We start from the raw sequence: 57671 nt of genomic DNA, 5'->3' as shown, positions 1-57671 counted from the left end.
TTCGCCAGAATCCGCGCCACGGTCTCGCGAATGGCATTGCTGCGATCCGCCGGATTCGGGCGGCTGCTGAGCATTTGTTCATCGCTGCCGCGCCAGACCAGTTTGCCGTCCTTGCCGTCGAGCAGGTCGATCTGAATGGTCGCGACCTTGTAGGTGATGTTGCGCGTTTCGTTGTACATCGGCGCGCCCCAGTAGCCGTTCCACGGACCACCCCAACCGCCGCCGTAATTGGTCGTCACCTGCTGCTGACGATCTTCGACGATCAGGTAGGTCTGTACGCTCAGATCACCTTTGCCGCCGCCAGCGGCCGGGCGCAAACCGCGCTGATCGAGTTGATCGGACACCGCCTGGCGGATGCGCTGTTCGGTCAGGTCACTCTTGATGCGCGGATCATCGGGGCGGTATTGCAGGGCCGGGTCTTTCCAGCTCCAGCTGCGATAAGCGGCAAAGTCGCGGCTGGCGTCGAAGTCGTGATTGACCTGGTTGGCAGCGCAGGCGCTGAGCAGCGCGGCAACAGCGAGTAGAGCGAGACGGCGGAACATGATGTTTCTCCGGGTGAAGACATGAACCTGCTGACACGACGTCAGCTGGGAGGATACGCCGCCATGGCTTTTTCCACAGCCTCGCGAATCGCATCGGCGCGTTCGATCTGATTGCCCTGGGTGCCGGTTTCGGCGCTGGCGCTCCACACCGGCTGACCGTTGCCGGCATCGAACAGATCGACCCGCACCACCACGACCTGCTCCTGATAAGTGCGCATGATCGGCACGGTGTTGTACATGCCGTAACCGCGACCATACCGATCATAGCCGCCGTATCCGCCGTAGTAGCCGTAATCGTCGCGGACCTGGCGCAAGCGGGTTTCCAGACGCAGATCGGCGCTGACCAGCAGGTCGGCCGGGCGGTTGTCGCGCATCGGGCGCAAGCCGCGCTGGTCGAGGGCGTTGCTGACTGCCTCGGCCACTTGCGCCGAATCGGCCCACGCCGTGCCCGGCGGCAACTGCCCGTTGCGCCAGGCCCAGTTGCGGTAGCGCCCGTAATCACGCGCCGGCGCCGGGTAGGCGCTGCGGTCGAAGGTGGTGGCAGCTTGCGGCGGTGCCGGCGGCAAGGGCCGCGACTGCGCCACGTAGGGGTTGCTGCCCTGACAGGCGGCCAACCCCAGACACATCAGCAATAACCCGCATTGAGCTTTCATGTCGCGCTCCGCTCAGATCGGCCGGCAGATCCAGTGCAAGTAACGCCCAAGCCCGGCGAAGCCTGGGTGACGACGGTGCGCGAGTTCCATTTCCAGCAAATCCGCCAGTTCGGCGCGGGCCTGGAATTCCACCGGCATGTAATCGTGAAATACCCGTACGCCGCTCTGACTTTCGACCTGCCACATACCCGCGAGTTGCGTTGCCAATTCCCGAGGGTCGAGAGGCTGCTGCGGGGTCAGGCTCTGCTTCTCGCCGGCCATGACGTTCTTGCGCATCTTCTTGAAATGACCCTTGAGCAGATTGCGGTAGATCAGCGCATCGCGGTTGTAGAACGCCAGCGACAACCAGCCGCCGGGTTTGGTCAATTGGTGCAGCACCGGCAAAATCGCGTGGGGTTCGGCCAGCCATTCCAGCACGGCGTGGCAGATCACCAGGTCGTAGGGTTCAGTGAGCTGGCCGGGCAGTTCCTGCCACGGCGCCTGAATGAATGTCGCCGTCTGCCCTGCATCGGCAAAGCGCTGTCGAGCGCCTTCGAGCATCGGCTCGGCCGGCTCGGTAAAGGTCACATCGTGCCCACGCTCTGCCAGCCACAGCGACATATGGCCCAGACCGCCACCGATGTCGAGCACCCGCAACGGGCGATCCGGCAGTGCTTCGGCAAGGTCAGCCTGCAACACCGCGAGACGAATGGCACCTTTGGCGCCGCCATAGATTTTTTCGGCGAAACGCGTCGCCAACTGATCGAAATGCCGGTCGCTCATCAGCTGAACCGCCGTTCACTGTCAGCAAGTTTGCTGCGCACCACTTCATTCATGTCCAACCCCAACTCGCTGCACAGCAGCAACAGATACAACACGATGTCACCCACTTCCTGCCCGGCGTGGGCGAGTTTGTCCGCCGGCAACTGGCGCGACTGGTCTTCCGTCAGCCACTGGAAGATCTCCACCAGTTCGGACATCTCGACGCTGGCGGCCATGGCAAGGTTTTTCGGGCTGTGAAATTGCCGCCAGTCATTGCGATCGCGAATGGCGTGCAGGCGTTCGGTCAGTTCAACAAGGTTCATCGGGCTCTCCTGAAGACGCATAGCTTCGGGGGGATGGGGGCTGAAGGCAAGCAGCGCAGATGATCTATTGTGGGAGCGAGCCTGCTCGCGAAGGCGTCGGGTCAGGTAACGGATGGAGTGAATGACACACCGCATTCGCGAGCAAGCTCGCTCCCACAGGGATTGAGTAAACCTTCTATCATGCAGGGAACTCGGCCGCCCTCGGCGTGGCCCAACGCTCAGCTCTTTCATCAGGGATGCACACATGCGTGTAGAAAGCTTTTTCGAATGGCTCGGCCAGGCACTCGGTTCGGTCATCCGCTTTATCGTCGATGGCCTCAGCGGCCTGTTCAACATGCTCAGCAACGCTGGCGGCAACTTTGTCGACGGCCTGGCGCAGACGCTGGGGATGGACACTTCGATCATCAGCATCATCGCGCTGATCGTTGGCCTGATGCTGTTGTGGTCGGCGATCCGGGCGTTCATGAATGCGTCGATCATTGCCGGGATCATCTGGTTGCTGCTGGGGTTGTGGTTGTTGAGCTGGATCATCCATTAACCCACCGCCCCCTGTAGGAGTGAGCCTGCTCGCGATCGCGGTATGTCATTCGAAGCTTGTGTGACTGAACGGGCGCTATCGCGAGCAGGCTCACTCCTACAGTAAATTGCGTTAATCGCTACAATCCCCGCTCCCCCAAGGAGCCTGCATGTCCTCTCTGCTTACCGACTGGCGCGACCGCCCGACTCACCGCAAGGTCTGGGCGCTTGCCGCGCCGATGATCCTGTCCAATATTTCCGTGCCGCTGGTGGCGCTGGTCGACAGCACTGTCATTGGCCACCTGCCGCATGCCCATCAGTTGGGCGCGGTGGCGGTCGGGGCGAGTCTGTACACGTTTCTGGCCTGGGCGATGGGTTTTCTGCGCATGGGCACCACCGGTTTTGCCGCGCAAGCTGCCGGGCGCAGCGATGGCGCGGCGTTGCGGCAGATTCTGTTGCAGGGCCTGTTGCTGGCGATAGGGCTGGCGGTCGTGCTCGGCTGTCTCGGTGTGCCGCTCAGCGGTGTGGCGCTGCACTTCATGCAGCCGTCGGCGGAACTGGAGCAACTGACCCGGGAGTTTTTCCACACGCGCCTGTTCGGCCTGCCCGCAGCGCTGGCGACGTACGCGCTGGTCGGCTGGTTCCTCGGCACGCAGAACGCGCGGGCGCCGTTGGCGATTCTGCTTAGCACCAACCTGATCAACATCGTTCTCAATCTGTGGTTTGTCATCGGCCTGGACTGGGGCGTGGTCGGCTCCGCTCGCGCTTCGGTGATCGCCGAATGGAGCGGCGCCCTGCTCGGCCTGTGGCTGACGCGCACGGCGTTGCGCGCCTATCCGGGGCAGATCATCTGGTCGACGCTGAAAGTCTGGCAGAGCTGGCGCCCGCTGCTGGCGGTCAACCGTGACATCTTCATCCGCAGCCTCGCCCTGCAATCGGTATTTTTCCTGATCACCGTGCAAGGTGCGCGGCTGGGCGATGCGACCGTGGCGGCCAACGCGCTGCTGCTCAACGGCCTGCTGCTGACGGCCCACGCACTCGATGGACTGGCCCACGCTGTTGAAGCCTTGTGCGGGCATGCCATCGGCGCGCGGGATCGCCTGGCACTGCGTCGGTCACTGGTGGTCGCCGGCGGCTGGTCGCTGATTGCCAGCCTCGGCTTCGCCGTGCTGTTTCTGCTCGCCGGACACTTGTTCATCGAGATGCAGACCGACATCCAGAGTGTGCGCGACACGGCGTTCGTCTACCTGCCTTATCTCGCCGTGCTGCCGCTGATTGCGGTGTGGAGTTACCTGCTCGACGGGCTGTTCATCGGCGCCACCCGCGCACGGGAGATGCGCAACGGCATGCTGCTGACGGTGTTGTTGCTCCTGCCGTTCGCCTGGTTCTTGCAAGCGCTGGGCAATCACGGCCTGTGGATATCTTTTCTGCTGTTCATGGTCTTGCGCAGCGTGACTCTCGGCGCGCAAGCCCTGTGGCTGAAACGCAGCGATGGCTGGTTCAGCGGCAAGGCTCACTGACGGAAACGTTCAGTCCGCCGCGCCCCACTGCCGACGTAAATGGTCGAGCCGTTCCTGCTGGGTCAGACCGGCCGGCGGCGCAACCAGCACGGCGCGCGGGTGCAGCAGGCGTAGCCACAGCCAGCCATCGAGCACAACGCGATCGCTGAAACCCAGCGCCAGACCTTGTTGCACATGCACAGAGATCGTCTGGTAATCGGTGCTCAGAGACTGGCACCAGCGCCAGATGTGTTGCTCCAGCAGGCAGCTTTGCAGGCGTTCGCGCTGGCGCCGGGTCAGGCTTTCTTCAACGCCCAGCGGCTCGACGAGCAAGCCGGGATTACGCAGTTGTTGCCAGCCCTGACTGCCAATGGCGCGGTCGGCCCAGGTGCCGCCAAACCAGCGCAACTGGCGAATCGGCCCGAGCCAGCGACTCAGTTGCTCGGCGTCGCAAGCGTCGAAGAAGTAGCTGGCGGTCTGGCGGTTGTAATAGCTGAGCAAGGCTCGATGATTCAAACCGAAGGAGACGGTGAGCATGCGCTGCAAATGGCTGATCAACTGCTGCGCCGGTATCTCGCAGCTCAGCAATAGGCCGCGCCAGGTGTCCGGGTCGCGCAGGCACAAGGCGGTCAATGCCGGACTTTCGCGCAAGTCAACGAGGACCGGGCCGTGCTCGCTGACCGGTTGAAATTCGGTGCCGTCGAACAACCGGTGACGCTGCACATCGGCAAAGCCCTGGCGCAAGGTCTGCAGGGCGCGTGCCGCGTCCGGGGTATCGAGCAACAGCCATTGCGCCATGGGTTCAAGCGCCGCGCCGCTCATCGTGCGCTGCTCTGATCGAGCGCGGTGAGCAGCCGGCAACTGCACACGGACTCGGCGCAATGATTGAAGCTGCCTCCGCCCGGCATCAGGCACAGCAACAGCAGCGGCTCACCCGACTGCAACAGTTGCTGCAACCCGTCACTGACCAGCAGCTCCGGCAGCGCTGACGGCGCATCGTCCCCGACCGCATCCTCTGGCAACACCGAGGGCTGGAGAACGCCACTGACCACCGGCCGATCAGGATCGCCTTCAAGAAAACTCACCACGACCTCCACGCCTTCGGCCAGCGCCGCCGAAGGCAAATCGCTCAGGGTTGGCGCGAGCGGCAGCCAGCAATGGCTCGGCGCTGCGCCCTCGCCCTGATAGAGCCAGTCGAATTGCACCGCGACCGGCCGCGAGCAATCAGGTTGCGCTTCATCGACAGAGACCACCCAGGCACGCTGCGGGCTGTGCATGCGTTGCTTGGGTTGCGTAGCGGCGGGTGCACAGACTGGCACCCGCGCGGCCGCGAACAACCGATTGCCATAGGGCGGTTCGAGAGACTGATCGGCACGGTGTTCGATGCGGGTCAGCAACCATGGGCGGTTGCACTCGATGAAAGGATGGCCCTCCAGCGGCAACCACTGACCGCTGCGCAGCGCTGGCAAATCGCTGTGCCCTTCGGCATTCGGTCCGCGCTGGCTGGCCTGTGAGTCTTCGTGCAGCTGCCATTGGCGCACGGCTGGAGCGACGCAATGGTGCTCATGCTCGCCCTGATAGTGCGCGACGTCTGCCTGGGGCATCCGCGTCGGATCGTCGCCGAACACCAGGCAGTGCCTGTCGCGGTGATGCTCGAAGTAATAATGAATGCGCGCCTCTGCGCACAGGCGCTGGAGCAATTGCAGATCGGATTCGTGATACTGCGTGCAGAACGTACGGGCCGGGTAGTCGCGGTGCAGGTCGAAGCGTCGTTGCAGGCCGACGACACCGTGCTCGCGCAGGACCTGTTCAATCATCTGCGGAACAGAGCGGCCGCTGAAAATGCGCTGACTGACGCGCAATTCGAGGCAGCCAAGCTTCGGCCCGAGCCGCACTCGGCTCAAGCGCAGACCATGGCCGTGTTCATGCTGGACAAGGCTGTGCAATTGCCCGTGCACACCCTGCCCGGGCGGGCCGAAGCACAGGAACGCGGAACGATGCAGCAGGCCGGCGAGATCCAGGTGCGGATCGTCGATCACCACATCGATCTCGAAGACAAAGGGTTCGCTGAGCGCTTCCCTTCCGGTAAAGGCCAGAACTTCGAAGGGGTCGGACAGGCCCGCTACATCGAGACGAAACGACGGCTCGTTGACTGGATCGAACATGGGCGGATCTCTACAGGAGGGGCGGCCGGGGATTCTCGCCGAGAGGCATGGCCGAGTAGAGAGGCGAAGTACAACTTAGGAAATGACCTACGCGAAAAGCAGACCAGATGAGTTTGCTGACCTTGATAGCAAAGGTTTTCGTGAAAAAATCAGGAGATGTCCCACCGGGTCGTCCGAATTTTCCACAGCTTGCGGAAAAAAATCGGACAACCCGGGCGGAACGCTATCGGGTCTCAGGAAGACAGATAGGAAGAGCGGGTCAGGCCCAGACGCAAGGCATCGAGGAACTGCGTGCGCTCGCTGGCACTGATGCGAGCACTGGCGCACTTGTCGCGGTAGTGGGTCATCAGTTCTTCCGGCGACAAGTGCACGTAACGCAGCATGTCTTCGATGGTGTCATGGGTTTCGATACCGGCGTGGTACACGCTGCCGTCGGCGTTCTGGTAGATGTTCACCGAGTCGGTGTCACCGAACAGGTTGTGCATGTCGCCGAGAATTTCCTGATAGGCGCCGACCAGGAACACGCCCAGCAGGTAGTCCTCGCCTTCGTTCAACGCGTGCACTGGCAGGCTGGTTTCGATGCTTTGCTCGTCGACGTACTGGTTGATCTTGCCGTCGGAGTCGCAGGTCAGATCCTGCAGCACCGCGCGGCGCAGCGGCTCTTCGTCGAGGCGGTGCAGCGGGATGATCGGCAACACCTGATCGATCGCCCAGGTGTCCGGCAGGCTCTGGAATACCGAGAAGTTGCAGATGTACTTGTCGGCCAGCTTGTCGTTGAGTTCGTCGAGCACCTGGCGGTGCGAACGCTGGCGGGCTTTCAGCGAGTTGTGCAGGCGCCGGCATACGGCGAAATAGCATTGCTCGGCCAGAGCTTTTTCCGCCAGGGTCAGCTTGCCATCGGCATATTGCGCCGCGACATCACTCATGTAGTGAGTGGCACGCCAGTAGGTTTCGGTGACCATTTCAATGTCGGTCGGGCCGAGCAGGTCCACCAGCCATTGCACGGTTTCCGGCAGGCTCTCTTTGTTTTCGATCAGCGGGATTTCGTCGTTGTGCTTCTCGACGTCGGTGACCTGCACCACCAGCATCGCGTGATGCGCGGTCAGCGAGCGGCCGCTTTCGGAGAAGATGTGCGGATGCGGCAAGCTCTGCGCATCGCAGAATTCCTTGAGCATGCCGACCACGACACCGGCGTAATCGTCCATGTCGTAGTTGATCGAACTGGCGTTGCGCGAGTGGGTGCCGTCGTAGTCGACACCGAGGCCACCGCCGACGTCGATGTGATCGACCGGCAGACCCAGATTGCGCAGTTCGCCGTAGTAACGGATCGCTTCCTTGAAGCCGTGCTGGTAGTCAGCGAGGTTGGCGATCTGCGAACCCATGTGGAAGTGCAGCAGACGAATGCCCTGATCCAGACCGGCGCCACGGAAGCGCTCGACCACTGACAGCAACTGCGCCGCCGACAGGCCGAATTTGGATTTCTCGCCACCGGTGTCCGCCCATTTCGAGGAGGCCAGCGACGACAGGCGCACGCGCAGACCCACCTGTGGCTTGACCTTCAGCGAGGCGGCTTCTTCGATCACCAGACCGACTTCGGATTCTTTCTCGATAACGATGAACACGTTGTGGCCGAGCTTCTGGCCCATCAGCGCCAGACGGATGAACTCGCGGTCCTTGTACCCGTTGCAGACGATGGTGCCGCCCTTCGGCGCCAGCGCCAGCACCGCCAGCAGCTCGGGCTTGGAGCCGGCTTCCAGACCGATGGAGACGTTCTGGGTAGCGATGATGTTCTCGATCACCGCTTCCTGCTGGTTGACCTTGATCGGGTACAGCGCGGTGTACTTGCTCTGGTATTCCAGGCGCTCGATGTTCGAATCGAAGGCACCGGTCAGTTGACGGACACGGTCTTGCAAGATGTCGGGGAAACGCACCAGCAGCGGCAAGGACAAACCGCTCTTGCGCAGCTGGTCGACTTGCTCGAACAGGTCGATGGGCGAGCTGCTCGGGCCGTTCGGACGTACTTCGACGCGACCGGCTTCATTGATCGCGAAATACCCGGCCCCCCAATGGCGAATCCCGTAAACGCTGCGGCTGTCCGCAACTGTCCATTGGCTGCCATCGTCTTTACGTGTGCGTCGTACGGACATCGAAGTCCCCTATAAAGAAGTCAGAGTGCGTCGCCTGACGTTCAGGCCGGCGCAGTCTAAAGAATGAAAATGACGGTTCGTCAGTGCGGCGGTAGACCGCACTGACTGCGTGGAGTTTAGAAACCGGTCATGAACAGGCTCTGTGAAAACCATGGCGACGACGCCGGATCCGAGAACACTCGAAGCCGGATCAAGCCGCCGGAGGGTTTCACAGAGGCTGCTAGCCGCCGGATTTCTTCGCTTTGAAACCGTGCTTGACCAGTTCTGCCAAGAGTAGCTCGACGTGATCGCCCTGGATTTCGATGATGCCGTCCTTCAACGCCCCGCCGGTGCCACAACGTTTCTTCAACGTCGTCGCCAGCTCCTTGAGCGCGTCTTCGGCCAGGGGCACGCCGGTGATGGTGGTCACCGTTTTGCCGCCACGTCCTTTGCTTTCGCGACGCACGCGGGCAATGCCGTCACCGGCCGGGATCACGGTTTGTTTGCAGATACAGGCGTCCACCGGTTTGCTGCATTCCGGGCAATGACGACCTGCGTCGGTGGAAAATACCAGGCCGCCCAGGGCGGCGAAGGATGCGGCTTTCTTGGCCACCGGCAATCCTCTCGGGAGGACAAAGACTGATCGCAACCTTGGGCAAGGTCAGCGACCGCGAAGCCCCACTCAGGCAGGGGCAGCGCTACTGCATCGGAAAGCTTCGAACGCCGGGCTGAATATCTGTAGGAGCTGACGAGTGCAACGAGGCTGCGATCTTTTGATCCTGATCTTTAAAAGCAAGATCAAAAGATCGCAGCCTTCGGCAGCTCCTACAATAAATCTGCAGGCCAACCTCAAACTATCCGGTGCAGCTTGAAAAGGTCGCGCAGTGTAACGGCAAAAATCGCGATTGCTAAGTGCCAATCGGCGCCAATTCATGTGTTCTTTGCGACGTCGCTTTGCTGCGCCTTGAGATAGCGCTTTAACGCGGCCAGAGAGTCCGGGCAATAAGGCTTTTCGCTGATTTCCCGCATGACCTGTTCGACGGGGATGAATCGCGCTTCGAGGACTTCTTCCGGCTGCAGTTTCAGCGGACCGTCCCATACAGCGGAAAACGCCGAACACCACAGACGGTTACCGGTGTCTTCGAAGTAGAAGTGATCGTGCGCGGTGAGTTCGACGCCGCTGACGCCCAGCTCTTCCTCCAGCTCACGGGCCGCCGACTCGGCGTAGCTTTCGTCAGCCTGAACCATGCCACCCGCAGCAACATCCCAGTAACCGGGATAAATCGCCTTGCTCAACGTGCGCCGGTGCACGCACAGCTCACCGGCAGAATTGAACAGCATGATGTAGGTGCCACGGCCGATCAGCCCGCGTTCGCGCAAATCGGAACGCACCAGGGCGCCGAGCAGGTTGTCCTGTTCGTCGACCCAGGCGATCTGTTCGGCGTCCGAGGCGGCGCGATGGGCCGCCTCTCTGGTTGATTGACTCACGTATCAGCCCTGATTGAGCAGTTGACGCAAATCGATCACTGCGGCGTTGGCCCGGGAAATATAGTTGGCCATGACCAGCGAGTGGTTGGCCAACACACCGAAACCGCTGCCATTGAGAATCATCGGGCTCCACACCGGCTCCTGCGAAGCCTCCAGTTCGCGGATGATCTGACGCACGCTGACGGTGGCATTCTTCTTCGCCAGCACATCGGCGAAATCGACTTCGATGGCGCGCAGCAGATGCGACAGTGCCCAGGCCTGGCCCCGTGCTTCGTAGAACACGTTGTCGATCTGCATCCATGGGGTTTCAACGACTTCTTCGTCAACCTGCGGCACTTCGCCGACCGCCGGGACTTCGGTCTTCAGCGCAGTGTTGAGCTTGACCCGACCAACACTGGCCGACAGGCGTTGCGACAGCGAACCGAGACGGGTGCCGACGTCGCCCAGCCAGTTGTTGAGGTTGTCGGCGCGGGCATAGAACAGCGCGTTTTTCTGATTCGGATCGGACAGGCGCGCCTGATAACGGCTCAGGGAGTTGATGCCTTCCTGGTATTCCGACTCGCTGGACGGCAGCACCCAGCTCTTGTTGTCGAAGTTGAAACGCGGTTCGGCCTTGGCCAGATCGGCGTCTTCGGCCGACTGCGATTGCGAACGGGCGAAGTCTTTGCGCAGGGCACGGGTCAGGTCACGCACCTGCACCAGCACGCCGTATTCCCAGCTCGGCGTATTATCCATCCACAGACCCGGCGGGAAACGATCGTTGGAAATGTAGCCGCCCGGCTTGTTGAGCAAGGTGCCGGCGACGGTTTTCAGGGTTTCGACCGTGGTGTAGCCGACCACCATTTGCTTGCCTTCTTTCTCGGCAGCGACCTGGGCATTTTGCGCCACTGGAAACAGTTCTGGCTCCTGGCTCCAGTACCAGCCCAGCGCAATGGTCACCAGCAAGTACAGACCGATCACCGTGGCCAGCGCCCGGCTGAAAAATAGCCCGCCGACATAACTGCGGGTGGCCGACTTGGGCTCGGCGGCACGTTCAGGCGCGCTGCCCGCGCGGTTTTTCCAGTCCAGCATGGCGATATCCTTTCAATCACTTGGGTTCAACGGTTCGACCACAACCATACAACAACGTGCCAAGGCCGGGCACCCGCTATCGCGGTACTGGCGCAAAACAAGCGAAGGGGGTCGCGAACGAAAGGATAGACGCAGGTTTCAGACGTTGAAAATGCGCAGCGAAAGCTGCCGCACTTGATCACCGGTAAATAGATGTGCAATGCCTAGGGCGTCGGTTCGGCGCTGACTGGGTATTCCATCGATCGTGGCGATGTAGGCCTGCGCGGGCAACGGCTCGCCGGTCACGCTGTCCACCAGACGAAAGATCCGCGCCGTTCGGGTGGGCTGTTCGGGAGGGTTGCTCATCAGATCGAGCACGGCCTGTTCAAACACCGCTTCGGCGCCCTGCCAGTAGCCATAGTCGGCTTCGGCTTTGATCAGGCACCATTCACCCTGTTTGATCTGCGCCAGGACTTCGCTGTCCAGATTGATCATCAAGCCTGCGCGTAGCTGGTCCAGCCCATCGAGCGACTGCCGCATACTCAACAGACTTGCCACCTGCTCCAGCGCCTCGTCCACGGGACAGACATGCTTGCGCTCGTTATCCGTCAGGCTCAATTCACGGACCAGCCTCACCTGTGTCCCTCGCTTTGCCACTCGTCCGAACCCATCGTCCGGCTGATTTCGTGGCGCCAGTAGATGCGCCGGTAGCTGAAGTGGACTTTCTCCAGCTGCGTAAGGTGCGACGTGGCCGTGTCGAGACAGTTCGGCATCAATAGTTCGCTGCCGACGACCAACGCATCCTCCAGTTCCACCGTGTAGAAGTGCTCCTGCACGCCGCTGGCCGAAGTGCGATAGAACTCCACGCGGCACTCGCTCAGCAACTCGCCGCTGGACAGCGCCATATTCAGCAAGGGTGAAGCCTTGTCGAGGGTTTTGGTGATGATCAAGGGCCTGTGCATCCGCCGCCCGGCGCCCTGGTCCTTGGGGATGTACATGCCATGGCTGAGGGCCTGCACCATGATCTTGTCTTCGCGCCCGCTCTGGTAGGTATTGCCCACCGAGGCTTCAGTGAAAGCGCCGGCGGTGATCAGTCCCTGGCGGCTGCCGTGGATAGTCATGAAGGCTGGGATGGGCATGGGATGGCTCCTTTTTCGGGTAGGGGTGGGAGGAAGTGATGGGATTCGAGGCGGCGATCTTCGATTTCGTCGAAAGGAATCCACGGTTTCGCCACGGCGAGAGTGATGAGGTAGCGCTCCTGATCGAGATGTCTGGAATCTCTGAAGCGTCCTAGAATCAGCATTGCCTGGTATTTGTCGCCGGCCTGCCAAAATGACCGCCCAGAAAGCACTCCTTGTCTGACGTATGCGCGCCATTCGGGGGTGTCCGTAATTGTCGGGTCGCCCTGCGTACCCATAGGTTTCCAGCCTTTTGCGCACCATTGGCTCTGCAGATCGGTAACAACCTTCATGGCGTCGTCGATCAGCAGAGGTTCGATTTGCGGAGACATGCGGATGCTCACGGTCAGATTATTGACGAACGTCACGGTGAAAAACCGAGCCAGCGGCGTCTCGAACCCGTATTGCGGATCAACGAAGCGCAAACGCGCATCCGTCTTCGGAATGCCACCGGAAACAGTCTTGCTACCGCGACCCCACACACTGAACGGAGCGGTCGAATGCGCCTCCATGTACTCGTAGGTTTCGCCGATCCTCAAAGTAATGACCGAATCGCTCCATAGCGGCTGCATCAGTTGCCGTAAAGCGGCCAGTGCAACAGCCACACAAACAATCATCCACACCCAGCGACGTCGACTGATTTGCCGAAGGCGCAAGCTCATCAGCCCTCCTCCCTGAGCGCAATCTCGCGGATTGACTGCGCCAACAACGCCTTGTTGCTGTCGTTGAGCAACAGATCAAAACGACTCGCCGCCCGCAGCACAAACTTCATTCGCTGGTCGATATCGGACAAATCCGCCAGCGGGCTGCTATCAAAATCAATGGTGCGGCCATCATCGACACGCTGGCATTGGCTGGTCAGCGTCAGCTCGATGGCCTGAGCGACGCCGGAAGGGAAGCTGGTGACATAAGAAAAATGATTGCCGCGCAAAAGCGCAACCAGGTGGCTGTTTTCGTAAATGGTCGGCTGGAGAATATTTTGCTGCTCGTGCCACGCCAAATGCTTCACGCTTTCGGCGATTTTCCCGGCCTCTATTGCTTCAAAGGCCACCTCTATCTCGGGATATACATCCCCGAACCTGAGGGTGTCTTGCCCGACCGGCCAAAGCACCGGCCACTTCGCATGCCCTTGAATCTTCTCCCGGTCGCGAAGACATTTCTTAAGCTCCGCCAATCCCCGCACCGCATAAAACTGATGCAACGGATAAACATCCAGAAACAGCGTGGTATTGCCCATCGCCATCATCTCGTAGACATGCCGGAACTGTTGCTCGGCCACCGACAGCTCTTCGCCCGGCACCCGGGCATCCACGACAGACAGCGGATTACGCGCTTGAGCCTGTTGATACTCACGCAGGTCTTCGGCCTGCCCCGGGATCTTTTCCGGCGTGAGCAATCCGGATTCGCGTCGGCTGTCTCGCAGCCGCTGCCGCGCTTCGTATTCCTCGCGGATGCGTTCGATACTCTGTGCCGCATGCAGCAAGCCACAGCCGACCTGCTTGGAGGCAAACGCCGCCAGGCCCGCCCATTGAAAACGTGAGTCGTGCAACCACAACCGGGCATAAGCCGCGTTGATCGCTCGGTTGCGCGCGACCGGATCGGCAATCAGCACGCCGTTCGGGGCAACGATTGCTTCGGCGGCGCGCTGATAGCGCCGCCAGAGGCATTGGCAGGTCAGCACCGGCACCTCTGTCACTTGCACCCGCTCGCCATACAACAACTCTTCGCCGCAGGCGCAGTCGTCGATGGGCGTGATGTTGTGATTGAGGCGCTGGGCATCACTGGCGAGTTCGGTGAAACATGGGCTCATGGCGGATGGACGGCAGCTAGGGGAATCCCTGAACCGTAACAGCCAACCGGGCCGGTGAAAGCACGTAGAAGAAAAATCAGAAAGTGCTGTCAGACGCCGCCTATCAAGGCCGGTGAAATGTCGACAGCGCTGGCAGGATTGTTCGCAAAACCCCAGCATGCGGGCACTTGATCAAAATCAGAGGTAAAAACAAAACCACCCGGTCAGAAACTGAATCGTGTCGTCCAGCAGATTATTGACGTACGACACTCGTCTAAGGGAAAAGAGGTGCTAGCATAGAGCCACCAGTCGATCTCAGCATGCACCCTAACTAGTAGTCAGGATATGACCGAGCCAGAAGACCCCAGCCGTGAGCGTCTCAAGCACCACTTTGCCCAGCGGGTAATTCATCAGGCACGTCAGATTCTTGAGATATGGCAGCGCCTGCAACGCAGTGAGTGGTCCACTGTCGACCTCGCCGAACTGAGCGAGGCGAATCTGCGCCTGCTGCGTTTTGCCGAGCGCTTTGAACAGCCGGAACACACTCAGTTGGCCCATCACATCAGCCAGTCGCTGCAAGCGGTGGATGCCAACCGTGGCCGTCTCAGCAGCGGCCTGATCACCGATCTCAATCGCTTGATGCAGCGTCTGTCGCGCACCGGCCTGCGCCATGGCGACCAGCTCGACCAGACCTTCCTGCCGCCGCTGCGCAAGCCGATCTATGTGATGTTGCAGGACCACGACCGCGCCGAGCGGCTGGCCAAGCAGCTGGAGTTTTTCGGTTTGAGCGCGCAGGCACTGGACAGCGTGGCGGCGTTTCGTTCGTCGATGGTCGAGCGCTTGCCCGCAGCGATTGTCATGGACGTGGATTTCAGTGGCCCCGGCATCGGCCTGAAACTCGCCGCCGAAGCTCAGGTCGGCCTCGAAGAACCGCTGCCGTTGCTGTTTTTCAGCCTGCACGAAACCGACACCCCGACCCGCCTCGCCGCCGTGCGCGCCGGTGGCCAGGAATTCCTCACCGGCACCCTCGAAGCCTCGAGCCTGCTGGAAAAAATCGAAGTGCTGACCTGCACCGCCCAGTACGAGCCTTATAAAGTGCTGATCATCGACGATTCGCGCGCCCAGGCCCTGCACACCGAGCGCCTGCTCAACAGCGCGGGGATTGTCACCCGCACCTTGATCGAGCCGATTCAGGCAATGGCCGAACTGGCGGATTTCCAGCCGGATCTGATCATCCTCGACATGTACATGCCAGCCTGCACCGGCACCGAACTGGCCAAAGTGATCCGCCACAACGACCGCTACGTCAGCGTGCCGATCATTTACCTGTCGGCCGAGGACGATCTGGACAAGCAGCTCGACGCCATGAGCGAGGGCGGCGATGACTTTCTGACCAAGCCGATCAAGCCGCGGCACCTGATCACCACGGTGCGCAACCGCGCCGCGCGGGCGCGCAATCTGAAAGCGCGGATGGTCCGCGACAGCCTCACCGGGCTATACAACCACACGCACATTTTGCAATTGCTCGAAGACTGCTCGTTCCGCGCCCGTCGCGAGAACAAGCCGCTGAGCTTTGCCATGCTCGACATCGATCACTTCAAACGGGTCAACGACAGCCACGGCCACCCGATGGGCGACCGTGTGATCAAGAGCCTGGCGCTGTTTCTCAAGCAGCGCTTGCGCAAGACGGATTTCATCGGCCGTTACGGCGGTGAAGAGTTCGCCATCGTCATGCCTGACACCGATATCGACGCGGCGCATAAAGTCCTCGACGAGATTCGTCAGCGTTTCGCCGAGATCCATTATCCGGCGCAGCCGCAGGACTTGTGGTGCACCTTCAGCGCCGGCGTGGTGGAAATGTGCGATGACTCCGACAGCCTGATGATGGCCAGCCAGGCCGACGAGGCGCTGTACCGCGCCAAAGGCGCCGGGCGCAATCGAGTGCAAACCGCAAGGCAGTCAAAGCAAAGTGCCACTTTTTCATCGGAATCCACTGATTCGGTCATAACCCTGTAATGGAATCGCAATAAATTCAGGCGCTTACCATTTCTGCCGTTGGTAGCCGTCATGCGCCTGAAGTTGCTCACCAATCTCAACACTCTGCTGTTGGTCGCCGTCTGCGTGGCCCTTGGCGCCACGCTGTGGTGGTCGCAAAAAGCCCTTGAACGCCCCTATTTGTTGATGGAGCGCTACCTGGGGCTGTCGCAACAATTTCAGAATGAAGTGGCGCGCAACGTTGAAGACTATCTCGCCAGCGGTGACGCGCTGCGCTTGAGCGCTGCTGCTCAGGCCATCGACAGCGTACAGAAGCAACTGAGCGAACTGCCCCCGGCGCTGGCCGACACCGTGCGGCCAAGTCTGTCGGGCCTTGATGAGTTCAGCAAAACCGACCTGCTCGCCGCCGGCAAACTGGCCGGCGATCCGCAAGCCTTGCTGTTGCAGGCCGAACGCGAACTCAGCGCCAGCCTCGACCAGCTCAACAGCTACGCCAATGGCAATGCCGCCTACTTCGCACCACTGCTCGCCGCGTCGCAGCATCTGGGCAAGTTGTCGCTGGCGCGAGACAAACTGGTCAGCAGCGGGCGCAGTGAACTGGCCGCCGATGTCGAGCGTGAAGTGAGCAACATGCGCGCTCAGGCTCAGGCAATCGATGCCCTGCCCTTGCTCGGTGTGGTCGCCAGCAATCAATCGAGCAGCGACGATTTCGCCGCGCTGATGGGCATCGAGAATACTGATAAAGCCGCTGCCGAGGATGCCGGGGTCGGCCTCAAACGCGAACTGAACAGTTTGCTCGGCCGCTATCCCGCAGAACTGACGCGCACCCGCGAGCAGATTCAGAAACGCGCAGCCCTCAGCGCTGCCACCCACGAAAAAATTGCCAGCGTGCAAAACGCCATCGCCGGCCTCGAACCGGTGGTGCGCGCGCAACACGGGCAGATCCAGGGCGAAGTGCGGCTGATGCAAGGCGTGATGATCGGCCTGATTCTGCTGATCGCCCTGCTGATCGATACGTTGCAACGGCGCCTCGCCCGAACGCTGACTAACCTTGCCCCAGCGCTATCGACCTGGGCCGAAGGCGATTTCAGTCGCGACATTCAACTGGGCAAGACCAACCGCGAACTGCATGACATCGAAGCCTCGCTCAACCGCTTGCGCGCCTATCTGGTGGATCTGGTCGGCACGATTCGCGGCAACGCCGAGCAAGTCGCGGGCAGCAGCCGTACCCTCGCCGAACTGAGCAATGACCTGCACAGCGGCGCCGAACATCAGGCCGGCGATACTGCGCTGATCCGCGATTCGCTCGGCGAACTCGAGGCGACCATTCAGCAAGTGGCCGGCGACGCACGCCAGGCGGCCGATGCCAGCCGTCATGCCGGTCTGGCCGTCGAGCATGGCCAGACTGTGATCGGCCAGAGCCTGACCGGACTGCATGCGCTGGTCGGTGAAGTTCAGAGCAACGCACAGATGATCGAACACCTGGCGGAGGAGTCGGCAACCATCGGCGGCGTGCTGACGGTGATTCGTTCGATTGCGGATCAGACCAACCTGCTCGCGCTGAACGCCGCGATCGAAGCGGCCCGCGCCGGGGAAATGGGCCGTGGTTTTGCCGTGGTCGCCGAAGAAGTGCGCTCGCTGGCACAACGCACCGCCGGAGCGACGGCGGAAATCCAGACACTGATCGCCGGCCTGCAGACCGCCGCCCGGCAATCGGTTGAAGGCATGCGTGCGCAGGTCGAACACGCCGAAGCCACGGCCAGTCAGGCGCAAGCCGCCGACGGTGCGCTGGATAAGATCATCGGCGCGATTCAGACCATCGCCGACACGGCTGTGCGCATCGCCGATGTCACCGCACAGCAGAGTGGCGCGGTCAGCGAGATCCGTGATCACAGCGAGCGCATTCATCAATTGGGTGGGGATAATCTGCTGCGCATTGGCCAGGGTCGTGAACAGGGCGAGAATCTGCTGGTGCTGGGTGGGCGATTGCATACGGCCGTTCAAGCCTTCCGCGTCTGACCGCAACCCCCTGTAGGAGCTGCCGAAGGCTGCGATCTTTTGATTTTGCCTCTCAAGATCAAAAGATCGCAGCCTTCGGCAGCTCCTACAAGGACAGTGACTGAATCCGGTGACTCGGTCACAAATTTCGCGCAAACATCGCCCATCGTGCCGCCTATTGCATGGAACTGGACAGTCACAAAGGCTTTGCGGCATAGTCGCCGGGTTCTGACGACTGCTCATTGATAACAAGGACAACGCAGATGGCGACGCTACTGGTGCTGCACGGCCCCAACCTGAACCTGCTCGGCACCCGGGAACCGGGGACCTATGGGTCGACGACCCTGGCGCAGATCAATCAGGATCTGGAGCGGCGCGCCCGTGAAGCCGGCCATCATCTGCTGCACCTGCAAAGCAACGCCGAGTACGAATTGATCGATCGCATCCACGCTGCGCGCGATGAAGGCGTGGATTTCATTCTGATCAATCCGGCGGCTTTTACGCACACAAGTGTCGCATTACGTGACGCGCTGCTGGGAGTGAGCATCCCATTCATCGAAGTGCATTTGTCCAACGTGCACAAGCGCGAACCTTTCCGCCATCACTCCTACTTCTCCGATGTAGCGGTAGGAGTGATCTGCGGCCTTGGCGCCAGCGGTTACCGACTGGCCCTGGAGGCCGCACTAGAGCAGCTTGAACACCAAGCTATACGCCCCTGACCGACCCTTGGGAGTTGATGATTCATGGATATCCGTAAAGTTAAGAAACTGATCGAATTGCTGGAAGAGTCCGGCATCGACGAGCTCGAGATCAAGGAAGGCGAAGAGTCCGTACGCATCAGCCGCCACAGCAAGACCCCGGCGCAGCAGTACTACGCGCCAGCCCCGATGCAGGCTCCGGCCGCGGCCCCTGCTGCCGCGCCAGTCGCCGCCGCTGCTCCGGCTGCCGCTGCTGCACCTGCGCTGAACGGCACCGTTGCCCGTTCGCCGATGGTCGGCACCTTCTATCGTAAGTCTTCGCCAACCTCGCCAGCCTTCGTTGAAGTCGGCCAGACCGTGAAGAAAGGCGACACCCTGTGCATCGTCGAAGCCATGAAGATGATGAACCACATCGAAGCTGAAACCAGCGGTGTGATCGAATCCATCCTCGTCGAAGACGGCCAGCCGGTTGAGTACGACCAACCGCTGTTCACCATCGTTTGAACCGCGGAGAGCCTTTGATGACTGCGAAGTTGGAAAAAGTTCTGATCGCTAACCGCGGTGAGATCGCCCTGCGGATTCTGCGTGCCTGCAAAGAAATGGGCATCAAGACCGTCGCCGTTTACTCCAAGGCCGACAAAGAGCTGATGCACCTGGGTCTGGCAGACGAATCCGTCTGCATCGGCCCAGCGTCCGCCGCTCAGTCTTACCTGCACATCCCGGCCATCATCGCTGCCGCTGAAGTGACCGGCGCTACCGCCATTCACCCAGGCTACGGTTTCCTCGCGGAAAACGCCGATTTTGCCGAGCAGGTCGAGAACTCCGGCTTCGCCTTCATCGGCCCTAAAGCCGACACCATCCGCCTGATGGGCGACAAGGTATCGGCCAAGCACGCGATGATTGAAGCAGGCGTACCCACTGTTCCAGGTTCCGACGGCCCGCTGCCGGAAGACGAAGAAACGGCGCTGCGCATCGGTCGTGAAGTCGGCTACCCGGTGATCATCAAGGCCGCCGGTGGCGGTGGTGGTCGCGGCATGCGCGTGGTGCACAAGGAAGAAGACCTGATCGCCTCGGCGAAACTGACCCGCTCCGAAGCAGGCGCGGCGTTCGGCAACCCGATGGTCTATCTGGAAAAATTCCTTACCAACCCGCGCCACGTCGAAGTGCAGGTCCTGTCCGACGGCCAGGGCCACGCCATCCACCTGGGCGACCGCGACTGCTCGCTGCAGCGTCGTCACCAGAAGGTTCTCGAAGAAGCACCGGCACCGGGCATCGACGAGAAAGCGCGCCAGGAAGTATTGGCCCGCTGCGTCAAGGCGTGCATCGACATCGGCTACCGTGGCGCCGGCACCTTCGAGTTCCTCTACGAGAACGGTCGTTTCTACTTCATCGAAATGAACACCCGTGTTCAGGTGGAGCACCCGGTTTCGGAGATGGTCACCGGTATCGACATCGTCAAGGAGATGCTCAGCATCGCCGCTGGCAACAAGCTGTCGTTCACTCAGGATGACGTTGTCATCCGCGGTCACTCGCTGGAGTGCCGGATCAACGCTGAAGATCCGAAGACCTTCATGCCGAGCCCGGGCACCGTCAAGCATTTCCATGCTCCAGGTGGTAACGGCGTTCGCGTCGACTCGCACCTGTACAGCGGTTATGCCGTGCCACCGAACTACGACTCGCTGATCGGCAAGCTGATCACCTACGGCGCAACCCGCGACGAAGCCATGGCACGCATGCGCAATGCCCTGGACGAAATCGTGGTCGACGGGATCAAGACCAACATCCCGCTGCACCGTGATCTGGTTCGTGACGAAGGCTTCTGCAAAGGCGGTGTGAACATTCACTACCTCGAGCACAAGCTGGCCAAACAGTCGTAAGGCTGAAGCGCTGTGAACAAGAAACCCGATCCCTGCGGATCGGGTTTTTTTATGCGTGCAACAAACGTATCAGTTCAGCAACACCATCGAAAAGGCCTGCTCTTGAATCATTTCGGTGGTGGCCCGACGGCCAGCCTGATCAACCACAATGCCTGCTGAATTTTCATACAACGGTTTGCTGCGCACACGCTGCATGAAGCTTGAAGCGCGCTTCGATACCGCGTCGGTGGCATGACTCGCTCGCTGCAATATCGGTGTGTAAAAGCGTTCGACCTGACTGGAAGAGGTCTTGAACACCGTCGAAACACCATTCTTGAGATTCAACGTCACGGCGTAGTTATTTCCCAGACAGGAAGAATACGACCAGTAATCCCATGTCGGCCGCAGGCCCTGCTGGCGCAACACACTCCTGACCGGCCCGCCGATATCGGCCCCCGTCAGCCAGTCACCACCCACCAAAGTGGCACGAATTTCCTTGGCAGAGCCGCCCAGGCGCGCGATCACATCCTTGACTGTGCGCTCGACCAACGAACGGATGTTGTGATCGAAATGGATGATTGCGCCGACCTTCGTCAGCGGGTTGTACATCGACGCAATCACGCAGGTCTGCGCGTTCAGCGAAAAAAGATAATTGTCCCTCGACCCGGCAACAAACTTTGCTACCACCGCCTCGCCCTGCATCGCGCCACGGTTGAGCACCGGCTCGACACGACCGGGAAACGCGCTGCGCAGATTGCTCACTTGACCAAGATTGCGCACCTGGTCACTGCCACCTCGCAATCCAACGCGGTCATGCGTCCACTTGCCGCTCGCGGTCAACCGTATGGGCCGCTGATAAATGGCCGCCGGGCGCCGAGCGTCAATCAGACAAAGCCCACCGAAATGTGGACTTTCCCTGACCTGGTAATACCTGCCCTTGCTGCGGATGAAATAGGCCGGTTGAGGCTGCACAGCACTGGCCGGACTGCGCCAGGTGCCAAAAAAGACGCCCTCTTCGGTTACTTTCTGCAAATTCTCCGGCGTCTTGCCAACTGCCTGCCTGGCGTGAAAACGCACTTCGCGAATCGCCGGCAGCGTTTCCTTGCGCATCGGCGCCACGGTTTTGAGGGGTTCAGCCAACAATGAAACCGGCCTGGTCGTGTGCTTCAGACTTCTGATCGTGCTCCCGAGCAATTTGAGCGTACTTCGAGCGCCGACCACGGCAAACAGCGCGCCCCATGCGGCCTCCAGCCAGTGGCCGAGCGCGCCATCGACATCGCCTTCCAGATGCGCCTCGATAGCCTGGCCGGCGCTGACGGCGATGAACACGACATCCAGCAGTAAGGCAAAGGGCGGAAACACCATACAAAACGGCGCAGCCCCGAACGTCAGCCCCTTGACCACCTGGCGCTCGATCATCTCCGCGCGGCTGGTGGTGATGTCCTCCACATCCGTGACAGTGCGTTCGATGCAGGCGTTGAACTCGCTGCGCGCGTCGCTCACTCGCTGCGCTTCGTACAGCGTATCGACGCGTTGATTCCTTGCCGCTATCGCATGCAAGGAGCGCGAAACGGTTTTGCGCGCAGCAACCCCGGTCCGTGCCATCAGGTAGTCATGCAGCGTGCCGGCGATGTCGCCGAACAGTGTCTGATACGAGCGCAATGTCAGGTTGTCGGGAGCATCCGGCGTGTACAGCCACCAAGAGAGCTCGGGGTCAGAACAAACAAATACGTACACCCCGAGCACGACATGACCACGCACGGTAAACCTGAACACGCCATCGCTGGCAACCACACTGGCCCCCGGCAAACGCGCGCCCGGCATTGGCAATTGGCTCAACAGCGAAACCTGCCGGACCAGGGAAAAATACACCGGGTCACTTAACCGCGCCTGACTTCTGGCAACGCGCAAATCACGATCCATTTTCGATAACAGTACGTTTCGATAGGCGAATCGACGCGGCTCGTAGGCAGGGTCGCGGGAATCGAGATACCTGCCGCGGATCTCGCTGGCATACTTTTCCCCCAGCCAGGCCCGGCGCAGATACAAGGCCAGATCGGCACTGCGCACCTGGCTCAAATCCTGGCCAACTGACGAGCGCACGCCTTTTTCCGGATGGTCGATTCCGGCGTTGTCGTCGTAGCCGTAGATCGCCAGGTCAAGCAGGCTGGCTACCGACTGTCGCTTGCGATCAACAATGCCTGGGTTGTAGTCGATCAGCACGGTGGCTGGATCGACCGCCTCCTGGACATTCTTGCTGCGCATATAGGGTGCGATCGCTGCGGCAACCGTGCGTCTGGCGAAGTCGACGAACACTTCGAAACCGCCCAACAGCTCATTGAAGACCTGCTGATGCACCACCAGCTCCTGATTCAGACTGCTGACGCGCCGGCGTTCATCCGGGGCCAGCGTTGAGTACCAGCGCAGCGAGTGGTCCTCCTCCAACTGCTGCAGATTTTTCGCCAGGCCCATTTTTACAGCCGCGGCGACGCATTCATCGAATGCCATGGCAGCACGCCGAAGGTCACTGCTCATACCCCAGAGGGCGGGGCTTGCGGCCACGGCGAAAAGATATTCCCGCGCCGTGCGATGGGCGGTCGGCGCCAGTTGCTGCAAAAGATATTCGCGACCGGATTCACTCTGCGTCCAGCCCCACAGCTCCCCGGTCAACGCGGCCAGTGAAGGCAAACGCACCCACTCCTGGCCGTCTGGCTTATTGGGCGCGTACAGCACGAGGTCATCCACCGCTTGCGCAGTGCTCTCACGGTAAAACACCATGAGATCTGCGCACTGCATGCCATTGGGCAGCGCTAGCGCAGCGACCCGCAACGGTTTGTCGAGAAGATCTCCCGCCCAGGTCTGTTCGAGACGGTCATGGTCATCCACCGCCAAATGTCCCGCGCAACGCGCAATAAATGCACTTTGCTTCAGCTGCACGGTGAACCAGTCGATCAACGCCTTCTGCAGCTCCTCGCGCTCATACAGCCCGACCAGGACTTGCAGGTAGTCAGCCGGATAGTCCTGCTGCGCCAGCATGTCGGCAACGAATGCCGGCTCCACAAGCTGGTTACGCCGCGCAGGACCACTGGTGACTTCCAGCACGGCAGCGAAATCCTGACCGATCGGCCCCGCCGCCAGCAATTCGCTCAGACTGCGGTTCTGCGTCGGCTCGCCGACCGCCGAATGCCATCTCAAGCGTACGTCGATCCGGTCCGGCTCCACCTCCATGTCGAGCTTGAGCTGGATGTATTCGATGGCTTGTTGACGGGCATAGGCACGCAACGAACCATACCCTTGCAGCAGATCATCGAGCGCTGCCCGGGCCAGTGCGGTCTGTTGCTGATACTCGCGCAACATGGCGCGATCCCTTTGGTTCAGGACCCGCAGCCAATGCGGCAATTGTGCGAATGACTGCGCCTGGAGAATTTTCTTTTCCGGATCGGTTGCCAGCGCGGTCAACCGATAACGGCGAGCGCCTCGGTCCTGGATCTTTTCGATTTGCCCGCGCAGTCGATCCAGCGTCAGCCCCGCGAGCCGGTCCGCCTGGAACAACGCGTCGATGTCGTCGATGTAGCGCTGCAGCTTGCGCACGACCAGGCGATCGAACGCAGCCTCCTCGCCCTTTGTGGCCCAATGCTCGCGCAGATACTTCTGGTACTGGTCAAGGAAGTGCGCTGAAACGGTATCCACCGTCTGGATCACCGCTTTACGGCGGCTGACCGGCAACCCCGGATCGGCACCCCCCGGAAAACGGTAGGGCGCGTCCTGAATGGCCAGATACATCAGCGTCTTGCCGTCGATGAGTTTCTGCAGAATGGCATTGAGCAAGGCCAGCACAAACCCAGGATCGATATTGCCGACAGGGTAGTGACTGCGCAGTTCAGTCAACGCGAAGTCTTCCATGGCCTCCAGCAAAGACATCTGGCTGCTCAGGCGTTTTTCGATCAACGCCTGCCAACGCGTGATCCGCAGCAGAATGGCCTGCGTCGTGCCTGTGGAGTCAGCGGCTGCCGGTGGTATCTCTTCTACAATCCCTTGTTGATCCGCCATATCGTCCAGCCCGTTGTCGCATAGAAATGAGCTTTCACTCTATTTGTCGTCAAACGCACTCTGGCCATACATATATATCTCGCAGGTGCGAATGTGTAACAGCAAACCGGCGTGTCCACTTTGTCGGCGACCTGGCGTAAACTGCGCGCTTTTGCAGCTTCGGGCTGCTCCACAGATTTTCAAAGGTGCCCGCCATGCCCTGGCTGCAAGTCCGTCTCGCCATCACCCCGGAACAAGCCGAAACCTACGAGGATGCATTTCTCGAAGTCGGCGCCGTGTCGGTGACTTTCATGGACGCCGAAGACCAGCCGATCTTCGAACCGGAGCTCAACACCACGCCGCTGTGGTCACACACGCACTTGCTGGCGCTGTTCGAAGGCGGCACCGAACCGGAGCCGGTGCTGGCGCATCTGGAACTGCTGACCGGCAGTCCGTTGCCCGAGCACCACAGCGAAGTCATCGAAGACCAGGACTGGGAACGCAGCTGGATGGACGGGTTCGAGCCGATGCGTTTCGGCCAGCGCCTGTGGATCGTGCCGAGCTGGCACGCCGCACCCGAGCCTGACGCAGTCAATCTGCTGCTGGACCCGGGCCTGGCGTTCGGCACCGGCACCCACCCGACCACCGCGCTGTGCCTGGAATGGCTCGACGGCCAGGATCTGAAAGATTGCAACGTGCTCGACTTCGGCTGTGGCTCGGGGATTCTGGCGATTGCCGCTCTGTTGCTCGGCGCCAGGGAAGCCGTGGGCACCGACATCGACGTGCAGGCGCTGGAAGCCTCGCGCGACAACGCCGGGCGCAACAACATTGCCGATGAGCTGTTCCCGCTGTATCTGCCTGAGGATCTGCCGCAGGTTCAGGCCGACGTGCTGGTGGCCAATATTCTCGCCGGCCCGCTGGTGTCCCTGGCGCCGCAATTGTCCAGCCTGGTCAAGACCGGCGGGCGCCTGGCACTGTCGGGCATCCTCGCCGAACAGGGCGAGGAAGTCGCGGCGGCTTATGCGCAGGACTTCGAGCTCGACCCGATCGCCAATCGCGATGGCTGGGTGCGCATCACCGGGCGTCGGCGCTAAAATGACCGCTTGCCTGAACCGGATCGCCGCATGACCGACAGTTTCGTCACCCAGTGCCCGCATTGCCAGACCAGCTTCCGCGTCAACCATGCGCAGTTGAGCGTGGCGCGCGGCGTGGTTCGTTGCGGCTCCTGCCTGCAAGTGTTCAATGCTGCCAAGCAGCTGCTCGAACAACATGCCGGCAAGGACACGGTGACGCCGGTCGCGTCGCCACTGCCTGAAGCTCCAACATCAGTCAGCGCTGCACCGAGCACCGATGACACGCCTGCACCGCGCGCCATCAGTCAAAAACAGTGGAGCGCGTCCGAACTGGATCTGGACAGCCTCGATCTGGACGAAGAACTCGCCCGCCTCGAACAGCGCGAAATCCAGCTGGTTGCCGATTTCGGGCGTACACGCGAAGAATCCCTGAGCGCGCGGCGCGACAGCCCGGAAGCGGACGAAGGGACATGGCCCGACAGCCTGTTCAGCGAACCCGCCGATGAGCGCAGCGCGGCGCCGGATGTCGAGCCAGATATAGAGCCGTATATCGAGGGCGTCGAAACCCTCGAGCCCGAGCGCACCGAACCTTCGTTGTCGCTGGAACCGGTGGATCTGGACGACGAGCCGCCGATCCCGCAATTGCGCCTGCATGACCCGATCGACCCCAACGCCCGCCGCGAACGCCTGTCGGCCAGCGACGATAACGATGACGACGATCTGCCATTGATCACTTCGCCGCGCAAAAAGCGCGAACGGGCCGAGCCCGGGGTTCGCGCCGAGGTGCTGCAGGACCTGACCGACGATCCGCTGCAACTGGACTGGCAGCAACGTCGCTCGCCCTGGGGCCGGCGCCTGCTCTGGCTGGTGCTGGTGGTGTTGGCGGCCGGCGGCCTTGCCGCTCAGTACGTTGCCTATCACTTCGAGGAACTGGCGCGGCAGGATCAATACCGACCGTGGTTCCAGCAGATCTGCCCGCAGATCGGCTGCACCGTGCCGTCGAAAGTCGATATCGGCAAAATCAAGAGCAGCAACCTGGTGGTGCGCAGCCATCCGGAATTCAGCGGAGCGCTGGTGGTCGATGCGATCATTTATAACCGTGCGACGTTTTCCCAGCCGTTTCCGCTGCTCGAGTTGCGTTTTGCCGATCTCAATGGTCACCTGATCGCCAGTCGTCGCTTCAAACCCGGCGAGTACCTGAGCGGCGATCTCGAAGGCCTCGCGGAAATGCCGCCGCAAACCCCGATCCACATCGCCCTGGATATTCTCGACCCGGGGCCGAAAGCGGTGAATTACAGCCTCAACTTCCATTCGCCGGAATGAACCGCTTCAGCGTTTTCCGATTGACGGCATTTTTCTGACTGGATGGCGGCCAACCAAACCGTTGGCGATAACAGAATAACTGTTCAGATTTTGTTCAATTCAGCCTTTAACCAGTCATCGAGAGCGGGTATCATGCCCACCCTTTTTCGAACTCTCATGATCCGGCCCCACTTCAGGGAAGTCCTATGTCGGCGGTACGCATCGGCCCATATACATTGCAGAACGGTTTGATTCTCGCCCCGATGGCGGGCGTCACCGACCAGCCCTTTCGTCAGCTGTGCAAGCGTCTGGGCGCAGGGCTTGTAGTCTCGGAAATGGTCACCAGCGACATGAGCCTGTGGAACACCCGCAAGTCGCGCATGCGCATGATCCACGAAGGCGATCCCGAGCCACGCTCGGTGCAGATTGCCGGTGGCGACGCGCAGATGCTGGCCGATGCGGCACGGGCCAACGTCGAGCTGGGCGCACAGATTATCGATATCAACATGGGCTGTCCGGCGAAGAAGGTCTGCAACAAGGCCGCTGGCTCCGCGTTGCTGAAAGACGAAGCACTGGTGACCGAGATCCTGCAGGCCGTAGTGGCCGCGGTTGATGTACCGGTCACCCTGAAGATCCGCACCGGTTGGGATCGCGAGAACAAGAACGGTCTGAACGTGGCGAAGATCGCCGAACAGGCCGGGATCACAGCGCTGGCCGTACATGGCCGTACGCGCGCCGATCTGTACACAGGGGAAGCCGAGTACGACACGATTGCCGCGATCAAGCAGGCCGTGTCGATCCCGGTGTTTGCCAATGGCGATATCGATTCGCCGGAAAAGGCCCGATACGTGCTTGATGCGACCGGTGCCGACGGCCTGCTGATAGGCCGCGCCGCTCAAGGGCGGCCATGGATTTTTCGCGAGATCGAACACTTCCTGCGCACCGGCGAGAAATTGCCCGCGCCGGAACTGAGCGAAGTGGAACGCATCCTGCTGGAGCATCTGGCTGCCCTTCACGCCTTCTATGGCGACGTGATGGGCGTGCGCATTGCCCGCAAGCATGTGGGCTGGTATCTCGCAACCTTGCCGGGCGCCAGGGAGTTTCGCGCCCGTTTCAATCGTTTGGATGGTACGGAAACACAATGCGCCGACGTTCGGGAGTTCTTCGCCGAGCGTTACAAGAGCCTGACAGGGGACGAAGAAGGGGTGGCCGCATGACGATGATGACCGAGACTTTAGTGAGTGGAACAACACCCGTGAGCGACAACGTGAATTTGAAACAGCACCTCAACACGCCGAGCGAAGAAGGCCAGACCCTTCGCGGGAGTGTCGAGAAGGCGCTGCACAATTATTTCGCCCACCTTGAGGGCGCGTCCGTCACGGATGTGTACAACCTGGTGCTGTCCGAAGTCGAGGCGCCCCTGCTCGAAAGCGTGATGAACTACGTCAAGGGCAACCAGACCAAGGCCAGTGAGCTGCTGGGACTGAACCGCGGCACGCTGCGCAAGAAACTCAAGCAGTACGATCTGCTGTAAGCATTCAATCAAACCAGAAAGGCGCCCGCGTAAAAAACGGTCGCCTTTTTTGCTGACTTCCTTTGCTTTTGATGGAAATTGAGATGACCGACCAGACTACCCGCCTGCCGATCCGCCGCGCCTTGATCAGCGTTTCCGACAAGACCGGGATCCTCGAATTCGCCAAGGAGCTCGAAGCTCTGGGCGTCGAGATCCTCTCCACCGGCGGAACGTTCAAGCTGCTGCGTGACAACGGCGTTGCCGCAGTGGAAGTCGCGGATTACACCGGTTTCGCCGAGATGATGGACGGTCGGGTAAAAACCCTGCACCCGAAAATCCACGGCGGCATCCTCGGTCGTCGCGGTACTGACGATGCGATCATGAACGAGCACGGCATCAAGCCGATCGATCTGGTGGCGGTCAACCTGTACCCGTTCGAAGCTACTATCAACAAGCCAGGCTGCGATCTGCCGACCGCCATCGAGAACATCGACATCGGCGGGCCGACCATGGTCCGTTCGGCAGCGAAGAATCATAAAGACGTAGCGATCGTAGTGAATGCCAGCGATTACGCCAACGTCCTGGAAAACCTCAAGGCCGGCGGCCTGACCTACGCTCAGCGTTTCGACCTGATGCTCAAGGCCTTCGAACACACCGCCGCCTACGACGGCATGATCGCCAATTACATGGGCACTGTTAACCAGGCCGCTGAAACCCTGAGCACTGAAGGTCGCAGCGAATTTCCGCGTACCTTCAACAGCCAGTTCATCAAGGCCCAGGAAATGCGCTACGGCGAGAACCCGCACCAGAGCGCGGCGTTCTACGTTGAAGCCAGGCCTGCCGAAGTCGGCATCGCCACCGCCACCCAGCTGCAAGGCAAAGAACTGTCGTACAACAACGTGGCCGACACCGACGCCGCGCTGGAATGCGTGAAGAGCTTCGTCAAACCAGCCTGCGTGATCGTCAAGCACGCCAACCCGTGCGGCGTGGCGGTCAGCCCGGACGCTGAAGGCGGCATCCGTCAGGCTTACGAACTGGCCTACGCCACCGATACCGAGTCGGCGTTCGGCGGCATCATCGCCTTCAACCGTGAACTGGATGCCGAGACCGCCAAAGCGATCGTCGAGCGCCAGTTCGTTGAAGTGATCATCGCGCCATCGGTCAGCGAAGAAGCCCGTGCCATTGTTGCCGCGAAAGCCAACGTACGCCTGCTGGCCTGCGGCGAGTGGTCGGCTGAGCGCGCCGCTGCCTGGGATTACAAGCGTGTCAACGGTGGCCTGCTGGTGCAGAGCCGCGACATCGGCATGATCAGTGCCGATGACCTGAAAGTGGTGACCAAGCGCGCGCCGACCGAACAGGAAATCCACGACCTGATCTTCGCCTGGAAAGTCGCCAAATACGTCAAGTCCAACGCCATCGTCTATGCGAAGAACCGCCAGACCATCGGCGTCGGCGCAGGCCAGATGAGCCGCGTCAACTCGGCACGCATCGCCGCGATCAAGGCTGAACATGCCGGCCTGCAGGTCGCCGGTTCGGTGATGGCATCGGACGCGTTCTTCCCGTTCCGCGACGGCCTCGACAACGCGGCGAAGGTTGGTATCACTGCGGTGATCCAGCCGGGCGGCTCGATGCGTGACAACGAAGTGATTGCTGCTGCTGATGAAGCCGGCATCGCAATGGTATTCACCGGCATGCGCCACTTCCGTCACTGATTCCGCTCCCTCTGGATGCAGGCTCTGTGTAGGAGCTGACGAGTGAAACGAGGCTGCGATCTTTTGATCCTGTTTTTATATAGCAAGATCAAAAGATCGCAGCCTTCGGCAGCTCCTACAGGGTCCGAGCACAGAGGTTTGGCAGCGCCCCACAGAATTTGAGGTTTTTGAAATGAATGTTTTGATCATTGGCAGCGGTGGCCGTGAACACGCCCTGGCCTGGAAAGTGGCTCAGGATCCGCGTGTGCAGAAGGTTTTCGTTGCACCGGGCAATGCTGGCACCGCCATTGAAGCCAAGTGCGAAAACGTCGCCATCGACGTCTTGGCCCTCGAGCAACTGGCCGACTTCGCCGAGAAAAACGTTGCCCTGACCATCGTCGGCCCGGAAGTGCCGCTGGTGGCTGGCGTGGTCGATCTGTTCCGCTCCCGTGGCCTGGACTGCTTTGGTCCGACCGCCGGCGCTGCGCAACTGGAAGGTTCGAAAGCCTTCACCAAGGATTTCCTCGCCCGTCACAAGATTCCGACCGCCGATTACCAGAATTTCACCGAGATCGAGCCGGCCCTGGCTTATCTGCGTGAAAAAGGCGCGCCGATCGTGATCAAGGCCGATGGCCTCGCTGCCGGCAAAGGCGTGATCGTCGCCATGACCCTCGCCGAAGCTGAAGACGCGGTGCGTGACATGCTCGCCGGTAACTCGTTTGGCGACGCCGGTTCGCGCGTGGTGATCGAAGAGTTCCTCGACGGCGAAGAAGCTTCGTTCATCGTCATGGTCGACGGCAAGAACGTCCTGCCGATGGCGACCAGCCAGGACCATAAACGCGTCGGCGACGGCGACAGCGGCCCGAACACCGGCGGCATGGGTGCCTACTCCCCTGCCCCGGTGGTCACCGCCGACGTGCATCAGCGCGTGATGGACCAGGTGATCTGGCCGACCGTGCGCGGCATGGCCGACGAAGGCAACGTCTACACGGGTTTCCTCTATGCCGGTCTGATGATCGACAAGGCCGGTAATCCGAAGGTCATCGAGTTCAACTGCCGCTTTGGCGATCCGGAAACCCAACCGGTGATGCTGCGTCTGCAATCGAGCCTGGTGCTGCTGGTCGAAGCCGCGCTGGCGCAAGCGCTGGACAAGGTTGAAGCGCAGTGGGATCCGCGCCCGAGCGTCGGCATCGTGCTGGCCGCTGGCGGTTACCCGGGCGACTATGCCAAGGGCGCAGCGATCAACGGTCTGGACGCCGCAGCAGGTCTGGAAGGCAAAGTCTTCCACGCCGGCACCGCGCTGAAGGACGGTCAGGTGGTTACCGCCGGTGGTCGCGTGCTGTGCGCCACGGCCATGGGCGCAACCGTCGGTGAAGCTCAGCAGCAAGCCTACCAGCTTGCTGCGGCCATCGACTGGGAAGGCTGCTTCTACCGCAAGGACATTGGCTATCGCGCCATTGCCCGTGAACGCGGCGAAACCCAGGAGTAAGCGATCCATCAAGCCCGGCGCGGGATGTGATTCCTCGCCGGGCTGTTCGGTCGTCGCGCATCGTTATATTCTGGCATCAACCTACGAAGGGATTTCGCCGTGCGCTGGCTCAGGATTGCCATAAGCTTCACCGTCACGCTGCTGACCGTGCTCTGCATGCTCCCGGCCCAGGCCACGCAAGGCAGTGGCTGGTCGGTATTGCTTGACGATCAGGGCATCCTGCAGCTGAGCGACATCCGCTCCGCTCGCTTTACCAACCAATTCAGCCCCATCGAGCTTGACCGCCTGACCGCAGCCGAGCGCGAGGGTGCCTTGTGGCTGCGCTTCAAACTGGCGCCGGGCAAGCACGAACAAGTGCTGCGCATCTTTGCCCCCGATCTGTCCCAGCTCAATCTCTACGTGCTCGACGGCGACCGGCTGATCGAGCAACGCAATAGCGGCAACGAACGGCCCCAGGCCGAACGACCACTGCCGAGCAGCGATTTCATGCTGCCCCTGCCCCAGGCCGACAAGCCGCTCGACGTCTACGTGCGCATGGTGTCCGACCATCAGTTACGCCCGCATATCACCCTGGAAGCGGCGGTCGAAGGCGCAGCCAGTCAGACCCAGACGCTGGTTTTCGGCCTGCTGTTCGGCTGCCTCGGCATGCTGTTGCTGCACAATCTGGTGCGCTATGCCTACTCGCGCTCGCGCAGCAGTCTGTGGCTGGCGATCTGTGAAGGCCTGCTGGGACTGAGCCTGCTGTTGCTGCTCAATCTTGCCGGCCCCTGGTTGCCGAACTGGCATGCAGTCCAGACACCGGGCGCCTATCTGGCGTTGCTGCTGACCGCCCCCGCCGGATTGATGTTCGCCCTGCGCTTCTTCGCGCCACTGGGTCAGCATGCGTTGAACAAACTACTGTGGGCCGACATTTTGCTGATCGTGACCTGCAGCCTGTTACTGCTGTTCGTCGACACCTTGCCGCTGAACATCATCACCTATGCGCTGGTGGCACTGGCCGGCCTGAGCATGTTGCTGGTGGGCTTTTATCACTGGCAAAAAGGCTACCGCCCGGCGCGCCTGTTCGTTGCTGCCATGGTGGTGTTCAACATCGGCACGCTGATCATTCTGCCGGCGCTGCTGGGGCTGACGCTGGTTGCACCGCAAGGGCTGATCATGACGCTGATGATGTTCATCTGCATCAGTGGCCTGCTGATGAGCATTGCGCTGGGCGAGCGCCAGCGCAGCATCACCGAAAGCCGTTTCAGCATCAGCCGTGATCTGGCGGCGAGTAATGCCGAGATCAATGCCAAGGCTGAATTCCTCGCCAAGATCAGCCACGAGATCCGCACGCCAATGAACGGCGTACTGGGCATGACCGAGTTGCTGCTGGGCACACCGCTGTCGGTCAAGCAGCGCGATTACGTGCAGACCATCCACAGCGCCGGCAACGAGCTGCTCACCCTGATCAACGAAATCCTCGACATCTCCAAACTCGAATCCGGGCAGATCGAACTCGATGATGTGCAGTTCGACCTCAATGCGCTGATCGACGACTGCCTGAGCATCTACCGGGCCAAGGCCGAGCAACAGAATGTCGAACTGATCAGCTTCATCCAGCCGCAAGTGCCACGGGTGATCAGCGGCGACCCGACGCGCCTGCGCCAGACCTTGCTGAGCCTTTTGGAAAATGCCCTGAAGAAAACCGAGGAAGGCGAAGTGTTGGTCGTCGTCGCCCTCGACGAGCGTAGCAGCAAGCCGCGCCTGCGCATCGCCGTGCAGGACAGCGGGGTGCCGATGGAGCCGGATGAGCGCGAAGCGCTGATGCATGCCGAGCTGCACAGCAAACATTTCCTGTCTGCCAATCGCCTGGGCGGCAATCTCGGGCTGGTGATCGCACGGCAACTGATCCGTCTGATGCAGGGCGAATTCGGCATCAAGAGCGGCGCCACCCAGGGCAGTACCTTGTGGCTCACCCTACCACTGGACCCTGATCGCCTCGAGCATCCGACCTCCGATCTGGATGGTCCGCTGCAAGGCGCGCGGGTGCTGGTGGTTGACGACAATGACACCTGCCGCAAAGTGCTGGTGCAGCAATGCAGCGCCTGGGGCCTGAATGTCAGTGCGGTGCCATCGGGCAAGGAAGCGCTGGCGCTGCTGCGCACCAAGGCGCACCTGCGTGATTACTTCGACGTGGTGCTGCTCGATCAGAACATGCCCGGCATGACCGGCATGCAGCTGGCGGCCAAGATCAAGGAAGACCCGAGCCTGAACCACGACATTCTGCTGATCATGCTCACCGGTATCAGTAACGCGCCGAGCAAGATCATTGCGCGTAATTCAGGGATCAAACGGATTCTGGCCAAACCGGTGGCCGGTTATACGCTCAAGACCACGCTGGCGGACGAACTCAATCAGCGCAACAAGGGCCAGGTTGTTTTCCAGCCGCAGGTCGTGACTGCCGCCACCGCCGCCAAGGTGCCGAGCGATTTCCGCATCCTCGTCGCCGAAGACAACACCATTTCGACCAAAGTGATTCGCGGCATGCTCGGCAAGCTCAACTTGCAGCCAGACACCGCGAGCAATGGCGAAGAAGCACTGCAAGCCATGAAGGCCCAGCGTTACGACCTGGTATTGATGGACTGTGAAATGCCGATCCTCGATGGCTTCTCCGCCACCCAGCAACTGCGCGCCTGGGAAGTCAGTAACCAGCGTATCCGCACGCCGATCGTGGCGTTGACGGCGCACATTCTTGCCGAACACAAGGAGCGTGCGCGTCAGGCCGGAATGGACGGGCACATGTCCAAGCCAGTCGAGCTGTCACAGTTGCGCGAACTGATCGAACACTGGGTCGCCCAGCGGGACCAGCAGAACCGGACGGCGTCGACGTTCTGAGATCTCCCGGGTTGCCGATTCGATCAAATTTCCAGACTGCTCAAGTACTTGAGTGAGCCCGTGATTACCGAATTCTTGACCTTTTCTCGAAACTGCGTGTAATGAAGGGTATTGAAGGTGATGGCGGCGAACTGCTCAACGCTGTTGTGGATCAGCGTTTCATCTTCGCTGAACAGAAATCCCCGCACCGCTCGCTCGACTTGAAACTGTCGATGATAGACGCCCATTTCCACCTTGTTCGGGCCGTTCAAGACGCAGGGAATCATCTGGAAAAAACCGACGTTAGCGCGCAGGCTCGCGGACTCGAACAGGTTGAGCGCCAGTGCGTTTCGCTCCATCGCCACCAGAGCACGGCGTATTGGCTCGCTGAATGCTTCGCCGAGTTTACTAGAGATACGCTGTGTGGCCTGCGTGGCCATCCGGCGGTTATTCAATGGCGCCAGTGTTTGCGGTTTCGGCATATCCCAGCCGACAAACCTGAGGACGTTGCAGTAATACTCGAACCAGTCACCCGACAGTCCGTCATTGAATGCAGCGCGCGTCGCCCGTTGTGCGTAGGCGGTGCTCATATAGATGTCTTCACGATGTGACGCCGGCAGACCACCCGCAAATGCCACAATACTCCCGCCCACGACCGCTGCCTGCGGTGTATTCAGATCTGTCACGGTTCGATCTCCTCTGGCAGGGTCAATCTTGCGACACTGCTGGCACGCCGGTCCCTGACTTTCAAGGCAATTGCCTTGCGCGCAGAACGATAGAGGGTTTCGGAAAGAGTGGCCCGTGCGTGATTCGCCTGGACTACGCCTCGCACATCATCGGGTTGATACACCTGTTGCAACGGATTGGACGTCAGCGCTTCGCGGGTCTTGAACTGGACATGCGAGGTTGTGATCGAGGACGGAGAATTCGCGCAGGTGACCAGCAAGCGCACATCCATCGACGATGCCGGTGCTGTGATCGCTTGCCCCGCCTCGGCGATTGTCATGCAATTGCGCAACAACTGGATCGCAGGCTCTTCGCCCGCCAGCTTTGCCATTCGAGCAAGCACGTTGGTCATTGTGCGGGTTTTCCCCAACGCGCCTCGGGTTAGCGCAGTGGTAAAAAAATCAAGGGAAGTTTCTGCCGTTTCATTGCTGACCGTCCAGGTCTGACTGGACTTTTGCTGGCGCAACCAGAAGTCATCAAGAACCCCTACATAGGCGTCGTACCAGTTCAGGCCCGGAGACTTTTCGACTTTTTTGTTGGCCACCAGTTGCGCCAATAAAGTTGAGTCAACCAGATCATCATAAACTTCCAACTCGTCCGTTTCAGGCAAAACCAGAATGGAAGCTCCGACGACCAATACCAACCAATTATCAGCCATATTATTTTCTCCCATACAAAAAAGGGCGGCCGACTTTCGGCCACCCTTCAAATTCAATTAAATATCATATTCTTCGATTTTCGAAACAGCATTCAGACCCAGTCGGCTTCGGATAGTAGCGCGGGTGGCCTCTGCGACTTCTGTGTTCTTGGCAAACACCGACTCACCGCGGTACATCTTCACATTGCGGATATCCACATCTACAAACATGACTTTGGTTGAAGTGTTCCGGCGCAGAAAACGTACCGCGCCGACCGCCATGATGGCTTCACCGTGAACTTCGGTGCAGGCGGCAGCCGTAACACCACCAACGCCTTGGTTCAGCAGATTGCGCTCGTAGAGCGTCAAGGCGGTTTCACGTGTCTTCAGCGCGGCAATGGCGTCTCCCGCAACCTTCAGCATCAACGCGGCGGAGGGGCCAGGGACGGCGACGCCAGCAACGACCGAGCTAAGAATTTCCAGCACCAGTTTATCCATCCGGACACTGGTGCCAGCGACTTCCAGGTCACTGTAGAATTTGCTGATCGGTGCCCAGCCTGCGTTGGTCATGACCTCGCGGAACAACAGATACCATTCCTGGCCTTGATGTTCCAGCGGATACTTTTTGTTTGCTACCAGACTTGCGAAAAGAAAGGCGTTTTGCGCATCGGATCGATTCTGATCGCTGAGGCCACCCGAGAAGGACAGGATACCTTCACCAACAACAGCGGCTTTATCGGGAGCCTCGACCACGTCGCCCGAGTTGATACCCAGAGCAAGACTGCGACTTTTAATAGCGGCAGGCTGATCAATTTGATATTCCTGCAAACTGCCAATGCAGTTGGAAATATAGGCTTTTTGAATGTACTGGTTATTCATCATGGATTCCTTATCCTTATTAAAACAAGCCCTCATGAACTTGTGAAAACAACCATAACCAAACCATTAACCGACAACAAACCAAAACATGTAACATCAATTACCAAACAAACTAAAAGCCAACTAACAATCACTAAGTCAACAACATCAGAAGACTTTGAATTCATGACACCCACAAGTCATTGAACGACTGATAGACTCCTTCCCACACTTTCCTGCCGCGAGCCGAAACCATGCTCCACGTGTTATTCAGCGTTTACCTGAAGATGCTGGTGCTCTACAGCCCGTTCTTCGTGTTGTCCTGCTTCATCAGCCTGACCCGTGGTTATTCGCGCAAGGAACAACGGCGCCTGGCCTGGAAAGTGGCGATCGCCACGCTGATCTCCAGCGTCTTGCTGTACCTGTTCGGGCGGGTGATTTTCGATGTGTTCGGCATCACCGTGGATGCCTTCCGGATCGGCGCCGGCAGTGTGCTGTTCATCTCGGCGTTGGGCATGGCACAAGGCAAGTCCGTGGTGCAAAGCGACAATGTGCAGCAGGACGTGACCATCGTGCCGCTAACCATTCCGCTGACCGTCGGCCCCGGCACCATCGGCGCCTTGTTGGTGATGGGCGTCAGTCAGCCGCACTGGGACGACAAGCTCACCGCGATCATGAGTATCGCGCTGGCCAGTTTCACCGTCGGCGTGGTGCTGTATCTGTCGAACCGCATCGAGCGGATTCTCGGCGATCAGGGTTTGCAGATCGTCAGCCGTTTGATGGGGCTGTTTGTTTGCGCTCTGGCAGCGCAGATCATCTTCACCGGGGTCAAGGGCTATCTGGTGCCATGAATCAGGGCCACAAACCGTAGTCGACAGAAAAACGCCGCGAACAGCATGGTTCGCGGCGTTTTGCCTTGAGGCGAGCTTAGCCGGCGATGGCCGCCTCAGCGGTCATCGCCCCGAATGTCACGCTGCCAGCGCGCCCTTTCATGGCCTGCAGTTGCCGCACCAACGCAGAGACCGGCAGGGATTGCCGGGCTTTGAAGGCGAGGAACACTTCCCCGCGCAATAACGGATCGGATGAGCACACATCACGCAATATCAGCGTGTGCTCATTGGCTGGATCCACGATGAGCAGATGGTCCTGAACGATCTCGAACAGCAGGTTGTCCGGCGTGTCGAAGTCCCAGATCAACTTGCCCGGGATCGTAGTTGCCTGCCCCGGCGCATGGCGACAGTCAACGATGACCGAGTCCAGTCGCGACCAGGCGGCCTTCGACAGATAACAGGTAATCCCCCCCTGCCCCAATCGCACGACGAGCGTGCTGACGTCATCGGCAATAAGCGGTAGCAGATCATTTATTTTGTCGTGGCCTTCAAGGGTCATGACCTGTGCATCGCGCTGAAGGTAGTCGAACGGCCCGAAGATGTGCATGTCCGGATACACCTGCACCGTGCCCTTCCCGCGCTCGTGCAGCAAGACACTTGTCTGATTGCGGGTGCCCAGCATGACAACGTCCCCAGGCATGTCGTCGACGGCAATGCTCACCAGACGAGCGCTGTGCACGTCGTACCACTGCAAATGGCCAGGCGCGGCTTCCACAGACACAAAAGCCTCGTGGTCGACCCTGGCCAACAAGGCTTGCATGTGCTCGATCAGACGCTCGCCCTGTGCCGCCACCCAACGACGGTCGACAGCGGTAACCCGGGCTGTCTGCTGATGGCCCAGTTGCAGCGATACGCCGTCGACGGTGGTACCGCGCAAGCCGGAGCCTTCGACCCTGACGTCGGTAAACCGCCAGTCGCGCCACGCCCGCACAGGAATTGGCAGAACGTCACTGTGCAACAGTCGCAGCCCCTCACCAAACGCCCGCACAAGCTGCTGTGGTTCAACGAACCCCTGGGTCCAGATTTCACCCGTGGACATATTGAACAGCCAGGCCGCCCGATTATCGGAGGCCATGCCCAGCAAGCGCACTGCAACGTCGCGCCCCGGATCGCAGAGGAGCAGGCGGCCGTTCACACACCAGGCATTCAGGTTGCCGTCACCGGCCAGATTGCGTAAACCAACGATCGCAAAACTGTCCACCGGATAACGTTTGGCAAGTAGCTCCAGCGTCAGCCACCAGTGCTTGTGATTTTTCAGCCACTGCTCGCCGACAGCATAGAGAGGCCACTCGCCTTGCGCAGTCAGATTAAAGAGTCGTCCCTCGTCATCGAGTATCAGATAGCCGCTCTCGACCGCCATGACTTGTTTGAGCCCTGGCGGCTGCACCCAGTGATCCGACCACTGCTCGACGCCCTGCGCCACAACCCGCTGTCGGCGACAAAGGGTCTGGTCCAGACGGTTGTAAATGAAAAAGACATTTTCTTGCTCCGTCATCGGCAGCAACACCAGATCCGTCAGATTCCTGATCGAATCCGGCCAGCCAAGGGCGTGATGGGCCGAGGGCAGCGGATGAATCAACAAACGGTCGAGACTGCGAATCCAGACGATATCGCGCTTGTCCGTGGCGAATGTCCAACTGACGGAAACGTACGTCGCCGGTTGCCAGTCGACGGTCGTTTCACCGTCCCGCTCAGCAACGTGACGAAGCGCTGCGTACTTGCCCAGCACCGATGACCAGTCGGCCAGGGTCGCGCTGGCGAACAGGGTCGCCTGCAGCTCAGGCGCCGTCTCGTGGGTGACGGAACTCACCAGCAATTGCTGCCGATGGATCAGGTAATTGAACCGACGGGGTCTGCCATGGGCATCGGTGACAGTCTGCACGACATGAATCACGCCATGGGCATCCATCTCGACAGGACCAATCACGCTTTCGCCCTCAGCCAGGATCAACCGATAGCGATACCTGAGCAATCCGCTGACGGCATCGACCTGCCAGATGTCATAGCTGTCCGCCAGATAGAAATACGCATACCCATCAGCCACCAGGGCCAGTTGCGCATCTTCGGTATCGGCGATTTCTTCGTTGCGAATATAGAGGAAGCGGTCTTCCCGAGCGTCATACCAGGCCGTGGTGGAGCGCGGCGCCTGCGGCGATTCGAACGGAATCAGCCAGTCATGCACCGGCGTATACGGCAGCACCAGACGATGCTCTTGGGCCAGCGCTCGGAAATGCGTCAGCAACGCTTGCTCATCCAGCCCCTCCGGTGCGCTTTGCTGGAGGACATCCAACTGACGCTTGCCACGGTCAACGCTGAACGTTTGTTGATCGCCCGTGCGAATCAGCAGCGAGTGACGTCCATGGCCGCTCACTTTCACGTGCACATTACCGATGTACAGATCGCCCAGGCGCTCGATCCGGATATCACTTTCGCGTGCCCAGGCGGCCTCCAGCATCCATCTGGAAAAGTGCTGGCTCGACGACACGAGTTCGATGTGAGCGTCTGGATTGAGCGCCAACGTGCAATGTGCGCCACTGCCGAAAATTTTGTACGACACGTGATTTTTCCAGGCACGCGGTAGCGACGGGACCACCAGAGTGCGTTCAGCCGGATCCAGAACAACCTCGATAACGGTGTCGCGATACTGGGGAAGCAGACGGTTGACGATGTAGTGAGAAGGAAATGAGTAGAACGAAAACAGGAACAGCCATTCGCCGTTGGCTTGCCTTTTTTCCAGGCGGCGGGCGATGTCGAAACCGCGGTCGTGCCGCGAAGAAGCAAACGGCAACGCCTTGTATTCATAGCCATAACAGGTCTCGGGGGTGCACGGCAGGACGATGGCTTGCCCCTTGGCCGGTGCAAACGAGAGCTGCCCGGGCAAGTCCAGGTGCTGGCGCACATTGATCGCCCGAGAGTAGTCAGCGTCGAAATCCGGCACACCGAGGTGGTCGCGTAACGGGTAAAGCCTGGGACTGTCGAGTATCAGCGCAGTGGCGAGCAGATCAATTCTTTTGACCACCAACGCCGGCGCCACCACCCACGCTTTGAGGGCGTCATCGAAGCGATAGCCGACGCCGTGATGAGCTTCTTGCAGATCCGCGAAAAATGCCCCGACTTCCTGAGCGTTGCGTGCGATAGCGGCGAACCCTTGCGCGAGCGCCGCCACTCCCACAGCCAACCCGCCCAGGATCACTCCGGCGCCCCCCAGCACCGCGGCGGCAGTCGACGCGCCAGCCACTGCCGCTCCGACTCCACCGGCCGTCAATGCCAGACTGGCGGAGTCAAACGCCAGCTGCGTACCGTATTGCGCTTTTTCAACATCGTTTGCGGCGGTCACCAACTGATAAATGTCAAAACCGACATTGGCCAGTCCCAGCACGGCCCCGACACCTTCATTGGCGGCATGCCCCAACGCTTCCGAGACAACCGATGCACAAGTGCGGGCAATGATCTTTTCTTCGCCCAGCGCGGTTTTGACCAGCTGCACCAGCCCGACCACATCCACGACGTTGCCATGCAGCAACTGCGCGTAGTTGAGGTAAGCGTGCAGACGTACGGCGGTGGTCAGCGTGCGTCCCTCGCCTTCGCGTCCGCGCAAGGCGTTCATCAGTGCCTGGATCGCGAAACCGGCATTGAGCGTATGGACACTGCCGACCTCCGTCGGATCGAGCACCGCACCGGTTGCAGGCGGTTTGCGCGCCAGCGTTGAAAACTGCTCGGACAACCAGTTTTTGATCCGTAGCAATCGGTGGTCGTCGCTGACAACCTGCACCACCCGTTCCGGCTGCGCCGGGTCGATCAGACTCACTCGATACTGGCCCTCGGGGGTGACCTCCAGGGTTTCGAACAACGGCACCAATGGGGTGACCGAAGCATGAAGGTCTTGCAGCGTCGCCGTCGCGCTGGCGATCTGCTCGCTCCACCAATGACTGTCCAACCCGAGCAGGCTGGCGCCCAGACGGGAATTGTCGACCAGTGATCGACCATGGGCGCTGTTCATACGCTGGCGCAGCTTGCCCGCTGGCTGCCCGGGCAATGGCTCGCCCTTGAGCATCTTCGCCACCTCGAAACCGGCGGACAATGACAACGCCGCCACTTGCTCGCCTTGCAACTCGATCAGGTCAAACGTAGGCCGGATTTCGCCACCATAGGCCGCGTAATATTTGGCCATGCCCATCTTCAGGAAAAAGTGCTCAAGCGCTCGCTTGAGCATGGCAGCACTCTCGAACTCGAACACCCCGAAATTGGGGTCGTAAAAATGATAGAGAACCTTTTCACCCACCACCGTTTTCGCCAACAGCATCGAGTGATTGTCCGAGTTGAACATCAGCGTCCGGGTGCCCGCATGACGCTCCAGTGCGGCGGTGACCTGGCTCAGATCGGCACGCGCCAGCGTCTTGCCCACCTCACTCAACTGGGTCCCGCGCAGTTCCTCCAGCGCTTGCACAAAAACAATCGAATCATTCTGCAGCGGCTCAAGGACGGCCAGGTAAAAACGTTGGCGCAGGTGATGGAAAGCCGTTCCGCCCGTCGCAAAAGCCGCGGCCATCATCAAGGCCAGAGGGTAACAACGCCCGCCGATGGACTCGCCAACGCCATCAAGCAACAGATCCTGCGGCACCGGTTGCACGCCGCTGACGTCGAGTTGACTGAAGACCTGATCCATCTGCCGGGCAATCTGCAAACGATGTTCCAGCACGGCCACTTGTTGGATCTGCGCCACGTAACGCCCCCACTGTTGCAGGGTCTGCGCTTTCATCAGCGCCGCTTTTTTCAGGTCCAGCGCGCTGACCGACGCTGCCGGTTCCACGATATCGCTGACCAGCCCGTCCAGGAACGCTGCGTCTTTGCGGGTATACAGGTGTCGTTCAATGACGGCGTAGCGACTCGAAGTACCCAGATCACGGACGCTGTTGGCCAGGTTATCGAGTTCACCGCTGTGGGCTTCGAAGCGTTGGCCGTGCAGCGAATCGATTCCCAGCAACATGCCCAGCGCCAGGCGCTGCAGTGGCGATGTCTTGGCCAGTGTCAACTCACCATGGGCCATCGCGCTCAGCACTTCATCCAGTCCCAGGCTCAGGAATCGGCTGTCATGCGGAAAAGCCGCCGGTTGCGCGCCAACCGGCTGATTCCTGATGCGCTGGCGATCGGCAAAACTCAGGGGCAGCGGATCATCGAACGTAATCGTCACGTCGAGGCCCTGACGCATGGCCTCGACGAAGCGATCATCCAAGCCGTCGACCAGGCGTTGCAAGATATCGGTCAGCACCACCGCCCGCCCTTCAATCATTGGCCAGCCCTGTTCGAATTCAATGGTCGAACCCGTGAGCAATTGACCAACATCGCCTTTGTAGCGAGTGGGATAAAGGCCTTGCTTCCAGCGCGCCTGCTCATCCTCGACCCATCTCACCGGATCGGTCGCGTTGTCCTTCCAGGAGTGATCCAGTTCTTCCTCGGTGGCGCGATTGACCGAGGCGTAGCGCGCAATGGCGGCCTCGGTGCGGATCGCCTCGGCCTGCGCCGGGGTGAAGTGCAATCGGGCGTAGTCGGCCATGGCATCGCGTATCGCGCCCGGGCCGGTCAGGTAGATGGTGCCTTCGCTCTGGCGCCGGATGCCGTCACTGAAATAGCTCGCAGCCGCGCTGGCGAGAAAGCCTGCGAGGATTTCTTCCTGGTTCGGCAGTTCGCGGAGCGGGCCGTAGGTCTGTTCCAGAGTCGTCTGTGCCAGCGGCAATACACCTTCAAAGTCAGTCAGTGCGACACCGCGCTGCGCAGCCAGACGCAGGGTGTCATCGACCAGCTGATAGTTGAAGCGGATACGGTCGATCACCGCTTGCAGTGTCGCCGATCCGGCATGGGCCATCAGGAATGCATTGGTCATCGAACTGCCTTCGGCGACCGCTCGCAACATGAAGGGGCGAGCCAGCAGATCGGTCGGTGCCTGGAAAACCTGGCTCAATACCGGACGGCTCTTGGCGAAAGCCTCAAACGCCGCATAGTGCTCTGCCGGAATGCTCTTGGCATAGCTGTTGGAGGGCTGACGGCCCGGCATCCAATCGGGATTGTGGTTGAGCAGCAATTGCACAATACCCAGGCGAGCGTCGACGTGCAGAACCTCGAGATCCACCCCCGCCATCTTCGCTACCAGAGGCGGCAAGTTATCGACGTCGGCATAGCAGCCGCTCTCGCGATACAGCACTTCGACCCGCACGATATCCGACGCTGCCGCCAGATTGCCGCGCAAACGCATCTCCTGCTCATAGTGGCTCTGAAGCTGCAAGGGCGCAGGCGTAGCGTCGAGGTCGCGCAACTGCAGATTGCCTCCGGCCATGCCTTGCAGGGTGCGACGGTTCTGCTCGCGCAGTGCCTGCAACGACGCCGCGTCCTGGCCATAGGCGCGAACCAGCAGATCGATCCGTGCGTCATCGGCCGATAGTCCTTTGGCCACAGCCTCATTGAGGTGTGCCTGCATCTGCCGCTTGAGAACAATGGCCCGCTCTTCGTAAAGGTCAGCCAGCGTATTTTCATCGACCGATTTATCGCCGACGCCGGCCAGGGCATCGGCCTTGGCAGCCTCGACCATCAATTTGTTGGTCTGGTAGGCCAGCAGCGCATCGCTGTCGTACCAGAGGTTGAGCGTGTAACCCTGCCCGGCGAGTACTTGTTTCCAGACATTGAGGTAATCACGCTGGATATCGCCAAGTCCGCCCCCGAGCCAGACGAAGTGCAGCGTTTTTGCAACTTCTGTCGGCATGGTTTTCAGCAGTTCGTTTCCTGCATGAACACGCGACTCGAAGGCTTCGACCCGCTCATAAATGCGTGTCAGATCCGGGCCGGTCCTTTGATCGGTGGCACCCGCAGATTCCATCTCGCGCCTCACCCGGCCCGGCCCCTGCAATGGCTCCAGCGTCTGACGTAACAGCCGCAAGGGCTCAAGCAACTGTTTCGAATCCTTGGCAGCAACACAAGCAGCGTAATATCGCAGCAGCGCATCGTAGTGCCTGGTGTTTTTGTGCAGCAATACCGCTTGTTCAAAATCACTACGTGTAAAGAGCTCTGCAAAGTTGACAAAAGTCTTATCAGCTGACACTTCAATATTTCGCATAACGTCCTCGGAGTCCTTCGATTGAATTGTACCGAGCGCCACGCTAATCATTAAAATGGCCAAACACAAAAAAGAAACAACTCAATTATTTTCAGAAATCATGCGCAACTTAAAACCCTGCCTTAAACCAGATCATTCGCTTTCCATATATTTCAGCGAGCCACTCAATATCTTTAGCATGCAAACAATCGCAAACAAACAAACCCATTAAATAAAAAATGGTCGCAAACTTCCGCTCACGACCATTTTCAACTTTTAAGTTTCGACTTATATCTCAGGAAAGTTGCTTGATGAGTCTCTCAAGAGTTGCCACCTCTTGATCGGGATGTACTTGTGACAGCGCGTTGAGCCACTCTTCGACACCTCGCTGGTAATCCACCCCGCCAAGCCTGATGGTTATCTGCATCGGCCGGCCCGACTCGTCGTTGCCGGGTGTGACGTTACGCACGATCAGACTGTGGGCCGTGTCCGGATCCGAGAACACCAGTTGCCCGTCGACCAGCGACACCAACAAATGCTCGGCAGCAACCATGTCCAGCACCAGAGTGCAGACACGCATGTCGGCAGCGCCTTGCGGGACCTGGCGATCGACCACGATGCAGTCCAGCCGTTGCCAGGCTTGTTCCGAGATCCGGTAGCTCAATGCCTTGGCACCAAAGGTCAGAATCAGTTTTTCGACTCCGTCAGGCAGCATTGCCATAAGATCGGTGACCTCACCACTCACATCGAGCGCCAGGATCTCGCCTTCGCGCCGGGCGTAACTGTCTTTTACCCAGATACCGTTCACCGCTCCCCGACTGTAGATCAGATTGTCAATCGGGTCGAACAGCATCGCCACCGACGTGTTGCGCGCGCCAAGAAACTCCGACCACTGACCATCGGCCCGGCCCGAAACATCGAAGAGTCGATCCAGTTCCGGCACGAAGTACTTGTAGCGCCCCATAGAGTCTTCGACCTGCAAAACCGCTGCATGGGCTTGGCCGCTCAATAACGCCTTCAAGCGGGCCTGTAATTGCTCGGCGGTCTGCCCGGCGATAAACGACCACTGTTTTTCGACGCCGACGATACGGGCCGGCTGTTGATCGAGCAGCTCCAGGTTCACCCCCTGGCGGGTGCGGCCGAGCAATCCTTGCCCCTGCGTCACCACCTCGGCGAATGCCCATTGCCCCCAGACTTTTTCCGCCATTGGCAATAACGTGCGATCCAGTAACCGCTGCCCGTTGGCAAACGCTGCGCGCAACGCCTGGATCTGCACCAGCGTCTGGCGATAGAGCTGCCCGGCCGAGACATCCAGCAACCAGGCGGCCTGGTTGTCCGGGGTCAGCCCGAGCAATGCCAGCTCTTTACCTTCACCGACATCGGCGAGCAGCACTTTTGCGCCGATACACCACGCCGCCACTGAGTGCAGGCCGGAAACATTGCTCAGTCCGATGATCGCAAACGGCGCATCTCGATGGGCATCGGCCAGCGCCGGTAACGCAGCGAGCCAGTCGGTATTGCTGCGCAGCCAGTGCAGGCCGACGCCAACGAATTGCAACTCGCCTCGCTTGTCGACCTCAAACAGCCGACCGTCTTTCCGGGTGGCGATATAACGTTCAGCGAATGAGCTGACATCGATAACATCTTCGGCGATGACTTGCCCATCCGCCGATTCAGCCCCGCGGCGCAGCAATCGGGCCTGTTTGCTGTAGAACAGCGGTTGATCACCCAAACCGTCATTCCAGCTCAGCAGAACCGTGTCCAGCTTCAGCCCGGTGCTGTGGGCCAACTGGAAATGCAACTGGTCAGCCAGGCGGATCCAGCCCAGATCCCGCAACGTTTGCTGCTCATGGCTGCGGATCTGCACGAACCCGGCGCAGCCCCATGCGCTCAGACTCGACGCCATGCCAGACGTGCCATCGGCATAGGTGCGCGGCGTCTTGAAGCGATCCACCAGGGAACGCCAGTAAGCCGCCGTACGCCTCGGTGTGTAATCGCTCCAGGCGGCTGAGGTATGAATGCCGGTAAGCACTACAGAATACTCCGACAGCTGGTACTCGAACGTGGTCTCTACCCCACCGTTGACCTCAAGCATCTTTTGCCGGACGCGCAGGCCGTCGGCCGTCTGCTCACAACCGATGATTCTTGCACCACTGGCAGGGTTCATCAGTCGGTAGCGATGGTTGACCGTGCCGGTGATCGCATCGACCCGCCAGACCGTCGCATGCTCGGGATGGTAAAACCATGCCTGCCCGGCGTTGGCCGCAGCCAATGCAACGTCGTCACTGACATTTTCGGGCAGGTTGCGCGCATACAGCAGCCGCGCATGCGCCAGTCATAAAAGGCGGTGACCAGCAGGTGGCGAGGGGCGAAGCTCATCGGCACGCGAAATTTGTATAACGGCACGTAAGCCGCCGAAACGCGTCGCTCGGCCACCCGCTTTCGAATCCGTGCCAGCAGCGCAGCCTGCGAATCCTGTTGCTCCTGGGTGACCGACACCAGCAGCAGCCGCTGTTCTTTCCAGTCGAGATTGAACATCTCGCCATTGTTGAGCTGGATGAAGTCCACCTGACCTTCAATCCGTATTCCATCGACACTGAGGAACGATTCTGCAAATCGCACTCTGTTTTCGCTGACCCACGGCGCATGAAGCACCCACTGGGTCGCCGCGTAATTACGCAGGGAAACGGCCACCAGGCCGGGGGTCAACCAGAGCTGGCGAGCCCCCGGCGAGCGGGTGAAGATCTCGTAGGAAATGCAGCCTTTCCACTCCGCCGGCAAGGTTGGCACCAGCAACTGGCGCACCTGCTCGTCCAGCGTCACGACAATCCGGGTGGGTTTATTGAACGGGTATAGCTTGTAGAGAATGTGCGGGATCGGCGTGTTGGCGAAGAAATAGAAACGCTGGTTGCCATGCTCGTCGTATTCCAGTTTGTTCACGGTGCGGTTGCGCAGGCTCGGATACCAGGTTTGCATGAATGGCTCGCTGAGCTCGTCAGCCAACCCGCCAAATGGCAAAAAGGCGTTGAGCAGACCCGATGAGGCCTTTTCGCTTGCTTGCCGGGGCTCACGCTCCAACTCGCCAGGCTGTGGCTCATAGGCATAACCGGACGTGCCGACCTGGTACTCATAACCGAAGTAACACTGCGGTGTGCACGGTAGCACCACCGTCTGTACATCACCGGGCGCCGGCCGGATCAGACTGACCACTTGCGGCAATCCGAGCGTCTGGCGGATATCGATCGCCTGGTGCAGTCGCGTCGGGTGATTGTTGAACTGCGGCAGCTCAAGGCCGCCGCGATCCATGGGGTAGAACTTCTGACTGTCGAAGCGGATCCGGTTGTTTTGCAAGTCCAGTTCGGTGATGACCGCTTCGGGCTCAAAACTAAGCGCACCGTCCTTGCGTGTGTAAACGCCGGGGCCGTAGGCGTCCTGGATCTTGCGCAAGTGTGCGCCCACGCCTTTGGCCTTGTCGCTGATCTGTCCCAGGTTGCTGGCGATCGCCGCCACGCCGATGCCGACGCCGAGCAGCGGTACCGACAGAATCGCTGCGGCACCGCCTACCGCTCCGCCAACCGCCAATGCGGTGATGTCCAGCGCCAGGGCCGCGACATTGAACACCAGTTGCGTGGCCAACCGTGAACGCTGTTCCTGATTGGTTGCCACTGCCAGGCCGTAGAGGTCAAAACCTATGTTGACGACGGAGAAGACAATCCCGGCCGCGACCGTGGCCCGGCCCAGCAACCGCCCGGACAGCGATGACTGGCGCAGCGCCAGGGCCTGCTCACTGGCAGCCACCTGACGGACGAGACTGACGATCTGTACCGCATCGTTCAGTACGCCATAACCTAACTGGGCGTAACTGACATAGACCTGCACCTGCAGCGCAATCGACAACGCCGGCACCTGCTCTGCCCCGGCCTGGTATTCACGATGGCGCATCTCGGTAATCAGCGTCTGGATCGCGAAGGCAAAGCTCAACCGACTGCCGCCGTCGGCCTCGCCCGCTGTCGCAGGTTTGCCGGCAAGGGTCTTCACCAGACGCTGGATATGCTGTTGGATTTTGCCAAAGCGCGCGTCGGTGGTGGTGACGACCCGGGCGTTTTGCGGATCGCGCGCATCCACCAGCGTCACGCTATAACCCGCGTCAGGATTCTTCTGCAGCGTTTCCAGCAGCGGCAGATACTCTGCGCCCAACCTGTTATCGGCACGTAGCTGACCGGTGGCCTGTTCGAATGTCTGAGCCCAGTAACGTGCATCCTGTTGCGCAAGGCTGGCGCCCATCCGGGCGTTTTCACTCAGCGATCGCTGGCGTGCAACGGCTTGTTTTTCCCAGACCGAAGTACCCCGGGGATCGACAATCGGCGCGTTGTGCAAAAAGCTGTCCAGCCGCGTATTCGTCAACAGCGTTTTGTCCGCGATTGCTGTGGTATCGAGCTCGACAACATTGAACCGCGCACGGTCGCCCTCCGCGAGACCGTATAACCGGGCCATCGCTCCCTCATCTCTGCTCAGGTAACGCTGCATGCCCTCTTTAAGCTGCTCTACCCGTGCAAATCCGTAGATCGCGAAATTCGGCTCGTAAAACCGGTAGACCGTCTGGCTGCCTGCCACTATTTTAGCCATCAGCAGCGCGTGATTGCCGGTGTCGAGCAGCATGACGGTCGAAGCGCTTTTCGCCTCGAGCGCTTGTACGATGGTGTCCAGGCTCTGATGGCCCTGGAGCTTGCCGACAGCTGTCAGCGGCTCCGTCTGCAATTCGTCCAGCGCCGCCAGCAAAGCCCGCGAGTCGGCGTCCTCTGCAGCGTGACTGACATTCGCCACCCGGCCGATCAGGGCTCGCTCGGCCGCTTCGCCACCGACCAGCGCCGCCGCCACCATCAGTGCCAGCGGATAGCAGCGACGACCTGGATCGCCCGGCGTGGTCATGAGCAGATCCTGCGGCACCTTCCTCGCGGAAATGGCGCCTGCGTCAAACAGTTCGGTACGAACCGCCTCACCGCTGCGCAGAATCTGCCCGTGATATTCACGGCGCGCCGTACTGTTGATCCGGGCGATACGCTCGCCCCACTGACGCACCGTCAATGGATCGCTCAAGGCGCGCACCTTGAGTTCGCGGGCCGTGTACGTGGTGGACGGTTCAGCGCTTGCCAGGCCAGCCTTGAAGGCCGGTGACGCGGACTGGCGCAAGGCATTTTCGATAGCGTTGTAGCGGGCAAACAGCCCATCGTCGGCGGTTCGCGCGGCGAGGCTCGACAGCTCTTTCCATGCACCGGCAAAGCCATCGATATCCAGACTCGCCGCGCCGAACATCCCACCCAGCATTACGCGCAGCAACGGGCTGAGTTGTTCGACAACAAGCGAGCCGCGGGCCACCCGAACCAACAGTTCGTTCAGGTTACTGGTGGACTCGGCACCGAGAGACGGCGGCAATTCAAAAGCAGGCTGGGCAAGAATCTGCTGGCGGGTATCGAAACCGATGGAAAACGCTTGGGTAAAAGTGATGTCGCCGCTCAACTTGTCTTTCATTGCGCGAATGAACGGTTCGCCCAAGTCATCCATCAGCTGTTGCAGCACCGAGGTCAACAGCACTGGCTTGCCCTCGATCACCGGCCAGCCTTGTTTGAAGGTCAGCGTCTGCGGCCTCAGCAGATCCGCCAACTGCCCGACGTAACGTGACTTGAGTTTGCCGCTGCGCCATTTTTCCTGCTCGTTCTCAAGCCACTTGTTTTCATCGCCACCCACTGTCCAGCCGGAGATCCGCTCCTCCTCCGTATAAACGTTATAGCCCTCAAGCAATTTGAGGCGATCACGAACCTTATCAATCTGATCGGCTGGCACACGCTGTTCGATGTATCTGACATGTCCTGCCGCCCCCGCACCCGGCCCGGTAAGCGTAATGGTGCCCACGGCATTGACTCGAATACCGTCCCGATAATAAGTGCAGATCGCCTCGGTCAACTTCCCTGAAGCATAGTGAATACTGGATTTCGGAAACTTGCCCGCCGACGCCGCTTCATTGACCACATTTTGAATGACTGGCAACGCCCGTGCCTGGTCCGCAATATCGATGCCGGCCGCGAGCAAGCGGCGCTCCGCCTCTAGAAGGCAGTCATAATTGACCCGGATCATCTGCATGTAAGCCAGGGTCATCGCGCTGCCCGGATGAGCGATGAAATGCGCATTCATTTCTCCGCGATCGGCACGGCCCTCGGCGGTTCCCAGGCGAAGGGCATCGTGCGGCACAAGGTTGTCCTGTGGTGCGACGAAAATCTGCTGAATCCCGGGTTTACCGCGCGCAAAAGTGGTGAGCGCCTCTTCATGCCGAGCGGGAACTTTCCCGGTAATCGCCGTATAACGGTTCCGATCCCGCCCGGGCATCAACGCTTGATTGTGATCCAGCAACAGTTTCAAGACCCAAAGTCGCTGCTTGTCATCAAAACCGCTGATATCCACGCCGCCCAACGTCTTGGCCAGCGGCGGCAAGTAATCCATGTCGCTGTAACGCCCTCCCTGCAGATACTCGGCCTGCAGCCGCACGACATCGCTCGCGGCGGCGAAATTGCCGCGCAGGGACACTTCGCGTTGATAGACATCCTCTAAAAAGTGCCCGGCGAACTCGTGGCGAACGTCACGCAGCTGCAGGTCCGTGCCGGCCATGGCCTGATGCGTTTCCAGGCACCGCTGCCGGAACGCCTCGAGCGTCGCGTGATCCTTGCCGTAAGCGCGAACCATCAGCTCGATACGCGCCTCGTCCGCCCGACCAGCCCATTGCGGCTGGTTCAGGAAGTCGAACATCTGATGTTTCAATGCCCGCGCGCGGTCTTCAATCATCTGCGACAACTGGTCGGGCGAGGTGACCTGGTCGCCTCCCGACGCCATCGCATCCGCTCTTGCGCTGTCCAGAATCACCCTGTTCATCTCAAAAGCGAGCAGTGCATCACTGTCGTACCAGAGATTGAACCGATACCCCTGCGGCTCCAGCACCTGGCGCCAGATGTTCATGAAATCGCGCTGATTGGCGCCGACCTCACTGCCGCCGACCCAAACGAAATGCATGATGTTCGGCACGGGCCGGGCGACGCCGTTGAGCATGTCCACCGTCGCTGCCAATCTCGCCACATAGCGATTCAACCGGCTTCGTATCCCGTGGATGCCCATGGGCAGCGGGGTAGACTTGCGATCCAGCAAGGCCTCGAGTCGTTCCTGAAACAGTTTCACCGGCAACAGTTTTTCAACCACCGCGGCGGTGTTGCTGGCAACTTCATGAGACTCGGCCAGCGCCGCGTACTCGCCTGACCCGGCAAACTCGCTCAATACATCCTTGAGGGTTGAATATTCTGCAGCCGAGGTGAACGTAAGTTCGTCGGCATGGCTTTGCGTAGTACTCATCCGCATTCTTCCTTGATTCAATAGTCCTGAGTCGCAACAAACTAGTGAGGAAGTACGGGGCACTCAAACTTGAACAAGCTCAAATAATGTCGAATGAAACATCGATCAACATTCCAATGCGACAGCCGCATGATTCAGCAACAACTTCGCCCGTTTTTTCTTCTGCCATAAATGACAAAAAGCCACGCCCCCGTAAAGAGCATGGCCTTGTATTAAAGTAGAGGCTCAACTTCGCAAGTGTTGACCTGATGTCACGACGAGAGAAGTTATTTACAACTTCCCTCTGCCACAACACCGGCAATGTCATGAAATCGGCTTTTCACCGTACCAACGTGGCGTGTACACCCAATGTCCACCACTCGCGCGGGTGAACGTGCACGTGGTCGAAGAGCCAATCAATACCATCGTGCGCATGTCCACCTGATCTGCGGTCAATGCGCCCAACGTCGTGGTGCGCAATGTCTGCCCCGGGCGCCCGATGTCACGCCCCAGGACCACCGGGGTTTGCGGCGTGCGGTGCCGGGCAACAATTTCCAGTGCCCGACCCAGTTGCCACGGACGGGCGCGGGAGATCGGGTTGTAGAACGCCAGCGCCAGGTCCGCTTCGGCGGCCAGATCCAGACGTTTCTCGATAATCGACCACGGCTTGAGGTTGTCCGACAGCGACATCACGCAGAAGTCATGCCCCAACGGCGCACCGGCCTGAGCGGCGGTGGCCAGTGACGCGGAGACACCCGGCAGGATTTCCAGATCGACGCTGTGCCACGCCGGGTCATCCGATTCGTGCAGAGCTTCGAGCACCGCAGCGGCCATGGCGAATACGCCCGGGTCGCCGGAAGACACTACGATCACCGAGCGCCCCTCGGCGGCGAGGCGGAAGGCGTGGCGGGCGCGCTGCATTTCTTCGCGGTTGTCGGTGCAGTGCTGCACCTGATCGTCGCGGAAGGGGCCGGCCATGCGCACGTAGGTTTCATAGCCGAGCACATCGGTGGCGCGGGCCAGTTCGGCCTTTACCGCGGGCACCATCAAATCGGCGGCGCCGGGGCCCAGGCCGATGACCGCGAGACGACCGCGCGGGCGGCCGATCTGCGACACGTCCAGCGGTTGCTCGGCAATCGCGATCGCGAGATTTTCAACGCTGATCACATCCGCCGCTGGCACTGCAACGCGGGCCAGGGTTTGCAGATCGCTTTGCGCGGCGACGAAGCGCAGGGGCACGCCCAATTCGAGCGCAGCTTCACGCAGGTTCGTCGAAGCCATGTCAGTGTCGGCTGCCACCAGACAGGCCAGCGCCGGCACGGCGACGGTGGCTGCATGCAGCGCATTGCGCACGACATTGGCCAGATCCGCCACTTCAGCAGTCACCGCCACCGCCACACTGCGCGGGTAAATCAGCAATTCATCGGCGCTGGCCACACGCTGCGCACTGCTCACATGAATCGAGCGCTGCGCCTGCGGATCCTGCGGCAACTGCGCCTGATCCAGCCACGGCGCCGCGCCTTCGATACGCACGCTGTGCCCGGCGAGCAGGTCGGAAACGAAGCGTTTGCCTGACTCCAGATCCGCCAGCGCATAGCCGCTCGGCGGATTGAGCAGGCAAGTGCCAAAGCGCAATTCGCCGCTGGTGGTGATTGCCGGCGCCACTTGCAGCGCCGCCGCGATCTCCCGGGCCATGACGTTTACTCCGCCCAACCCGCCAAGTAGCGGCACCACGGCGCTGCCGTCTTCAGCGACAGCCAGCACCGCCGGTTCGGCGCCTTTCTCCAGCAACAACGGCGCCAAGGTGCGGATGACAATCCCCGCCGCGCACAGGGCAATGATCGGCGTGTCCTGTTGATACAACGCGCGCAGAGTCGCGCCGAATTCCTGATAGCTGCTGTCGGCGCCTTCGACCCGTCCGGCGAGGCCGTGGATCTGCGCCGCCGGATAGACCTGCTGAATCCGCCGCGCCGTGGCGAGGCTGCCCTGGCCGAGAATGACGATGGCGGGAGTCGATTGGCTCATCAACCTTGCCACCGTTCGCCCGGGACGATGATCAGCGAGAAGTACGGCGAGGACATCGGCTCGACCTGATCCATCGGCACGATCTTCTGATTGGCCATGGTCGCGCGCTCGACATACAACGCACGCTCGGCGAGGCCAAGTTCTTCCAGCACCTGACGCACCTTGGGAAAATTGCGCCCCAGTTTCATGATCACCGCCGCATCGGCATCGGCCAGACGCCGTTTCAATTCGTCATGGGGCAGCACACCGGAAAGTACCGACAGGCTCTGATTGCGATACACCAGCGGCGCGCCGAGCACCGAAGCGCCGCCAAGCATCGAGCACACGCCCGGCACCACTTCGGCTTCATAGAGACTGGCGAGGCGGTCATGCAAATACATGTAGGAGCCGTAGAAGAACGGGTCACCTTCGCAGATCACCGCCACGTCGCGGCCGGCGTCCAGATGCTCGGCCACCGCCACGGCGGCTTCGTCGTAGAAATCGCTGATGACCTGCTCATACGACAGCGGCGCCGGCAACGCCTCGGTGGTCACCGGGTACACCAGCGGCAGCAGATTCTGCGCCTCGACCAGGTGCGCCTCGATGATGCCGAACGCATTGCCCTTCTTGCCCTTGGCCACGAAGTACGCGACCACCGGTGATTCGCGCAGCAGGCGCAAGGCTTTGACGGTAATCAGTTCCGGATCACCGGGACCGACACCGAGGCCGATCAGACGTCCTTTGGCCTGCATCATTCGATCTCCGTGGCGAGGGCATTGACGGCGGCGGCGGCCATGGCGCTGCCGCCGAGGCGGCCCTGCATGATCACGAACGGCACGCCACGACTGTCGGCCGCCAGTGCGGCTTTCGATTCGGCAGCGCCGACGAAGCCCACCGGAAAACCGAGAATCAGCGCCGGTTTCGGCGCGCCGGCGTCGAGCATTTCCAGCAGATAGAACAGCGCGGTCGGCGCATTTCCGATCACCACCACACTGCCTGCAAGGTGCGGGCGCCACAGCTCCAGCGCGGCAGCCGAGCGGGTGTTGCCCAGCTCGCGAGCGAGCTCCGGCACGCTGTCGTCGCGCAAGGTGCAGATCACTTGATTGTTGGCCGGCAGACGGGTGCGGGTCACGCCTTCGGAGACCATCCGCGCGTCGCAGAGAATCGGCGCGCCGGCCGCCAGCGCATCGCGCCCGGCCTTGCCCGCGCCTTCGGAAAACTGCAGACCGTCGACGGCCTCGACCATGCCGCACGCGTGGATCACCCGCACTGCGAGTTTTTCCAGATCGGTGGGGATGCGCGCCAGATTGGCCTCGCGGCGAATGATCGCGAAGGAGTTGCGATAGATCTCCTGACCGTCGCGGATGTAATCAAGCATCAAGGGGGCTCCGGGAGCGGGCGTCGAGCAGGGTCGCGGCCGCTTCAATAGTAAGGTTGCAGGCGTGCAGCGAGCCGAAACCAGGCTGAGCTGCATCGCGAAAGTAGAGGTCGTAACGACCGGGGGCAACGGCCAGCAGCGTGGCTGGCGCGCAGTGAGCGGCGGCGCAGGAGCGCGAACAACCCGACAGGTGCACGCTGAGTCCCGCCGGCAGCAGCGGCGCCAGTTGCCGGGCGTCCTGTTTGGTGTCGGCCAGGCCTTTGCCGCAGCCATCGGCACCGGTGCAGGCGATCAGGCGGGTCAGCGGTTCGGCTGCGGTCGCCAACAGGCCCAACGCCCGAAACTGCTCAAGCACTGCGTCGGTATCAGTGGCCTTCACGTTCGGCAGCAGCAGGCTTTGCCACGGGGTGAAACGCAGGCTGCCATCGCCAAATTGGCGCGCCAGTTGCGCCGCGCCGCGCAGCATCGGCGGATCGAGTCGTCCAAGCGGCGGCACCGCGCCGATGTAAAAACGATCCGTCGTGTTTTGCTGCCGGGCGCCAATGTGCAGCGCGTCTGCCGACGTCGGGCGCTGCCAATTGCTGATCGCCTTGACCAATACGCGCTCGCGCAACGATTCAAGAAAGGCGAGCCTTGGCAACTCGTCGAGCAGATGGCGCATCCGTGTTTGCTCTGGCCGGGCCAGGTCGAGAAACAACTCCAGCACCGCGACCACCAGCGCGTGAGCGTTGTCCAGGGTCACGGCGCCGAGCGGGCGATCGGTCGGGCAACCGGCCAGACCGAATGCCCAGAGGATGTCGCCATCACGCTCGCACGCCGACAGCCACAGATCATGCGGATGCTCGAGCATCGCCAGCGCTTCACCGCCATCGAGCTGCACGGCGAACTTGGCGCTCAGCTCGTGGAAGCGCGGATGGCTTTGCAAGGTGTCAAGGATCTGTTCGGCGAGCGGGCGCGTGTCGATCAGCATCTGCCGATCGATCCCGGCGGTCGGGCTGAGCATCAGATTGCGTACATCATCGCCGGCGGCGTTTTTTGGCCCAAGGCCAGCGGCGAGCAGGCGCTCGATCAGCGCCGCCGATTGCGCACCGATCCCGCGAATCTGCAGATTGCCGCGATTGGTCGCCTCGATCGCGCCACTGGCGAACTGCTCGGCGGCAGTGGCCACCGCATCGGCCTGATCAGCGCTGATCGAACCGCCGTCGAGCTTGATCCGACAGATACCGCCGTCCAGTGCCTGGACGATACGCAGCAACCCCGGGCAGGCCGAGGGGCGTAAGGCGGTGGACATCGGGCGTTCGTTCAAGGGGCTGACCGGTTGCGTGGCAGAAGCGCTTCGCGGGCGAAGGCGCGGTATTATGCCTGCTTTGTCCGGCGGCATGAAAAGTCTGCCCGTCGGAACGGCACGTTTAGAGGAATATAGATGTCACCCTGGCTGACGATCGTGGGAATTGGTGAGGACGGCTTCAAGGGCCTGGGCAAGAACGCCCGGCGTGCCCTGATGAGCGCTTCGCGGATCGTCGGCGGCCAGCGGCAACTGGATTTGCTGCCGCCGTGCATTGGCGGCGAGCGGCAATTGTGGCCGAGCCCGTTTTCTCTCGCGCCGGTGCTCGAATCGCGTGGCGAGCCGGTTTGCGTGCTGGCCAGCGGCGATCCGATGTTCTACGGCGTCGGAGCCAGTCTGGCGCGTCAGGTACCAAGCGCCGAGATGTCGATCATTCCCGCGCCTTCGTCGTGTGCATTGGCGGCGGCGCGCCTGGGCTGGCCGTTGCAGGAGGTGACGATTGTGTCGCTGGTGGCGCGCCCGCTGGCGGCGCTTAATGCGCAGTTGTTCAGCGGTGTGCGTCTGTTGCTGCTGAGCAATGACGGCAGCAGCCCGGCAGCCGTTGCGCAGCTGCTGTGCGAGCGTGGTTTCGGCGCAAGTCGCATGACTGTTCTGGAGCATCTGGGTGGCGACGCCGAGCGGCGCATTGACCGCGCCGCCAATGAATGGGAAGACGCGCCCGTTGCTGACCTTAACGTCATCGCTATCGAATGTCTGGCCGAACCGGGAGTCGTCAGCCAGTCGCGCCTCGCCGGTTTGCCCGATTCGGCATTCCGTCACGACGGTCAGTTGACCAAGCGCGACGTGCGCGCGATTACCCTCGCTCGCCTGG

At 60.6% G+C, this 57671-nt stretch carries 39 protein-coding genes and 2 pseudogenes (2 of these 41 running past the window's edge); 17 read left to right on the top strand and 24 right to left on the bottom strand.

Translation table 11 applies throughout. The features are described 5' to 3' along the window. The 4 genes in view from AC0Z4S_RS06165 to AC0Z4S_RS06150 are tightly spaced (at most 41 nt apart) and all read right to left on the bottom strand, a layout consistent with a single transcriptional unit that may run on beyond the window. A protein-coding gene (locus tag AC0Z4S_RS06165) for a DUF4136 domain-containing protein (RefSeq protein ID WP_310403750.1) crosses the window boundary here: on the bottom strand, window positions 1-542 show its 5' portion. 16 nt of this gene lie to the left of the window's left edge; only the first 542 of its 558 coding nucleotides appear in the window; its start codon is at window positions 540-542; its stop codon lies beyond the left edge, outside the window. A gap of 41 nt (window positions 543-583) precedes the next feature. Further along, entirely contained in the window at window positions 584-1195 is a 612-nt protein-coding gene (locus AC0Z4S_RS06160; protein ID WP_485622417.1) for a DUF4136 domain-containing protein, read from the bottom strand. Between the two features lie 12 nt (window positions 1196-1207). Next, window positions 1208-1957 carry a methyltransferase gene (locus tag AC0Z4S_RS06155; protein WP_485622416.1) on the bottom strand — a complete coding sequence of 250 codons (750 nt, stop codon included), beginning with the start codon at window positions 1955-1957 and terminating at the stop codon, window positions 1208-1210. Then, the gene (locus tag AC0Z4S_RS06150; protein WP_007951009.1) at window positions 1957-2259 is read right to left on the bottom strand and encodes a MazG-like family protein; all 303 of its coding nucleotides are present in this window, start codon (window positions 2257-2259) and stop codon (window positions 1957-1959) included. The genes AC0Z4S_RS06155 and AC0Z4S_RS06150 overlap by 1 nt, the downstream gene beginning before the upstream one ends. A gap of 244 nt (window positions 2260-2503) precedes the next feature. Here AC0Z4S_RS06150 and AC0Z4S_RS06145 point away from each other — a divergent pair, with 244 nt between their 5' ends. Then, window positions 2504-2797, top strand: a complete 294-nt coding sequence (locus AC0Z4S_RS06145) for a hypothetical protein (RefSeq protein WP_039757018.1) — start codon at window positions 2504-2506, stop codon at window positions 2795-2797. A 148-nt stretch (window positions 2798-2945) separates the two neighbouring features. After that, window positions 2946-4295 (top strand): MATE family efflux transporter, encoded by a 1350-nt coding sequence (locus tag AC0Z4S_RS06140; RefSeq protein ID WP_485622415.1) that lies wholly within the window; start codon window positions 2946-2948, stop codon window positions 4293-4295. Between the two features lie 9 nt (window positions 4296-4304). Here AC0Z4S_RS06140 and AC0Z4S_RS06135 read toward each other — a convergent pair whose 3' ends face one another. From AC0Z4S_RS06135 to AC0Z4S_RS06090, 10 genes are all read right to left on the bottom strand, one after another. After that, the gene (locus AC0Z4S_RS06135; protein WP_253498734.1) at window positions 4305-5096 is read right to left on the bottom strand and encodes a DUF4123 domain-containing protein; all 792 of its coding nucleotides are present in this window, start codon (window positions 5094-5096) and stop codon (window positions 4305-4307) included. After that, window positions 5093-6439 carry a type VI secretion system Vgr family protein gene (locus tag AC0Z4S_RS06130; protein ID WP_485622414.1) on the bottom strand — a complete coding sequence of 449 codons (1347 nt, stop codon included), beginning with the start codon at window positions 6437-6439 and terminating at the stop codon, window positions 5093-5095. Before AC0Z4S_RS06130 ends, AC0Z4S_RS06135 begins: the two co-directional genes overlap by 4 nt. Window positions 6440-6672: 233 nt before the next feature. After that, on the bottom strand, window positions 6673-8586 hold the full coding sequence (gene speA, locus AC0Z4S_RS06125) for an arginine decarboxylase (RefSeq protein WP_016771856.1): 1914 nt from the start codon (window positions 8584-8586) through the stop codon (window positions 6673-6675). A 220-nt stretch (window positions 8587-8806) separates the two neighbouring features. After that, a complete protein-coding gene (locus AC0Z4S_RS06120; RefSeq protein WP_007951016.1) occupies window positions 8807-9178 on the bottom strand; it encodes a translation initiation factor Sui1 in 372 nt (123 codons plus the stop codon). Between the two features lie 317 nt (window positions 9179-9495). Beyond that, window positions 9496-10053: an NUDIX hydrolase gene (locus AC0Z4S_RS06115; RefSeq protein ID WP_253498728.1), complete on the bottom strand. Its 558-nt coding sequence runs from the start codon at window positions 10051-10053 to the stop codon at window positions 9496-9498. 3 nt (window positions 10054-10056) lie between these two features. After that, complete coding sequence (locus tag AC0Z4S_RS06110) at window positions 10057-11124, bottom strand: DUF2333 family protein (protein ID WP_064362981.1); 1068 nt, start codon at window positions 11122-11124, stop codon at window positions 10057-10059. Window positions 11125-11262: 138 nt separating this feature from the next. Then, window positions 11263-11739, bottom strand: a complete 477-nt coding sequence (locus tag AC0Z4S_RS06105) for a hypothetical protein (protein WP_485622413.1) — start codon at window positions 11737-11739, stop codon at window positions 11263-11265. Then, window positions 11736-12242 carry an Hcp family type VI secretion system effector gene (locus AC0Z4S_RS06100; RefSeq protein WP_485622412.1) on the bottom strand — a complete coding sequence of 169 codons (507 nt, stop codon included), beginning with the start codon at window positions 12240-12242 and terminating at the stop codon, window positions 11736-11738. The genes AC0Z4S_RS06105 and AC0Z4S_RS06100 overlap by 4 nt, the downstream gene beginning before the upstream one ends. Next, complete coding sequence (locus AC0Z4S_RS06095; RefSeq protein WP_485622411.1) at window positions 12221-12943, bottom strand: hypothetical protein; 723 nt, start codon at window positions 12941-12943, stop codon at window positions 12221-12223. The genes AC0Z4S_RS06100 and AC0Z4S_RS06095 overlap by 22 nt, the downstream gene beginning before the upstream one ends. Next, window positions 12943-14091 carry a DUF2515 family protein gene (locus tag AC0Z4S_RS06090; protein WP_485622410.1) on the bottom strand — a complete coding sequence of 383 codons (1149 nt, stop codon included), beginning with the start codon at window positions 14089-14091 and terminating at the stop codon, window positions 12943-12945. The genes AC0Z4S_RS06095 and AC0Z4S_RS06090 overlap by 1 nt, the downstream gene beginning before the upstream one ends. 324 nt (window positions 14092-14415) lie before the next feature. Between AC0Z4S_RS06090 and gcbA the strand changes: the two genes are divergently transcribed. The 13 genes and pseudogenes from gcbA to AC0Z4S_RS06025 all read left to right on the top strand — a co-directional run bounded on the left by gcbA (window position 14416) and on the right by AC0Z4S_RS06025 (window position 34588). Next, complete coding sequence (gene gcbA / locus AC0Z4S_RS06085; protein WP_485622409.1) at window positions 14416-16086, top strand: diguanylate cyclase GcbA; 1671 nt, start codon at window positions 14416-14418, stop codon at window positions 16084-16086. Window positions 16087-17577: 1491 nt separating this feature from the next. Beyond that, window positions 17578-18084, top strand: a pseudogene (locus AC0Z4S_RS06080) (methyl-accepting chemotaxis protein); the annotation flags it as partial. Between the two features lie 242 nt (window positions 18085-18326). Then, a complete protein-coding gene (aroQ, locus tag AC0Z4S_RS06075) occupies window positions 18327-18782 on the top strand; it encodes a type II 3-dehydroquinate dehydratase (RefSeq protein ID WP_042608903.1) in 456 nt (151 codons plus the stop codon). 24 nt (window positions 18783-18806) lie between these two features. Then, entirely contained in the window at window positions 18807-19265 is a 459-nt protein-coding gene (accB, locus tag AC0Z4S_RS06070; protein WP_016771862.1) for an acetyl-CoA carboxylase biotin carboxyl carrier protein, read from the top strand. Between the two features lie 17 nt (window positions 19266-19282). Beyond that, window positions 19283-20638 (top strand): acetyl-CoA carboxylase biotin carboxylase subunit, encoded by a 1356-nt coding sequence (gene accC / locus AC0Z4S_RS06065; RefSeq protein WP_024011424.1) that lies wholly within the window; start codon window positions 19283-19285, stop codon window positions 20636-20638. Window positions 20639-23160: 2522 nt separating this feature from the next. Beyond that, window positions 23161-23253: pseudogene (locus AC0Z4S_RS06060) on the top strand (hypothetical protein); the annotation flags it as partial. A gap of 1608 nt (window positions 23254-24861) precedes the next feature. Further along, window positions 24862-25740, top strand: coding sequence for a 50S ribosomal protein L11 methyltransferase (gene prmA, locus AC0Z4S_RS06055; RefSeq protein ID WP_485622408.1), 879 nt, complete (start codon window positions 24862-24864; stop codon window positions 25738-25740). Window positions 25741-25770: 30 nt separating this feature from the next. Continuing rightward, a complete protein-coding gene (locus AC0Z4S_RS06050) occupies window positions 25771-27042 on the top strand; it encodes a DUF3426 domain-containing protein (RefSeq protein WP_485622407.1) in 1272 nt (423 codons plus the stop codon). A gap of 185 nt (window positions 27043-27227) precedes the next feature. Further along, window positions 27228-28238, top strand: a complete 1011-nt coding sequence (gene dusB, locus AC0Z4S_RS06045) for a tRNA dihydrouridine synthase DusB (RefSeq protein ID WP_041480672.1) — start codon at window positions 27228-27230, stop codon at window positions 28236-28238. Next, entirely contained in the window at window positions 28235-28555 is a 321-nt protein-coding gene (fis, locus tag AC0Z4S_RS06040) for a DNA-binding transcriptional regulator Fis (RefSeq protein WP_002555375.1), read from the top strand. The genes dusB and fis overlap by 4 nt, the downstream gene beginning before the upstream one ends. 83 nt (window positions 28556-28638) lie before the next feature. Then, window positions 28639-30246, top strand: a complete 1608-nt coding sequence (gene purH / locus AC0Z4S_RS06035; RefSeq protein ID WP_095180917.1) for a bifunctional phosphoribosylaminoimidazolecarboxamide formyltransferase/IMP cyclohydrolase — start codon at window positions 28639-28641, stop codon at window positions 30244-30246. A 172-nt stretch (window positions 30247-30418) separates the two neighbouring features. Continuing rightward, window positions 30419-31714: a phosphoribosylamine--glycine ligase gene (purD, locus tag AC0Z4S_RS06030; RefSeq protein ID WP_253498690.1), complete on the top strand. Its 1296-nt coding sequence runs from the start codon at window positions 30419-30421 to the stop codon at window positions 31712-31714. Between the two features lie 99 nt (window positions 31715-31813). After that, complete coding sequence (locus AC0Z4S_RS06025) at window positions 31814-34588, top strand: hybrid sensor histidine kinase/response regulator (RefSeq protein ID WP_485622406.1); 2775 nt, start codon at window positions 31814-31816, stop codon at window positions 34586-34588. A gap of 23 nt (window positions 34589-34611) precedes the next feature. Here AC0Z4S_RS06025 and AC0Z4S_RS06020 read toward each other — a convergent pair whose 3' ends face one another. The 3 genes from AC0Z4S_RS06020 to AC0Z4S_RS06010 are packed head-to-tail and all read right to left on the bottom strand — an operon-like array spanning window position 34612 to window position 36809. Continuing rightward, window positions 34612-35253 carry a hypothetical protein gene (locus AC0Z4S_RS06020; protein ID WP_485622405.1) on the bottom strand — a complete coding sequence of 214 codons (642 nt, stop codon included), beginning with the start codon at window positions 35251-35253 and terminating at the stop codon, window positions 34612-34614. After that, window positions 35250-35951, bottom strand: a complete 702-nt coding sequence (locus tag AC0Z4S_RS06015; RefSeq protein ID WP_485622404.1) for a hypothetical protein — start codon at window positions 35949-35951, stop codon at window positions 35250-35252. The genes AC0Z4S_RS06020 and AC0Z4S_RS06015 overlap by 4 nt, the downstream gene beginning before the upstream one ends. A gap of 57 nt (window positions 35952-36008) precedes the next feature. After that, entirely contained in the window at window positions 36009-36809 is an 801-nt protein-coding gene (locus AC0Z4S_RS06010) for a hypothetical protein (RefSeq protein WP_485622403.1), read from the bottom strand. Window positions 36810-37042: 233 nt separating this feature from the next. Between AC0Z4S_RS06010 and AC0Z4S_RS06005 the strand changes: the two genes are divergently transcribed. Then, window positions 37043-37639: a MarC family protein gene (locus AC0Z4S_RS06005; RefSeq protein WP_253498676.1), complete on the top strand. Its 597-nt coding sequence runs from the start codon at window positions 37043-37045 to the stop codon at window positions 37637-37639. A 76-nt stretch (window positions 37640-37715) separates the two neighbouring features. Here AC0Z4S_RS06005 and AC0Z4S_RS06000 read toward each other — a convergent pair whose 3' ends face one another. The 7 genes from AC0Z4S_RS06000 to cobG form a co-directional block, all read right to left on the bottom strand. Beyond that, the gene (locus AC0Z4S_RS06000) at window positions 37716-44783 is read right to left on the bottom strand and encodes a TcdA/TcdB pore-forming domain-containing protein (RefSeq protein WP_485622402.1); all 7068 of its coding nucleotides are present in this window, start codon (window positions 44781-44783) and stop codon (window positions 37716-37718) included. Window positions 44784-45057: 274 nt separating this feature from the next. Continuing rightward, window positions 45058-47034 (bottom strand): hypothetical protein, encoded by a 1977-nt coding sequence (locus AC0Z4S_RS05995; protein WP_485622401.1) that lies wholly within the window; start codon window positions 47032-47034, stop codon window positions 45058-45060. Beyond that, window positions 46929-52154 carry a TcdA/TcdB pore-forming domain-containing protein gene (locus tag AC0Z4S_RS05990; protein WP_485622400.1) on the bottom strand — a complete coding sequence of 1742 codons (5226 nt, stop codon included), beginning with the start codon at window positions 52152-52154 and terminating at the stop codon, window positions 46929-46931. The genes AC0Z4S_RS05995 and AC0Z4S_RS05990 overlap by 106 nt, the downstream gene beginning before the upstream one ends. 303 nt (window positions 52155-52457) lie before the next feature. Further along, window positions 52458-54158 carry a precorrin-3B C(17)-methyltransferase gene (gene cobJ / locus AC0Z4S_RS05985; RefSeq protein ID WP_485622398.1) on the bottom strand — a complete coding sequence of 567 codons (1701 nt, stop codon included), beginning with the start codon at window positions 54156-54158 and terminating at the stop codon, window positions 52458-52460. Next, entirely contained in the window at window positions 54158-54892 is a 735-nt protein-coding gene (locus AC0Z4S_RS05980) for a precorrin-2 C(20)-methyltransferase (RefSeq protein WP_408005089.1), read from the bottom strand. Before AC0Z4S_RS05980 ends, cobJ begins: the two co-directional genes overlap by 1 nt. After that, complete coding sequence (locus tag AC0Z4S_RS05975; protein ID WP_485622397.1) at window positions 54889-55515, bottom strand: precorrin-8X methylmutase; 627 nt, start codon at window positions 55513-55515, stop codon at window positions 54889-54891. Before AC0Z4S_RS05975 ends, AC0Z4S_RS05980 begins: the two co-directional genes overlap by 4 nt. Next, on the bottom strand, window positions 55508-56806 hold the full coding sequence (gene cobG, locus AC0Z4S_RS05970) for a precorrin-3B synthase (RefSeq protein ID WP_485622396.1): 1299 nt from the start codon (window positions 56804-56806) through the stop codon (window positions 55508-55510). The genes AC0Z4S_RS05975 and cobG overlap by 8 nt, the downstream gene beginning before the upstream one ends. 132 nt (window positions 56807-56938) lie before the next feature. Between cobG and cbiE the strand changes: the two genes are divergently transcribed. Next, window positions 56939-57671 carry the 5' portion of a precorrin-6y C5,15-methyltransferase (decarboxylating) subunit CbiE gene (gene cbiE, locus AC0Z4S_RS05965; protein WP_485622394.1) on the top strand. It continues 479 nt past the right edge of the window, so only the first 733 of its 1212 coding nucleotides appear in the window; it begins with the start codon at window positions 56939-56941; the stop codon falls past the right edge of the window.

This window comes from Pseudomonas sp. 1L-B-1-E-C1, from assembly GCF_057291835.1.
The sequence above is the reverse complement of the archived record's forward strand: the minus strand, read 5'-3'. Positions and strand labels throughout refer to the sequence as shown.

Coding starts and splice junctions, on each gene's coding strand:
- AC0Z4S_RS06130 (WP_485622414.1), bottom strand. CDS start 6,439: ATGTTCGATCCAGTCAACGAGCCGTCGTTTCGTCTCGATGTAGCGGGC.
- purD (WP_253498690.1), top strand. CDS start 30,419: ATGAATGTTTTGATCATTGGCAGCGGTGGCCGTGAACACGCCCTGGCC.
- purH (WP_095180917.1), top strand. CDS start 28,639: ATGACCGACCAGACTACCCGCCTGCCGATCCGCCGCGCCTTGATCAGC.
- AC0Z4S_RS06140 (WP_485622415.1), top strand. CDS start 2,946: ATGTCCTCTCTGCTTACCGACTGGCGCGACCGCCCGACTCACCGCAAG.
- AC0Z4S_RS06095 (WP_485622411.1), bottom strand. CDS start 12,943: ATGAGCTTGCGCCTTCGGCAAATCAGTCGACGTCGCTGGGTGTGGATG.
- cobG (WP_485622396.1), bottom strand. CDS start 56,806: ATGTCCACCGCCTTACGCCCCTCGGCCTGCCCGGGGTTGCTGCGTATC.
- AC0Z4S_RS06150 (WP_007951009.1), bottom strand. CDS start 2,259: ATGAACCTTGTTGAACTGACCGAACGCCTGCACGCCATTCGCGATCGC.
- AC0Z4S_RS06155 (WP_485622416.1), bottom strand. CDS start 1,957: ATGAGCGACCGGCATTTCGATCAGTTGGCGACGCGTTTCGCCGAAAAA.
- AC0Z4S_RS06100 (WP_485622412.1), bottom strand. CDS start 12,242: ATGCCCATCCCAGCCTTCATGACTATCCACGGCAGCCGCCAGGGACTG.
- AC0Z4S_RS06110 (WP_064362981.1), bottom strand. CDS start 11,124: ATGCTGGACTGGAAAAACCGCGCGGGCAGCGCGCCTGAACGTGCCGCC.
- gcbA (WP_485622409.1), top strand. CDS start 14,416: ATGACCGAGCCAGAAGACCCCAGCCGTGAGCGTCTCAAGCACCACTTT.
- AC0Z4S_RS06160 (WP_485622417.1), bottom strand. CDS start 1,195: ATGAAAGCTCAATGCGGGTTATTGCTGATGTGTCTGGGGTTGGCCGCC.
- AC0Z4S_RS06010 (WP_485622403.1), bottom strand. CDS start 36,809: ATGAATAACCAGTACATTCAAAAAGCCTATATTTCCAACTGCATTGGC.
- dusB (WP_041480672.1), top strand. CDS start 27,228: ATGTCGGCGGTACGCATCGGCCCATATACATTGCAGAACGGTTTGATT.
- AC0Z4S_RS05990 (WP_485622400.1), bottom strand. CDS start 52,154: ATGAGTACTACGCAAAGCCATGCCGACGAACTTACGTTCACCTCGGCT.
- speA (WP_016771856.1), bottom strand. CDS start 8,586: ATGTCCGTACGACGCACACGTAAAGACGATGGCAGCCAATGGACAGTT.
- AC0Z4S_RS06145 (WP_039757018.1), top strand. CDS start 2,504: ATGCGTGTAGAAAGCTTTTTCGAATGGCTCGGCCAGGCACTCGGTTCG.
- AC0Z4S_RS06050 (WP_485622407.1), top strand. CDS start 25,771: ATGACCGACAGTTTCGTCACCCAGTGCCCGCATTGCCAGACCAGCTTC.
- AC0Z4S_RS06015 (WP_485622404.1), bottom strand. CDS start 35,951: ATGGCTGATAATTGGTTGGTATTGGTCGTCGGAGCTTCCATTCTGGTT.
- aroQ (WP_042608903.1), top strand. CDS start 18,327: ATGGCGACGCTACTGGTGCTGCACGGCCCCAACCTGAACCTGCTCGGC.
- fis (WP_002555375.1), top strand. CDS start 28,235: ATGACGATGATGACCGAGACTTTAGTGAGTGGAACAACACCCGTGAGC.
- cobJ (WP_485622398.1), bottom strand. CDS start 54,158: ATGAGCCAATCGACTCCCGCCATCGTCATTCTCGGCCAGGGCAGCCTC.
- prmA (WP_485622408.1), top strand. CDS start 24,862: ATGCCCTGGCTGCAAGTCCGTCTCGCCATCACCCCGGAACAAGCCGAA.
- AC0Z4S_RS06135 (WP_253498734.1), bottom strand. CDS start 5,096: ATGAGCGGCGCGGCGCTTGAACCCATGGCGCAATGGCTGTTGCTCGAT.
- AC0Z4S_RS06090 (WP_485622410.1), bottom strand. CDS start 14,091: ATGAGCCCATGTTTCACCGAACTCGCCAGTGATGCCCAGCGCCTCAAT.
- AC0Z4S_RS06000 (WP_485622402.1), bottom strand. CDS start 44,783: ATGCGAAATATTGAAGTGTCAGCTGATAAGACTTTTGTCAACTTTGCA.
- AC0Z4S_RS05980 (WP_408005089.1), bottom strand. CDS start 54,892: ATGATGCAGGCCAAAGGACGTCTGATCGGCCTCGGTGTCGGTCCCGGT.
- AC0Z4S_RS06005 (WP_253498676.1), top strand. CDS start 37,043: ATGCTCCACGTGTTATTCAGCGTTTACCTGAAGATGCTGGTGCTCTAC.
- accC (WP_024011424.1), top strand. CDS start 19,283: ATGACTGCGAAGTTGGAAAAAGTTCTGATCGCTAACCGCGGTGAGATC.
- accB (WP_016771862.1), top strand. CDS start 18,807: ATGGATATCCGTAAAGTTAAGAAACTGATCGAATTGCTGGAAGAGTCC.
- AC0Z4S_RS05975 (WP_485622397.1), bottom strand. CDS start 55,515: ATGCTTGATTACATCCGCGACGGTCAGGAGATCTATCGCAACTCCTTC.